The 57,671-nt window shown below is 56.7% G+C and carries 51 protein-coding genes and 1 other RNA gene (2 of these 52 running past the window's edge); 12 read left to right on the top strand and 40 right to left on the bottom strand.

The features are described 5' to 3' along the window. From ACN0XM_RS09835 to ACN0XM_RS09865, 7 genes are all read right to left on the bottom strand, one after another. Positions 1-82: the start of a patatin-like phospholipase family protein gene (locus ACN0XM_RS09835; RefSeq protein ID WP_417566760.1), read on the bottom strand. Its footprint begins 1,133 nt before the window's first position; 82 of the gene's 1,215 nt are visible here — the first part of the coding sequence; it begins with the start codon at positions 80-82; its stop codon lies beyond the left edge, outside the window. Positions 83-87: 5 nt separating this feature from the next. Further along, a complete protein-coding gene (locus ACN0XM_RS09840; protein WP_417566761.1) occupies positions 88-990 on the bottom strand; it encodes a DUF4892 domain-containing protein in 903 nt (300 codons plus the stop codon). Between the two features lie 4 nt (positions 991-994). Continuing rightward, positions 995-1,966: an alpha/beta fold hydrolase gene (locus ACN0XM_RS09845; RefSeq protein ID WP_417566762.1), complete on the bottom strand. Its 972-nt coding sequence runs from the start codon at positions 1,964-1,966 to the stop codon at positions 995-997. A gap of 13 nt (positions 1,967-1,979) precedes the next feature. Beyond that, on the bottom strand, positions 1,980-2,330 hold the full coding sequence (locus tag ACN0XM_RS09850; protein ID WP_008171779.1) for a PilZ domain-containing protein: 351 nt from the start codon (positions 2,328-2,330) through the stop codon (positions 1,980-1,982). 100 nt (positions 2,331-2,430) lie between these two features. Next, positions 2,431-3,480 carry a DNA polymerase III subunit delta' gene (gene holB / locus ACN0XM_RS09855; RefSeq protein ID WP_417566763.1) on the bottom strand — a complete coding sequence of 350 codons (1,050 nt, stop codon included), beginning with the start codon at positions 3,478-3,480 and terminating at the stop codon, positions 2,431-2,433. Next, the gene (locus ACN0XM_RS09860; RefSeq protein WP_417567081.1) at positions 3,473-5,539 is read right to left on the bottom strand and encodes a transglutaminase TgpA family protein; all 2,067 of its coding nucleotides are present in this window, start codon (positions 5,537-5,539) and stop codon (positions 3,473-3,475) included. Before ACN0XM_RS09860 ends, holB begins: the two co-directional genes overlap by 8 nt. A 5-nt stretch (positions 5,540-5,544) precedes the next feature. Continuing rightward, positions 5,545-6,579: a DUF58 domain-containing protein gene (locus ACN0XM_RS09865; protein ID WP_417566764.1), complete on the bottom strand. Its 1,035-nt coding sequence runs from the start codon at positions 6,577-6,579 to the stop codon at positions 5,545-5,547. Between the two features lie 189 nt (positions 6,580-6,768). Between ACN0XM_RS09865 and ACN0XM_RS09870 the strand changes: the two genes are divergently transcribed. Further along, positions 6,769-7,386 carry a hypothetical protein gene (locus ACN0XM_RS09870; RefSeq protein ID WP_417566765.1) on the top strand — a complete coding sequence of 206 codons (618 nt, stop codon included), beginning with the start codon at positions 6,769-6,771 and terminating at the stop codon, positions 7,384-7,386. 135 nt (positions 7,387-7,521) lie between these two features. Here ACN0XM_RS09870 and ACN0XM_RS09875 read toward each other — a convergent pair whose 3' ends face one another. Both ACN0XM_RS09875 and ACN0XM_RS09880 read right to left on the bottom strand, forming a co-directional pair. Continuing rightward, positions 7,522-8,484 carry a DUF6160 family protein gene (locus ACN0XM_RS09875; RefSeq protein ID WP_417566766.1) on the bottom strand — a complete coding sequence of 321 codons (963 nt, stop codon included), beginning with the start codon at positions 8,482-8,484 and terminating at the stop codon, positions 7,522-7,524. A gap of 166 nt (positions 8,485-8,650) precedes the next feature. Continuing rightward, a complete protein-coding gene (locus ACN0XM_RS09880; RefSeq protein WP_417566767.1) occupies positions 8,651-9,262 on the bottom strand; it encodes a hypothetical protein in 612 nt (203 codons plus the stop codon). A 469-nt stretch (positions 9,263-9,731) separates the two neighbouring features. On the opposite strand from ACN0XM_RS09880, the gene pabB reads away from it, so the two are divergent. Next, entirely contained in the window at positions 9,732-10,802 is a 1,071-nt protein-coding gene (gene pabB, locus ACN0XM_RS09885) for an aminodeoxychorismate synthase component I (RefSeq protein WP_417566769.1), read from the top strand. Between the two features lie 67 nt (positions 10,803-10,869). Here the strand turns inward: pabB and thrH are convergent, their stop codons facing one another. Then, positions 10,870-11,484, bottom strand: a complete 615-nt coding sequence (gene thrH / locus ACN0XM_RS09890; RefSeq protein WP_417566770.1) for a bifunctional phosphoserine phosphatase/homoserine phosphotransferase ThrH — start codon at positions 11,482-11,484, stop codon at positions 10,870-10,872. 212 nt (positions 11,485-11,696) lie between these two features. Here thrH and ACN0XM_RS09895 point away from each other — a divergent pair, with 212 nt between their 5' ends. Then, a complete protein-coding gene (locus ACN0XM_RS09895) occupies positions 11,697-12,419 on the top strand; it encodes a phosphoadenylyl-sulfate reductase (RefSeq protein WP_417566771.1) in 723 nt (240 codons plus the stop codon). A 29-nt stretch (positions 12,420-12,448) separates the two neighbouring features. On the opposite strand, the gene cysB is transcribed toward ACN0XM_RS09895, so the two are convergent. Next, on the bottom strand, positions 12,449-13,426 hold the full coding sequence (gene cysB / locus ACN0XM_RS09900; RefSeq protein WP_417566772.1) for an HTH-type transcriptional regulator CysB: 978 nt from the start codon (positions 13,424-13,426) through the stop codon (positions 12,449-12,451). Between the two features lie 242 nt (positions 13,427-13,668). Between cysB and ACN0XM_RS09905 the strand changes: the two genes are divergently transcribed. Further along, positions 13,669-16,377, top strand: a complete 2,709-nt coding sequence (locus ACN0XM_RS09905) for a LuxR C-terminal-related transcriptional regulator (RefSeq protein WP_417566773.1) — start codon at positions 13,669-13,671, stop codon at positions 16,375-16,377. A 282-nt stretch (positions 16,378-16,659) separates the two neighbouring features. Here ACN0XM_RS09905 and dinG read toward each other — a convergent pair whose 3' ends face one another. Genes dinG through ACN0XM_RS09930 form a run of 5 tightly spaced genes read right to left on the bottom strand, consistent with a single transcriptional unit; the run spans position 16,660 to position 23,455 of the window. Continuing rightward, positions 16,660-18,789 carry an ATP-dependent DNA helicase DinG gene (gene dinG, locus ACN0XM_RS09910; RefSeq protein WP_417566774.1) on the bottom strand — a complete coding sequence of 710 codons (2,130 nt, stop codon included), beginning with the start codon at positions 18,787-18,789 and terminating at the stop codon, positions 16,660-16,662. Then, positions 18,789-19,472, bottom strand: a complete 684-nt coding sequence (locus ACN0XM_RS09915; protein WP_417566775.1) for a general secretion pathway protein GspB — start codon at positions 19,470-19,472, stop codon at positions 18,789-18,791. Before ACN0XM_RS09915 ends, dinG begins: the two co-directional genes overlap by 1 nt. 2 nt (positions 19,473-19,474) lie before the next feature. Further along, a complete protein-coding gene (locus ACN0XM_RS09920) occupies positions 19,475-21,148 on the bottom strand; it encodes an ExeA family protein (RefSeq protein ID WP_417566776.1) in 1,674 nt (557 codons plus the stop codon). A gap of 1 nt (position 21,149) precedes the next feature. Further along, a complete protein-coding gene (locus ACN0XM_RS09925) occupies positions 21,150-22,637 on the bottom strand; it encodes a DUF3336 domain-containing protein (protein WP_417566777.1) in 1,488 nt (495 codons plus the stop codon). Positions 22,638-22,666: 29 nt separating this feature from the next. Beyond that, on the bottom strand, positions 22,667-23,455 hold the full coding sequence (locus ACN0XM_RS09930; protein WP_417566778.1) for a VacJ family lipoprotein: 789 nt from the start codon (positions 23,453-23,455) through the stop codon (positions 22,667-22,669). Between the two features lie 92 nt (positions 23,456-23,547). On the opposite strand from ACN0XM_RS09930, the gene ACN0XM_RS09935 reads away from it, so the two are divergent. Continuing rightward, on the top strand, positions 23,548-23,955 hold the full coding sequence (locus ACN0XM_RS09935) for an acyl-CoA thioesterase (protein ID WP_417566779.1): 408 nt from the start codon (positions 23,548-23,550) through the stop codon (positions 23,953-23,955). A gap of 11 nt (positions 23,956-23,966) precedes the next feature. Here the strand turns inward: ACN0XM_RS09935 and ACN0XM_RS09940 are convergent, their stop codons facing one another. The 3 genes from ACN0XM_RS09940 to ACN0XM_RS09950 form a co-directional block, all read right to left on the bottom strand. Next, positions 23,967-25,088: a beta-ketoacyl-ACP synthase III gene (locus ACN0XM_RS09940; protein ID WP_417566780.1), complete on the bottom strand. Its 1,122-nt coding sequence runs from the start codon at positions 25,086-25,088 to the stop codon at positions 23,967-23,969. A 132-nt stretch (positions 25,089-25,220) separates the two neighbouring features. Beyond that, positions 25,221-29,156 carry an ATP-dependent RNA helicase HrpA gene (gene hrpA, locus ACN0XM_RS09945; protein WP_417566781.1) on the bottom strand — a complete coding sequence of 1,312 codons (3,936 nt, stop codon included), beginning with the start codon at positions 29,154-29,156 and terminating at the stop codon, positions 25,221-25,223. 122 nt (positions 29,157-29,278) lie between these two features. Beyond that, positions 29,279-30,955: a long-chain fatty acid--CoA ligase gene (locus ACN0XM_RS09950; protein ID WP_417566782.1), complete on the bottom strand. Its 1,677-nt coding sequence runs from the start codon at positions 30,953-30,955 to the stop codon at positions 29,279-29,281. A gap of 188 nt (positions 30,956-31,143) precedes the next feature. On the opposite strand from ACN0XM_RS09950, the gene ACN0XM_RS09955 reads away from it, so the two are divergent. Continuing rightward, a complete protein-coding gene (locus ACN0XM_RS09955) occupies positions 31,144-31,629 on the top strand; it encodes a MaoC/PaaZ C-terminal domain-containing protein (RefSeq protein ID WP_417566783.1) in 486 nt (161 codons plus the stop codon). A gap of 49 nt (positions 31,630-31,678) precedes the next feature. On the opposite strand, the gene ACN0XM_RS09960 is transcribed toward ACN0XM_RS09955, so the two are convergent. The 21 genes from ACN0XM_RS09960 to ACN0XM_RS10060 all read right to left on the bottom strand — a co-directional run bounded on the left by ACN0XM_RS09960 (position 31,679) and on the right by ACN0XM_RS10060 (position 50,808). Beyond that, complete coding sequence (locus ACN0XM_RS09960; RefSeq protein ID WP_417566784.1) at positions 31,679-32,671, bottom strand: AgmX/PglI C-terminal domain-containing protein; 993 nt, start codon at positions 32,669-32,671, stop codon at positions 31,679-31,681. Continuing rightward, positions 32,664-33,152 (bottom strand): ExbD/TolR family protein, encoded by a 489-nt coding sequence (locus tag ACN0XM_RS09965; protein WP_417566785.1) that lies wholly within the window; start codon positions 33,150-33,152, stop codon positions 32,664-32,666. The genes ACN0XM_RS09960 and ACN0XM_RS09965 overlap by 8 nt, the downstream gene beginning before the upstream one ends. After that, a complete protein-coding gene (locus tag ACN0XM_RS09970) occupies positions 33,149-33,679 on the bottom strand; it encodes an ExbD/TolR family protein (RefSeq protein ID WP_417566786.1) in 531 nt (176 codons plus the stop codon). The genes ACN0XM_RS09965 and ACN0XM_RS09970 overlap by 4 nt, the downstream gene beginning before the upstream one ends. 9 nt (positions 33,680-33,688) lie before the next feature. Next, positions 33,689-34,360 carry a MotA/TolQ/ExbB proton channel family protein gene (locus ACN0XM_RS09975; RefSeq protein ID WP_417566787.1) on the bottom strand — a complete coding sequence of 224 codons (672 nt, stop codon included), beginning with the start codon at positions 34,358-34,360 and terminating at the stop codon, positions 33,689-33,691. 27 nt (positions 34,361-34,387) lie between these two features. Then, positions 34,388-34,738 (bottom strand): hypothetical protein, encoded by a 351-nt coding sequence (locus ACN0XM_RS09980; protein WP_417566788.1) that lies wholly within the window; start codon positions 34,736-34,738, stop codon positions 34,388-34,390. Next, positions 34,739-35,119, bottom strand: coding sequence for a tetratricopeptide repeat protein (locus ACN0XM_RS09985; protein ID WP_417566789.1), 381 nt, complete (start codon positions 35,117-35,119; stop codon positions 34,739-34,741). A gap of 88 nt (positions 35,120-35,207) precedes the next feature. Beyond that, a complete protein-coding gene (locus ACN0XM_RS09990) occupies positions 35,208-38,030 on the bottom strand; it encodes a tetratricopeptide repeat protein (protein WP_417566790.1) in 2,823 nt (940 codons plus the stop codon). Beyond that, the gene (locus ACN0XM_RS09995) at positions 38,027-39,469 is read right to left on the bottom strand and encodes a hypothetical protein (RefSeq protein ID WP_417566791.1); all 1,443 of its coding nucleotides are present in this window, start codon (positions 39,467-39,469) and stop codon (positions 38,027-38,029) included. Before ACN0XM_RS09995 ends, ACN0XM_RS09990 begins: the two co-directional genes overlap by 4 nt. Before the next feature lie 6 nt (positions 39,470-39,475). Further along, positions 39,476-40,024 (bottom strand): AraC family transcriptional regulator, encoded by a 549-nt coding sequence (locus tag ACN0XM_RS10000; RefSeq protein WP_417566792.1) that lies wholly within the window; start codon positions 40,022-40,024, stop codon positions 39,476-39,478. A 357-nt stretch (positions 40,025-40,381) separates the two neighbouring features. Beyond that, positions 40,382-41,560, bottom strand: a complete 1,179-nt coding sequence (locus ACN0XM_RS10005; protein ID WP_417566793.1) for a vWA domain-containing protein — start codon at positions 41,558-41,560, stop codon at positions 40,382-40,384. A 34-nt stretch (positions 41,561-41,594) separates the two neighbouring features. Beyond that, positions 41,595-42,437: an AAA family ATPase gene (locus ACN0XM_RS10010; RefSeq protein ID WP_417566794.1), complete on the bottom strand. Its 843-nt coding sequence runs from the start codon at positions 42,435-42,437 to the stop codon at positions 41,595-41,597. An 18-nt stretch (positions 42,438-42,455) separates the two neighbouring features. After that, positions 42,456-44,522: a VWA domain-containing protein gene (locus ACN0XM_RS10015; protein WP_417566795.1), complete on the bottom strand. Its 2,067-nt coding sequence runs from the start codon at positions 44,520-44,522 to the stop codon at positions 42,456-42,458. A gap of 22 nt (positions 44,523-44,544) precedes the next feature. After that, positions 44,545-44,889: a hypothetical protein gene (locus ACN0XM_RS10020; RefSeq protein ID WP_417566796.1), complete on the bottom strand. Its 345-nt coding sequence runs from the start codon at positions 44,887-44,889 to the stop codon at positions 44,545-44,547. Continuing rightward, the gene (locus ACN0XM_RS10025; protein WP_417566797.1) at positions 44,889-45,335 is read right to left on the bottom strand and encodes a YcgN family cysteine cluster protein; all 447 of its coding nucleotides are present in this window, start codon (positions 45,333-45,335) and stop codon (positions 44,889-44,891) included. The genes ACN0XM_RS10020 and ACN0XM_RS10025 overlap by 1 nt, the downstream gene beginning before the upstream one ends. After that, positions 45,332-45,625: a YcgL domain-containing protein gene (locus ACN0XM_RS10030; RefSeq protein ID WP_417566798.1), complete on the bottom strand. Its 294-nt coding sequence runs from the start codon at positions 45,623-45,625 to the stop codon at positions 45,332-45,334. The genes ACN0XM_RS10025 and ACN0XM_RS10030 overlap by 4 nt, the downstream gene beginning before the upstream one ends. Beyond that, on the bottom strand, positions 45,622-46,779 hold the full coding sequence (locus ACN0XM_RS10035; RefSeq protein ID WP_417566799.1) for a ribonuclease D: 1,158 nt from the start codon (positions 46,777-46,779) through the stop codon (positions 45,622-45,624). Before ACN0XM_RS10035 ends, ACN0XM_RS10030 begins: the two co-directional genes overlap by 4 nt. An 18-nt stretch (positions 46,780-46,797) precedes the next feature. Continuing rightward, entirely contained in the window at positions 46,798-47,400 is a 603-nt protein-coding gene (gene recR / locus ACN0XM_RS10040) for a recombination mediator RecR (protein ID WP_417566800.1), read from the bottom strand. A 31-nt stretch (positions 47,401-47,431) separates the two neighbouring features. Then, positions 47,432-47,755, bottom strand: a complete 324-nt coding sequence (locus ACN0XM_RS10045) for a YbaB/EbfC family nucleoid-associated protein (protein WP_417566801.1) — start codon at positions 47,753-47,755, stop codon at positions 47,432-47,434. Positions 47,756-47,758: 3 nt separating this feature from the next. Then, a complete protein-coding gene (gene dnaX / locus ACN0XM_RS10050) occupies positions 47,759-49,660 on the bottom strand; it encodes a DNA polymerase III subunit gamma/tau (protein ID WP_417566802.1) in 1,902 nt (633 codons plus the stop codon). A gap of 177 nt (positions 49,661-49,837) precedes the next feature. Continuing rightward, positions 49,838-49,934: signal recognition particle sRNA small type (gene ffs / locus ACN0XM_RS10055), an RNA gene on the bottom strand. Between the two features lie 124 nt (positions 49,935-50,058). Next, complete coding sequence (locus ACN0XM_RS10060; RefSeq protein WP_417566803.1) at positions 50,059-50,808, bottom strand: 2OG-Fe(II) oxygenase; 750 nt, start codon at positions 50,806-50,808, stop codon at positions 50,059-50,061. A gap of 118 nt (positions 50,809-50,926) precedes the next feature. Here ACN0XM_RS10060 and ACN0XM_RS10065 point away from each other — a divergent pair, with 118 nt between their 5' ends. The 6 genes from ACN0XM_RS10065 to ACN0XM_RS10090 all read left to right on the top strand — a co-directional run. Beyond that, entirely contained in the window at positions 50,927-51,850 is a 924-nt protein-coding gene (locus tag ACN0XM_RS10065) for a D-hexose-6-phosphate mutarotase (protein WP_417566804.1), read from the top strand. Then, a complete protein-coding gene (locus ACN0XM_RS10070) occupies positions 51,847-52,662 on the top strand; it encodes a lysophospholipid acyltransferase family protein (protein WP_417566805.1) in 816 nt (271 codons plus the stop codon). Before ACN0XM_RS10065 ends, ACN0XM_RS10070 begins: the two co-directional genes overlap by 4 nt. Then, the gene (locus tag ACN0XM_RS10075; RefSeq protein ID WP_417566806.1) at positions 52,662-53,609 is read left to right on the top strand and encodes an SDR family oxidoreductase; all 948 of its coding nucleotides are present in this window, start codon (positions 52,662-52,664) and stop codon (positions 53,607-53,609) included. The genes ACN0XM_RS10070 and ACN0XM_RS10075 overlap by 1 nt, the downstream gene beginning before the upstream one ends. A gap of 83 nt (positions 53,610-53,692) precedes the next feature. Next, positions 53,693-55,828, top strand: a complete 2,136-nt coding sequence (gene prsK, locus ACN0XM_RS10080; protein WP_417566807.1) for an XrtA/PEP-CTERM system histidine kinase PrsK — start codon at positions 53,693-53,695, stop codon at positions 55,826-55,828. Between the two features lie 102 nt (positions 55,829-55,930). Then, a complete protein-coding gene (gene prsR, locus ACN0XM_RS10085; protein WP_417566808.1) occupies positions 55,931-57,304 on the top strand; it encodes a PEP-CTERM-box response regulator transcription factor in 1,374 nt (457 codons plus the stop codon). Positions 57,305-57,356: 52 nt separating this feature from the next. Next, on the top strand, positions 57,357-57,671 hold the start of the coding sequence (locus tag ACN0XM_RS10090; RefSeq protein ID WP_417566809.1) for a tetratricopeptide repeat protein. The gene runs 2,385 nt beyond the window's last position; only the first 315 of its 2,700 coding nucleotides appear in the window; it begins with the start codon at positions 57,357-57,359; the stop codon falls past the right edge of the window.

Here is a 57,671-nt window from a genome sequence, read left to right on the forward strand (position 1 = left end):
AAACTTTGGAGACACTATCCCGGGGTTGGTCCTCCGAGGGCGCGGCGTTCTCGCCCTGTGAGGCATCCTTTGATTTGCCCATAGTGATTACCTCGCGACCGTTACCAGTTCTACCCGGTTACCCTGCCGATCCGGTTCGCTGAATACCACGGCAGGGCCTACCACAATGATTTCCTGCTGGTCACGGGAGACACCCGTCTTTGAGAGCACCTCCGACAGCGACTCGGTCGCCCGGCGTGCCCGCCCCATGGCATCGCTGAATGATTCGTTGGCTTCCAATGCAGAATAGCCCACCAGAACAACGAGCGCGCCCTCTTCTCGTGCACGATCGGTTATCCGCCGCCGATCGGCTGCCTGCCAGTCGAAACTGTAGGTTACCCCGCCCCGCCATGGGACGATAACCGGACCTTGAACCCGTCTGGCCAGGTTCCCGAACCCGGGAATGGAAGCGCCGGGCGCCACGCGCAAGTGCTCAACCCAGACATACTCCCGTAGATTACCCCGCGTGACGGTGTAAACCAGTGTCAGCCATCGGGTGCCGTCGTCAGAAACAGTGCCGGCAACCAGATAGTCCTGGGTCGAGTCCGCGCCATAAAGAACCGCCTGATTGAAGATCTGGTTCGCCCAGACATTACTCCTGCCACAACGAACCCCGGAGCAGTCAAACAGAATCTGTGCGTTCCTCTGGCCCAGCAGCCGCAGATAATGGTCCCGCGCCTGTTCCCGGCTGGAATCACGGGCGATCTGGTAAAGACGTCCTTCCCCGCTAACGGGGAGCCTTGCCAGACTGTCGGACCGGATTTCATTATTGACTTCCCGTACCGCACTGAAAAGAACCAGGTGGCCTGAGGATTCGATTTTAACCGTGGTTTCCAGATTTGACTGCGGAAAGGGGGCGGGAATGTCCCCGGGCGCAGCTATTACCAGACATGGTAGGGCCAGCGCACAAAATGTGGCTGCAAGAAAACGGGTGAACAGTAGTTTCAGCAAGCGATTACTCATTTCCCAGAAATTGTCTGACCGCATCTACAACGTAACCGGTTTCCCCATCCAGGTGACAGTGGTGTCCACCCGGCACGTTCGATACCTGAAGATTCGGAATCGCGCTGGCGCGTTCATCCAGATCCTTTCTGTACGACAGTAGCCCTTGATCGGCTCTGATAAAGAGCACCCGGCTTTCCAGGGCACCGAGGGACGCCATCACCTGCTCTTCCGTCATCATGAGCGGCGACGGATGCCGAAGACGCGGGTCGGTCCGCCACACGAAGCCATTTTCCACCCCCTTCATGTTCCTCGGTACGAGTGCCAATGCAGCTTCCGGACTCAGCGGGCTCAATCCGCCCTCCCTCGCTTTCGCCGCAGTTTCGATGTCCGGGTACACCACGTGCCGGCCGGATCCCGCAATACGCTTCTTGATGGCCTTTCTCAGCTGGGGAATAGTATCGCTGACCGGTCGACTGATCGCCCCGAGGCTGTCAATCATCACAAGGTTGCGTACCCGCTCGGGAAAGGCGGCGGCATAGAGCGCACCGACAATCCCACCCAGGGAATGGCCGACCAGATTGATTCGCCCGTCAGAGGTTTCCTGAAAGTAGCGCTCCACCAGTTCAGCGAAGTCTGCCACGTAATCCATCAGAAGGTAGCTCTGGCCTTCAGGTCGGTGGCCGGAATGGCCATGGCCGGCCAGATCCAGCGCATAAACAGGACCAAGGCCTGATAATTCGGGAGCCAACTTTAGAAAGGTAAGACTGTTGTCGAGCCAACCGTGCAGCATCAGTACCGGGGTGTTGTCGTGGGCCCCCTCATCCGCCTGCCAGCTCAGCCCGGCAAGCGTTAGATGCCTGAGCTTCCACTCGGATTCACGGAAACCCCGGGCGCCCTTTTTGGACCGCTTTTCCAGATTCCCATCCACGTCGTCTTCCGACAGCGTGTCAACGGCACCAGAAGGTATAGCAATATCGTTCATGCAAGCGCCACCTTCACATGGTGTGTGTTGGCCGATCGGAACTCAGTGAGCCTGCCAGGTAGGATTCGATTTTGGTGCGTGCGGTTTCGTCATCACCGTTAAACTGAACTCCGATTCCCGCAGCACGGTTGCCCTGGGCACCCTTCGGCGTAATCCAGATCACCTTGCCGGCAACGGGGATTTTCTCAGGCTCATCCATCAGGTTCAGAAGCAGGAACACTTCATCTCCCAACTGATACTGTTTCTGGGTAGGGATAAATAGACCGCCCTGGCGAATGTATGGCATATAGGCCGCATACAAAACGGCCTTATCCTTTATCGTCAGGGTAAGAATGCCACTGCGCGCACCAAATCCGGGCCCCATAACTGACACCTTTCTGTAAGATCGTTTTTAACGTTTTGCGGGATACAAAAATCCCTTTCATTCCGGAATCATAGCAGCTGTTGTACCCTAAGGGGCAATCCTAGCGGGCGACTGCTGCCTGTGCTCCCGGGCGTTTGACTGGCATCAGTTTCTGCCAGGCGATAAGCAGACGACTGGCCTCCAGTTCGGGGCTGGCGTTGTATACCCCAGCGGCTCTCGATTCTTTTACCATATCCAGCAATTCGTGAGCTCGCCAGGGTGGATTCGTTTTTGCCAGAAACCCAAGCATATCGGCCGCATCCGTGTCCTGTGGCGTGCCACCGGCAATAAGTCGGGCCAGATCGGCGGCCCAGGTTTCGAGCAACCACAATGTGTCCTCCAACCCCAAGGCCTTGAACGCCTTGGCTGCCTCGCCCACGGGAATCCGTGACTTCATGAAGTCCTTGAAACGCTCCAGAGCAGCATCCCGGAGACCGATGAAGTCCCCGGTTGCATAGTCAAATGCCAATCTGGGGGCGTTACCGGACAGCATCAGGGCCTTGGCCAGCACGTCGGCGGATGGCCTCGCGTCTTCGGCCAGTTCCTGAACACGATTGGCCAGCCAGTGGTTCGCGTCTTCATTGCCCGGCACCGGAATGGTCAGTGTCTGGCAGCGGGAGCGAACCGTGGGAAGGAGCGGCCGGCCGCTTTCCTGCAGGAGAATCAGCGTAACGTCGGGTAACGGCTCTTCAAGCGTCTTAAGTAACGCATTCGACGCGTTAATGTTCAGCTGGTCCGCGCGATCAATGATGGCCACCTTATGATGCGATACCTGGGGGGACGCAACCGCAAAGGACGAGAGCGCCCTGATCTGATCCACCTTGATGATGCGGGATTTCTCCGGCGCATACACCCGGACATCCGGGTGACTGGAAGCGGCGAAAAGTTCGCACTGCTTACAGTGACCGCAGGCAACCGGCTGGCCTGAGTCACGGTTCCGAGTTTGTTCACACAACAGCAGCTCGGCGACAGCGTTGGCCCAGGTGCGCTTTCCGACACCACGTTCCCCGGCGAGAATCAAAGCGTGGGGGAGCCTGTCCTCAGCAACCCGGCTCTGTACCGTTTGCCAGGCACGCTTGAGCCAGGGCATGTCTTGGGCAATATCAGTCACGTCGTTTTCCTGTCCGGGGAGTTGACCTGCGTAATTGTCGCTTCATGGTGGCGAGTAGACGGCGCATTCGTTTCAGCTGATAACCACCTTCATCCTCTTTGCCTGCGCTATAGTAATGGCTGTTGACCATCCGGGCAAAGAGCCTGGCGGAGTCTGCTGCTGCAGGCTCTGCTTTGGCAAGCCTTGAGGCCAACACCAACGGCGTCTCGCCATGACGAACCGGCACGCCGGCGGTGGCGCACAGCCGGTGCCAGATAGCCACCACCCGTCGGAAGGCGTCCCGCCGCTCCCCATGGCGCATCTGCAACGCGGATATCAGCCCCGCAATCAGTAATCCGACCCCGACAATGCCTGCCGTCAGATACCCCAGCTCCCGCATACCAAAGCCGCCCGGCAGCCGGGACATAAGATCCATCTGACTCTGGCCCTGATAACCGACCACCCACCGTTGCCACTGGTAATTGATGCGGTCCAGTTGAAGACTCGCCCACTGAACCAGGGCAAGGTCCGCGTATCGCTGGGGCGAGGCCCAGTCGTTTTCGAGGAACGACCCTTCGTCGGCAACCGCGTCTCGCAGCCCGGATTCGATCCGCTCCGGTGCAATTGCCGCAGTGGGATCGACCCTGACCCAGCCCCGGCCATCCAGATAAGCCTCAACCCAGGCGTGGGCATCGTACTGGCGTACGATCAGGTAATCCCCACCGGCACCGGGCTCACCGCCCTGATAACCAACCACAACGCGGGCCGGAATACCGGCTGCCCGCAAGACAAAAGTGGTTGCCCCGGCATAATGAGCGCAGAAGCCCCGCTTTTCGTCGAACAGCAGGGTATCAATGCCATTGTCCGGCATGGCGGGCGGTCTCAAAGTGTAGTAGTAAGCCTGGTCCCGGAACCGCGCCATCAGTGAACGGACGATCTGCTCATCGCTCATGTTTCGACGGAGTTCTTCGGCCAGCTCACGGGCTCTCGGGTTGCCCTCCCTGGGCAGCTGGAGATACCGGCGACGATCCGTGCCTCGCGCCTCCTCGGCTGAGTCGGCTTCCTCCTCCAGGCCCAATCGGTAACGAACAGGGCTGTCAGCGGGCCGACGGAACCGGAACAGGTCCGCCGACTCCTCAGCAACGTTGTCGGACACGGCCCGGGAATTCTCCAGGGCGAACGCCCAGCGCTGGTCGGTTGGCTCCAGCAACACGTCGTATTCGTCCGGCTTGAGAGCGCCAACGCCGCCATCGACGGCTACCCGGCCAAGGGGACGAAACCCGTCCGCCTGACCCTGTCTCCAGGTTTCCTCGTCCAGATAGTCCAGGATAAGTCCCCGCCAGTAACGATCACGATACGGCGGAATCTCGCCACCAAAAGTCACTCGGAATGCCCGCTCACTGCTCTGCGCCAGGCTGGAAATATCCCCGGGTCGCATGGTGTCGCTGATGCCGGCCCGAGCCTCACCCGAGACCAGCGGAACACTCCATAGCGGTGACATACGAGGAAAGAACACAAACAGCAGGACCACAACGGGCAGAGTTTTCAGAAACAAGCCGCCCAGCCTCCGCCAGCCGGACTTCATCCCTGCGGGCAGTTCCGGTGCGTTCAGAACCTGCAACCCCACGAGGAGCATCGCAATTCCTGCAAAGGTCACAAGGGCCCACAGAATCTCCTGGTGGAACAGAAAGTTGACCGTGGCAAGGTAAACGAGGATAAAAAACAGCACGTAGAAATCCCGGGCCGTCCGGGTTTCCAGCCATTTCAGGCCCACTGCAAGTACAAAGAAGGATGCAGCGGTATCAACCGTAAAGCGCCCCTGAACTGTCGCGACATACACGCTGATCAGTATCAGCATGATCCCGGTTTTCAGCCAACGCCCGGGTAATCTCACCCGGCCATACTGGGCCAGCCATCGCCAGCTGGCGAGAACAGCGCAGGCCGCAATGAGCCACAGGGGAAGCCGATCCCACTGGGGCGTTAACAGCAGTGCAAAGCTGCCAACCAGCCACAACAGGGCTTTTGATGGCAGATTGGTTGCCGGGGCACTGTCCGCGTCGCCACTCCTCAAACGATTCAGAAAACTCAAACCTGGCCCTCCGCGATAACCTGCGATGACCTACCTGGCTGGCGTTTCCGGGTGCCATGGGTTTCGGCTGTTGCATCTCTGGGGCGTTCTTCACCCCAGGTTGCGAGTACCCTGAGGCACCGGGCCACATGCGCAGGCCCGGAATCGGGTTCAATAATCTGCCCTGGAAGATTCAGACCAAACCGGGCACCGTTCTTGCCACTCTCTTTGACCAGAAAAGCCAGATAACTCAGCCGCAATTCATGGTCTGCCCCAGGGTAGGCGTTGAAATCCAGCCAGTGCGGACTGCCCTGCTCACCCTCCCAGTCTGCAACCACCATTTGCCCGGTTCGTGCAAACCGCTTCCACAGAACGCGCTGGCTCAGATCCCCCTCCCGCCAGGGCCGGATATCGGCGTGGTCGTTACCATCAACAGATCGCGCCTCCGCCGATTCCTCACCATCCTCAACCCTACTGAATGCTTCTGGCGCAGGAACCGGTCTCGGGAATACAACACCTGCTGACACCGGCCGGATCCAGGACCATGCCTTCAGCAAACCAAAGGGAAACCGGGTCTCTATTCGAATCCTGTCCGGGCGCAGGTATCCCCGATAAGCAGAATGAACCTGCAGGCTGACAATCTGCGTTTGCCCTGAGTGGACATGCACAGGGGCATGCCCCGATTCCTCGCTGGACAGCAGAATGGCAATGGCATCATCCCGGCCGGCCTTTAGCCGGAAGCGGAAGGAAATGTCATCCCCCGCGAAACCTTCTCCTGGCTGCACCAACGTCAGTTCCAAGCCTGAGAGGTTTCGATGGGTCTGGTGCATGGCCCCGACAAAAACAGCACCCATAAGGAAAGTAGTCAGGTAGATCAGGCTATTCTGATAATTGATGCCGGTTAACAGCATGATGAAGAGCAACAAGCCAAAAACCACGCCGGCTCCGGTTGGCAGAATGAAGATATTTTTCTGGCTGAAGAACTGTAGATCGGATCGGGGAATCCTTCGGTTGATCCAGCGGTGCCAGCGGTTTCGGAACAGGTTTTTCATAAAGTCAGTGAGGCCACTTATTGCCGAAAAAGTTCAGGGTATCTGACCATGATTTTACTGTTATTGATAACAGTACCGAAAAATCACCGATTCTGATCACAATCACGCGGTTTGCAGCTTGAATTCCTGTCCGACAAACCGAATACTCGACTAGAGAAGCGTGCTTTTGACATCGCAAGAGGCAACATTATGAAACGCCGACACCTGCTCGCCACCGCCATAAGCGGGCTGGTCATGTCTTCACCCTCCTTTGGAGGCGTTCAGGCCATGACATCCGATGAGATGGTGGAAACCTATGTCAAGGATTCTGCGGTTATTGTTGTGCCGAAAGCGCGACAAAAAACCGAAGCAGACCGCCAGCGGATCATCCGCTCCCTCACGATCTCTCCCGGCGAGCCGGTTCTGACCGAATCCGAAGAAGAAGCCTACCGTGAAGCCCTTCAGCGCTACATGGATGAAGGCAAAACCGATGCTCTGGAAAGCGCCGAAGAGGAATTCCTGCGGCGCGCCCTGCTTCTTCCCCAGGAAGAACTGGCACGAGCACAGCCACCGGCCGAGTTTACCCCAACCATCCCGCCACTGATTTTCGGGCAGCAGGCCCAGATTCCGGAAGAGCCCTTCACCCAGACGTTTCTTAATGACCAGTTGGGGATTGGCTTTGATGGACAGAACCTGAATTTCAGTATCGGCAATCCGCCGGGTATTGATCAAATCAAGATCCCTCAGGCGATCAACGAAGGGCCGATCACTTTGACACCAAGACCAGGCGGCGGGTTTGATCTTTCGATTGCGGTGCCGGATCAGTAACGGCGTGTTCAGTTGATACTAAAACAAAACGGCGGCCATTGATTGGTCGCCGTTTTTTGTTGTCGGGAATTTTGTTTTTCCTACGAAAAACGCCCCGCAATGCGGGGCGTTCCACCAACTTCGTGTCAGGTCAGATTAGTGACCGTAGACAGCCAAGCGGGTATTCTGAACGTGCAGGTTGTCCAGTGCAACAGAACCGATGCTGGTTCCACCGATAAGAACACCAGCGACGTTCACATCCATCACGACGTCATTGACATCAACTCGCAGCACGTCGGTTGCAGTCGATGCACCGAAGCCGTTTCCTTTGTAAACATCCAAGTTGACCTTTGCGAAGCCCATGTTGACTCTCTCCGCGGTGGTGTCTCCTGCAGTACCACTACCATCGAGATCCGTATCTGCGAGATCAACGACACCGTCACCATTGTAATCGAAGTTTGCGCCAGCGCCGGTAACGGACATACCACGCACACCTACCGCCAAGAATGGAACGTCAAATTCCATGTTGTTCACGGTGAAGGCGGTGTCAATGTTCAAAGAACCATCACCGGTACCGCCAAGATTAGTGGCAGCATCTTCAGTGTCGACCCGGATATCGAGCTTAGCCAACATACCCCAGGCGCTCAGGCCCGAAATCAGAGTAGTGCTGTCTGTGCCTTCCAGGTTCATTGAAGAAGCGGTGAAGCCCCAGTCAATCGGCAGCCCACTAATAGTGTGAACGGAAATTACTGCATCGCCGTCAGCGGCCAGGTCGATGTCGATAGACAGATCGTCCAGAAGCTGGGATGCAGCGAGGTCAGGAGTCCCGTCGCTATTGGTATCAAAGATAGGGTTCGCACCGGTGATAAGACCAGCACCGCCGAGCTCGATATCGTTGACAGTGAAGGAACCACCACCGATCTCAGTAGCACCACCACCGTCAGTGTCGGTGTACTTGAACTGACCGATACTTACCTGGGTTTCGAGTTCGATGGTCACACCGGCCTGGCCGGTGACGTTACCCATCGCTGAGTCATTCATTGCCGTCAGTTCTGCCTGGGCGGCGAACGGAGCAGCGGCTACGGCTGTTGCAAGTGCAATTTTCTTCAGGCCTTTCATTCTTATCTCCTTATAAACTCATCTTTGTTCTTATGTGAGTCTGTATTTTTTGAAGCAGGATCTTCGATCCCACAAATCCATTTAAGATTGTTTTACACTCCGAATCCGTGATTGCACTCACAATTCTTACCCACATAGAAACAAACCGTTACAAAACGGATTTGTGTCACGTTTTTCCTTCCACCTGATCTTCACTCTCCGCGCCCCGGCCATCATAGAAAAGCTCGTATGGCTTTTTCTGGGTGTCGGGCTCACCGAAACTCAGATCGCCCTGATCAAAACGATAGGGCACGACCTGTAAGCCCGAGAGTCCCAGACGATGCTCATGTTCGATAGCGAGGACACGGGTATCCGTGTCCCCTTCAACTGTGCCCGCATAGACTATTGCGGTTGCAAGAATCTTTCCGTGTCGGGCCAGAGATTTTAACGCTGCCCTGAACATCAGCACCTTCATGGTTGCCGCAGCTTTTTCCCCACTCTCCCCCAACCGAACCCGCTTGATCTCTCCGTCATTCATCATCATCCATGCGGCAGGAATGACCACACCACTTTCTTTAAGCTCACTCCCAACTTCTTCCCGGGCCGCGGCGGTTAATTCCTGGATATGCTTTGCAGCGAGCCCCGCATACCTTTTGATTTCATCCGGGCTTAGTTTACCGTCAGCAAGAGCGTTACGATCTGGTATGTCTTCCGTAACCGCATCTTGCGCCACTACCGCGGGTGAGACCGCAGCCAGAATTAGCAGGGTGGATAGAAAAAGCGCTTTCAAGTGCCTCATGATCGTCGTTGTCCTTATATTCCGTTGTTTTCTGAGGAAGAGCCGGCTTTAGTGCGGTAAAATACCGAAAAGTCAGCCACTACCCTCCTATTCCGTTTTCATTAGATCAGTGGCCCGACAATTCCGACAATGCCTGTTTTGTGCCCTGCTTATCATTCTTTCAAAATTATTCGGAGGTACTTTGAGTCTGGCTACGACCCGCCTACTTTCTCGGGATGAATTCACGCGCCTGCTTCAACAGGCTTCTAGGAAGAGTGATTTTGTCCATTTGGGTACCGTTGGTAATGGCCCGGGTCGAGGTACCTGGAGTGGGTTCTCGTGCGGGGCTGCCCAAAGCCGAGTTCTGCATCCGGGTGAAATTGATAGTCGTGGGATCGCACAGTTAGCCGAAGAAATGGAAATCGAAGCGGGTAAGTATGCGGATTACCAGGTTGACCGCACCTGTCTCCTGGGAGGGTGGATTGGCTTTGTGAGTTACGAATTGGGTTATGTCCGGGAGCCACGACTCGCTCCCATCTGTCCCACGCTGCCCGTACCCTTGTTCGCCGCAGGGCTTTATCTTTGGCTGGCCAGCCATAACCGGCATACCGGTGACTTCTTCCTCTGGATACATCCGGAGTGCCCCGATAGCCTGGTCACCCAGATCAATGAATGGCTTTCGTTTTCGTCGCCTACCAAAATCGAACCTCGCCCCTGGAAGGTAGTGGAGCCTTTCAAGTCCAGACAAACGCCCGATACTTTCCGGACAAGCGTCCAGTCCATTCGCGATTACATCCATGCCGGTGACTGCTATCAGGCCAATCTGTCGCAGGAGTTTGTCGGAAAGTTCACGGGTGACCCTTGGAGCGCTTTTCAGGCACTGGCAGAAGCTAACCCTACGCCCTATAGCGCTTTCGTCCGTTGCGGAGAGTACTCCGTGCTTTCGATCTCACCAGAGCGATTCCTTGAGATTAAGGACGGTGCAGTCAAGACAAGCCCCATCAAAGGCACCCGCGCCCGGGGGAAGACTCCAGAAGAGGACTCCTCTCTCGCCACCGAACTTGAGGCCTCCGAAAAAGACATCGCCGAAAACCTGATGATCGTAGACCTGCTCCGCAACGATCTCAGCCTGAACGCCAAAACCGGCAGTGTGAAAGTCGACAAACTGTTTGCGCTTGAGTCCTACCGGAATGTCCACCACCTGGTCAGTCACATCCGGGCGGAACTGGCTGACGGCGTAAGCCCCATGAAAGCCCTTTTTGATGCTTTTCCGGGGGGCTCCATTACCGGCGCGCCGAAAATACGGGCCATGGAAATCATCCGGGAGCTGGAGCCCCACTGGCGTGGACCCTACTGCGGTTCAGTGTTTTACCGGGGACTGGATGGCACCCTGGACAGCAATATCGCGATACGCACCATGCTGTGCGACGGCAAGGGCACCATTCGTTGCTGGGGTGGTGGTGGTATTGTGGCGGATTCAGATCCTGAGGCTGAGTATCAGGAGACTCTGGCGAAGGTTGGGCCTTTGATGCGGTTTCTGGAAGAGCTGGTGATTGAATGAACTTGGTGAACTTAGGGTCAGATGAAAATGGGGTCAGATGAAATTTTCATCTGACCCAGAGGTCGAATCAGGCGTTGTGAATAGCGCTGGCCTTGAGGAACTCCTGCCTCAGATCGTCAAAGTTATGCACCGCCGGGAACTCCGGAAACTCATCAATCACGTTCTGGGGCGCATGAAACAGAATGCCCTGCTCTGCCTGGCCCAGCATGGTCGTGTCGTTGTAGGAATCCCCCGCAGCAATCACGCGGTAGTTCAGCAGCTGGAAGGCCCGCACTGACTGGCGCTTCGGGTCCCGCTGGCGCAGCAGGTAATTGGTGATCTGGCCATTGTCGGCTACTTCAAGCTTGTGGCACAGCAAGGCTGGATAGCCCAGCTTTTTCATAAGCGGCATGGCAAATTCGTAGAAGGTGTCCGACAGAATCACCACCTGAAAACGCTCACGCAGCCAGTCGAGGAATTCCCGGGCCCCGGGCAGCGGGTCCAGCTCGCCGATCACGTCCTGGATCTGGGGCAGTCCGTAGCCGTGCTGGTCCAGCAGTTTGAGGCGCTGCTTCATCAGGACATCGTAATCCGGAATGTCGCGGGTGGTGGCCTTGAGCTCATCAATGCCGGTTTTTTCGGCGAACGCGATCCAGATTTCCGGGATCAATACTCCTTCAAGGTCAAGGCATGCGAGTTCCACAACGATCTCCTGATTGATTAGTAGGGGCTGCAGCGGGAAATCCACCGGCCGGGATACGGAGCGTATGATAAGAAAAACCGGGCAGGAATGCATCGTACAAGTTCATGGCCGCCCTGTGAACGGCGGAATAACCATATAGATTGTCATTCCTTCAGGGTATGAGGCATTTGATGGTAGCCTTTTCACACATTTAGATTAGGTAACTCCGGCACATGACCGATATTCAAACCTTGCGGGACGAGCTCGAAGGCCAGAGCCCCCGTTCGATTCTCAAGGCCGCGCTGAAACAGTACGACAACATTGCGATTTCCTTCAGCGGTGCGGAAGACGTCGTATTGATTGAGATGGCGCACAAGCTGACCGACAATCTGCGGGTATTCACCCTGGACACCGGGCGTCTGCATCCAGAAACCTACGAGTTCGTGGAACGCGTTCGCAAGCACTATGGCATCGAGATTGAGGTTCTGTTTCCGGACGCGGGAGAAGTTCAGGATCTGGTCAACAAGAAAGGCCTGTTCAGCTTTTTCGAGGATGGCCACGGGGAATGCTGTGGTATCCGCAAGGTCAATCCGCTGCGCCGCAAGCTGGCAACGGTTGATGCCTGGATAACCGGCCAGCGCAAGGATCAGAGCCCGGGCACCCGTAATGACGTACCAGTGGTTCAGGAAGATACGGCCTTCTCCACCGATGAGAAAACCCTGGTGAAGTTCAACCCGTTGGCGAACTGGACCTCGAAAGAAGTCTGGGATTACATCCGAATGACTGAAGCGCCATACAACGAACTGCACGAAAAAGGGTTTGTAAGCATCGGCTGCCAACCCTGCACCCGACCTGTCCTACCCGGACAGCATGAGCGGCAAGGTCGCTGGTGGTGGGAAGAAGCCACCCAGAAAGAGTGCGGCCTCCATGCCGGCAACCTCATCGCCCGGGACTGACCGGGCAGCGAGCTACCCGGGATCACCAGTCAATAGGTTGGTAGCTCGATATCCCTGAACAACTCTTCGATTTCTGACCGACTGCCCTGGTGAGCAACCGCTTCGTCGACCTTTGCCTTGGTGAGATGCGGCGCAAAGCGTTGGATGAAGTCGTACATATAACCCCGAAGGAAGGTGCCCTTGCGGAACCCGATTCGCGTCACGCTGGGCCGGAACAGTTTGCGGGCATCCAGGGCGACCAGATCGGTATCGGTTTTCGGATCGAATGCCATGCTGGCGATGATCCCGACACCAAGGCCGAGCCGCACGTACGTCTTGATAACGTCCGCATCTGCTGCAGTGAACACCACTTTGGGCGTCAAACCCTGGGTCTGGAAGGCCTCATCAAGCTTGGACCGGCCGGTAAAACCGAAAACGTATGTGACCAGCGGGTATTCCGCCAACTCAGGCAATGTCAGTTCCGGCAGCTTGGCCAATGGGTGATCCCTGGGCACGATCACACTGCGGTTCCACCGATAACAGGGCATCATGATCAGGTCGTTGAACAGCTCCATAGCCTCGGTGGCAATGGCGAAATCCACGGCGCCGTTGGCGGCCATCTCGGAGATCTGCATGGGAGTTCCCTGATGCATGTGCAAGGAAACGTCCGGGTATGCCTCAATGAAACCGCTGATTACCGGCGGCAGGGCATAACGGGCCTGGGTGTGGGTGGTGGCTATGCTGAGGTCACCCTTGCGCTGGTTGCTGAATTCCTGCGCAATTTTCTTGATGCCCTCCACCCGCCGCAGAATCTCTCCCGCTTCCTGGATTATGATCTCCCCGCCCGGGGTAATACGGGTCAGGTGTTTACCGCTGCGGGCGAACACTTCCAGGCCCAACTCGTCCTCCAGCAGACGGATCTGCTTGGAGATACCGGGTTGTGAAGTAAAAAGGCTTTGAGCGGTTGCGGACACATTCAGGTCGTGATGCGCAACTTCCCAGATATAGCGCAACTGTTGTAGTTTCATTGATTCTGTTGCTCCCTGGCGATCGGAGAATCCTGAATAGGAATACGCATAAAAATACAGCTTTTCATTCTTTTTTAATATAGGCAATTCCTTCCAAACAGTTTAGACCAAAATTGCATTTCCGCAGCCTCTGTAAAACCCTGTAGTGATGAGGAGGTCATTAAAGTGGCAGCACGGCCCTTGACTTGGTCGTGACAAAGGACACAATCCCTAATCGAAACGCTCCACCATCCAGGGAAATCATGCAGCTGACCACCAAATTTCTCAGGCCCACCTCGGACCCCCGCGCGGTAAAACGTGAACGGTTGAGTGCGCTCCTTGAGCCCGATAGCCCGAGACGTCTGAATCTGGTGATTGCACCGGCAGGATTCGGAAAAACAACCCTGGTCGCTCAGTGGTGCTCGCGATCTTCCTCGCCGACCGCCTGGCTTTCGCTGGACGAGCACGACGATGAGCCCAGACGCTTCTGGCAGTATGTTACCGGCGCCTTCGAACATGCCGGCTTGACAGGTGCCGGGGATCTGCGCAAAAAACTGGCCCACAGCACCAATGAGGCCTTCACCGAAGCCATTACCGGGCTGATCAACACCCTCGCCGGGGATGGCAGCCCCTGGGCACTGGTACTGGACGACTTCCATTTCATTCGCGACCCCGCCATACATCGGCAATTTGCTTATTTTGTCGATTACCTGCCTCCCGGCGTAGTCGTCACCCTCGCTTCCCGAACCGAACCGCCACTACCTCTGGCACGGTGGCGGGTACGCCGCTGGATTCAGGATATACATCCCGGCCTACTGGCATTTTCAGAAGAGGAATGTCGGCAGTTTTTCCAGGGCACTATGGGCCTGGAAATTTCCGAGGAAGACGTTCGGGCAATTTGCCGAAAGACAGAAGGCTGGGTTGCCGCCATGCAGCTTTCGGCGCTGTCTGGTAAAGGAAGCTCAGGAGGAACAACGCAGATTGATCTCGACGAGCGCCATATCAGCGATTATGTGTTGAGCGAGGTGCTGGACCAGCAGCCGGTGGAACTCGCGGATTTTCTGTTGGAAACCGCCTGCTGTCCCCGCCTGTGTGCCTCATTATGCGATGCGATCCGCAGCTCAGACGACAGCCAGGAAATTCTGGAGAAGCTACTCAGCCAGAACCTGTTCCTGATTCCCCTCGACACCCGAAACGAGTGGTTTCGTTATCACGATCTTTTCCGGGATGCACTGCTTCTTCGTATTCGTCATAGCCAACCCGAGAAGGCCGAACAATTGTGGCAAAGAACCGTGAACTGGCTGATGGGCCATGGCCATGTGCAGGAAGGCATTGCCCAGATCGTCCGCCACGAAGACTGGCACTGGCTCGCCCGGGTATTGGCCGAGCATGGCAATAACCTGATCCACAGTGGCTATCATTTACCGGTTCTGAACTGGCTCGACGCCCTTCCCCAGGATCTAGTCACCGACAACCCACAACTCCAGATGTTGCGGATCTGGGGTTTGTTCTTTGCTAACCGCGTCGACACCCTGGCACCTTTACTGACTTCTCTGGAAGATCTTCTCGACCGGCATGTGGCGGACTCCCACCCAGACGCCGAGGGTGCGCTTGGGCTCCAGAGCGAAATCTCACTGATGCGCTCATACCTGGCCCGGACCCGTAGCGATGACAAAAGCGCCACCGATCTGACACGGCAGGTTCTAAAAGAAATCGACCATACCCGCATTCCCCTGAAATCGGTGACCTATTACGGTCTAGGGCTGGACTACTACGGCAAGGGAGAGCTTGCTGAAGCTGAAGACGCCCTGCAATCCGCCGTCCGTTATGGTCAGGTGGAACAAAAGCCAAGCACCGTTCTCTCCAGCGGCGGGTTGCTGGCATGGATCCAGTACAACCGGGGCGATATTGACATGGCCCTGGATACCTGCACCGATGTCCGTCAATGGGTGGATCGGCACTATGCCGACCCCAGCCAGCCCAGGCTGATTTCCTGCTGGCAGAACAGCACCTTGTGTGAAATTCACCGGGAGCGGGACCATCCCCAGCTTTCAGCTACCCACCTTCAACCTTTGCTTGAACATGTGGATCGGGGCACTGAAGCCGGACAGCACGTGGTCATCCAATATGTCCGCGGCCACCTTGCCTTCAGCGAGGGCAAACTGCAGGAGGCGATCGAAGCGCTGGAGGACGCGGCCCAGACAGCCAGGAAGCGCCGGGAACAGATTCTTTTCGAGCCTCCGGCCAGTTCCGCCTTACTGGCCCGGTGCTACCTGGCCAGCGGTTACCCGGACAAAGCCCGGGCCTGTCTGGACTCAAGAGCAGATGCCGAGTTCACCAACCCCCTGAACCTGGAACAGAACAGGATCAGTGAGGCCCGGGTAATGGTGGCTCTGGATCAACCTGAACGGGCCCAGGAAATCCTCAGTTCTCTCCTGCAGCCGGCCGAGCGTAATGCTCACAACCGTCATCTGGTCGAGATCCTGCTGGTTTATGGCGAGGCCCTGGCACTTCAGGAACGCAAAGTAGAGTCCCGGCAGATGCTCACCCGGGCAATCAGCCGAGCCGCCGAAGCCGGATTTATGCGGTTGCTGGCAGAAGAAAGCCCGTACCTTCGTTCACTCCTTCTGTCGTTACCCGCGCTGAACGCGCCAGGTAGCTGGAATAGCCGCGTGCGGGCAATGCTTCTCAAACAGGAAGATATGGCGGGAACAATAGCTGGAGCGACTGAAGCTGAGCCTGAACGCTCACGGAAAACACCGGAAACCCTTCCGGAGCCTCTCAGCCAAAGGGAGCTGGAAGTGCTTGCACTGATTCACCAGGGTCATGCCAACAAGGAGATTGCCTCCCGGATGAGTGTAGCTCCGGCCACCGTCAAGGCTCACATCCGCAACCTTTATGGCAAGCTGGGTGTAGCCCGAAGAACCGAAGCACTGGCCCGGGCGCGGGAATTCGGGCTCCTCGATAACTGACAGTAGCACCCAGGAACTGTGACTGCGATCACACTTTCTGGCAACTTTCTAAGCCTACTACGCCCTTTGGACGATCCGTTTACGCCCCCAACTCCTCTATCATCTGTTCAACGGTGAGGGAAACCTCGCCAGGAATTCTGAAACTTCAGGCCTTCAGATTTCTTGTTCCGCGTTGTTTCGACGCCCGGGTTCGGAAGGACCCCTTCGATAAGAGCCACCCCATCTGGGCTGGCTCTTTTTTTATGGGCGGGGTATGTGCCGGGAGGATTCTGCGGGAGAGAATCAGCGTTCGATGATCCGCCGGAACGGTGGCAAGGCATCCAGCAGCAGCTGTCCGTAACGTCTGGCAATGATCCGGCGATCCAGAATGGTCACCCTGCCGGTATCCTGCTCAGTTCTGAGCAAGCGCCCAACCGCCTGAACCAGCTTGATCGAGGCATCGGGCACCGTAATTTCCATAAACGGATTGCCACCGCGCTGGCTCACCCATTCCGCCAGACTTGCCTCTATCGGGTCATCCGGCACCGAGAACGGAAGTCTCGTAATAACTACGTGATGCAGGTATTTGCCCGGTAGGTCGATACCCTCGGCAAAACTGGCAACCCCGAAGAGCACGCTCGGACGCCCGTCGTCTACGCGACTGCAATGCTGCCGAAGCACTTCACCCTTGGCCATGTCGTCCTGTGTAATGATCAGGTTCGGATATTCCGGAGCCAGTGCATCCCGAACCTGGATCATCTGTCGTCGGGACGTGAAAAGCACCAACGTTGCCTTTTCGCCTGCCCAAAGATCCGGCAACCGTTTGACCAGCTCATCGGTAAACCCGTCATCCGTGGGCATGGTAGACATGGCAGGCACTTCCACCGTGGCCATTTCGGCATAGCGGAAGGAACTGGGCACCACCAGAAACCGGCTTCCCTGAGGCAATCCGGCCCGCGAATTGAGCCGATCAAACCGCCCAAGGGCGGTTAGCGTTGCGCTTGTCAGCACGGTCCCATAAGCCCTTGACCAGAGCCGGGAATACAGCAGATTGTCCGCCAGTACCGGCGAACTGTAGAGCGTAATGTCTTCGGCATGATCCCAACGCTGCCGGACTGCCCAGCGCGCCGGTGGCGGGCTACCCCCTCCCTCGCACCACGCTGTCCAGAGTCTCAGCTGGTCTTCAGCGCGACTGTGAAAAGAGCCGATCACCGGGTACCAGGCTTCGGCGGTTTCCCGGTCAATCTCGTGTTCCTTGCGCTCATCAAACGCGCCCTGCAGCTCATCCGCCAGGGCCCCGAGCTGGCGTACCAGATTGGCGGTGGCTATCCGGCTCTCGGCCGACAGATCAGCCATGGCTTCAGGTAACTCACCCTCCGGATAACGCCACTGGGCCGTTCTGCGCTCCTCGTTGAATTCCCAGCCGGTGTTCTGTTCTGCTTCCTCATAGACCCTTGCCAGAACAAGATCGACATCCCGGGATGCCGAGCCAATGCGGTCCAGACTCTTGGCAGCCTGGCTACCTCCAGGCAGGTAAGGCTGCATTTTGACCAGCGCCTGGGAGAGCTGCTTTAACCACTGGCGTGTGGAGTTCAGAGGAACCGAGGCAGCAAAGTGATTCAGAGCCTTGTCCGGAAGGTGATGGGCTTCATCAAAAATGTACAACGCATTTTCAGGCTCTGGCAAAATGGCACCACCACCCAGTGCCAGATCCGCCAGCACCAGATCATGGTTCGCCACCACGATGTCGGCATCATCCAGATCTTTTCTGGCATCAAAGAAGGCGCAGCTGTCGAAGTAACTGCAGTGGCGGTTGGTACACTGACGGTGGTCCGTTGTTACCTGTCGCCAGACATCGTCCGGAATCTGTTCAGGCCAGTGATCCCGGTCACCATCCCAGTTTCTTGAACCATAGCTGGCGAGCATCTCCTCAAAGAAAGCCCGTGTGCCCGGCTCTTCGGATTTGGGGCCATCCAGCAGGAACAGTGGCATGGTATCACTGTCGCCATTGCCCTCGTCGTGAAGGCGCGCCTCCAGTCTGGACATGCACAGATACCGGCCCCGCCCCTTGGCGAGGGTCCAGTTGAAACCCATCTTGCTGTGCTTTTTGAGATCCGGGAGGTCCTTCAGAACTATCTGATCCTGCAAGGCAACGGTGGCCGTGGAGATAACCAGGGTTTTGCCCAGGGCTTTGGCCACAGGAATTGCCGCAATCAGATACGCAAGGGTCTTACCGGTACCGGTCCCCGCCTCGACAACACACGCTGACGCCGGAGAGGTTCTCTGGCCATCGTTCTCTGTGATCTCGCCCATGTACTTGGCAATTTCGGCGATCATCAACCGCTGCCCATAGCGGGCACGGATTTTCTTGCCTGCCAGCACATCCCGGTAGCCCTGCTGAATCTCTTGCTTCGTGTCGTCAGTCAGCGCCATTATCGGGGGCTCACCCAATCCCGGACCACACCTACCCTGAACCGTTGTCCGTTAAGGCTGAGCACAACTCCCTCCTCGGTGATGTCCTCCACCCGTAAACCCGCAAACGCATCACCGACCCGTAGGTAAACATTGTTAATCATGACACGGCGGGACGCCGGAGATGAGGAGTAAATATGGCTGTTAAAGGTCAAGTCCGGAACACTCTTCTGAAACGAAAGGGGCAACTCTACCAGATGAGGCACCCTGCCTGCCTGCTCAGTCGCCGGCAAGGGCGGAAACGTCTGCGATGCATCGGATGATGGAACAATAATGGTCGCGCGCTCCCGGAGCACGGGGGCTGTAACAACCTCGGCCTCGGACAGACTGACGGACGATTCAAGCAGGTTTTCGTTCTGTTGGATCGGCTCATCAGGTTCGGGTTGCTTCGCCACTGCTGCCGATTCGGGTACGGATGGTGCCTCAACCTCTTCGGCCGGCTGATCCGGTAACTGAAAGCCGGGCCAGAAAACAAAAGCCAACACGCCTGCGTTGAGTATCAGGGCCACCGCGACCCAGGCCACGGGCGATACCCGTTTCTTTTTTGGCCGGTGAATCAGCTGAACCTGTTGTCCAAGCTCAGGTATTTGGCCCTGGCGGCGCTCGGTTTCGGATTTTCTCAATGCGTCAAGAATATAAGACATAGCTACTCTCGATTACCCGACCGATTACCTGACTCTGAAGGCGCAAGCCGGGGAACCGGCGCCTCAAGATCATTATTCATCTGGATGATGGTCATGGCACCGGCGATCCCGTCAACGGTCAAACCGCGCAGGGCCTGGTACCAGCGGACCTGCTCCTCGGCACTCATCCGCTTGATCTGATCGCTTTCCGGGCGACTTGCACTGAGCGCCTCCGACAGCTCCATCATCCGGGCCCCAATCCATAATTGCTGGCCGTTGTCGGTACCGAAAAAGCTGTCGCCCGTGAGATATTCCGGAAGGCGCCACAATACCCGGTATTCGCCAAACCAGTGCGGTTCAATACTGGCGAACGATAACTCCACGTTACCTGTGGGCAAGGCAACTTCGGCAGTGTCGCCATCAAGATGGCGAATTACCACATAACCGCTACTGCCGGCCTGGTCCTGAAGCAGCAACATCGCCGGACGATCCAGAAACTCAAGGCTCCTGCGACTGCCCTGCCGCTCCAGACACGCCAAGCCGTTTTCTCTCGCAAAATCACAGGCCACGGGCGCATCCGCCGGTTGATAATCGCGCCCCCAGATTCTGAACAGCACTCGGAACGCATCAGCCGGACTCAGCATCTGACTGTGCAGGTCCAGTGCCGCAAGAGTCTGAGGTTCAGCCATTTCGGGCGGCTCATCCACAACCCGCTCAATAGCCCCTTGCAATGGCTCCGCCGACGGCTGCTCTGCCGGAACCGGCTCACCCGGAGCCCAACGGTCAAACAGCCAGGCGGTTCCGATAATGGCAACAAGCACCGATGCCGCAACGATCAGGTACTGGGACCGGTCTGGTGAGCCGCCTTGCCGCGACGACCTGGTGCTAACAGAATGGCCACGAACCTCTTTTGCGGCGTGCCGTATGTGGTCGGCGGTAATTTCATGCTCCCCTTCCGCATAGGCCCCGAGGAGTGCCCGGTCACTGATCAGGTTGATCAGCCGGGGAATACCCTGACTTTCCCGGTACAGTCGCTGAACAGCCCTAGGTGAAAAAATATCCCCCCGCATGCCGGCCACGCTCAGTCGGTAACGCAGGTAAGCAGGCAGTTCGTCCTTGCCGATGGCATCAAGGTGATAACGAGCGGTGACCCGCTGGTTCAGTTGCCGCAGTTCCGGAAGGGCAAGTATCTCCTGCAATTCCGGCTGGCCAAGTAAGATAATCTGCAGCAGTTTTTTCTCGGCAGTTTCCAGGTTGGTGAGCAGTCTCAGTTGCTCCAGCACCTCTGCGGACAGATTCTGGGCCTCATCAATCATCAACACCTTATGGCGGCCGGCCGCATGGGCCTTCAGCAGATCCTGGTTGATCAGATCAACCAGCTCCTTGATGGTGGCGCCGAGGTCATGGGGGATCTCCAGCTCATCGCAGATTGATGACAGCAATTCCCGGGCAGAGAGGCGGGGGTTCAGAATCAGCGCAATGTCGACGTTATCCGGTGCATTTTCAATAAAGCAGCGGGAAATTGTGGTTTTTCCTGTTCCCACTTCGCCGGTAATGACAATGAAACCGCCCTGGCCCTGAACCCCATACATCAGGTGCGCCAGCGCCTCCTTGTGGCGGTCACTGAGATAGAGATAACGGGGGTCCGGGGCGATGGAAAATGGCGGTTCGCGAAAGCCGAAAAAGTCGTAATACATATCAGGACACACCGGAATCCGACTTATTGATCAGTCTGAGTTCGCCCGCGCGCCGATTCTGCTGCTTCAGCCGTCGCACGCAACGCTCCAGGGTCTTGGAGATCCGGGCATGGGAACGGATCATGGAGATCTTCGGCCAGGTGGCCCGTTCGCCGGCAAGAATCAGTTCCCGAACATAGGCGGGGTCGGGGTTCGACAGCATGCGTCGATAGTCCCTGAAGCCATAGGTGGGAGCGATGGTGACGTCTCCCGAATACCGCTGGGCCATCATCGTATACAACTGACCAGATATCTGTCGCAGGAGTTCCGGCCTTACCCGTTTCCGCAAGTAATCGAATACTCCCTGGCCATGAAACTGTATTTCAGATTTCAGCAAGTGCATGGGCAGGTTGCCCAGGGAGAGTTTTTCGTCTCTGCCCTGCTTGCTGAGAAAAGGCACCACATGGGGGTTGGTCTGGCTCGCAATAGTGAAGTTCACGTCGTACAAGTGCATCAGGCGCTCAATGGGCAGATCGCTTACAACCGAACCGTCTACGAATTTCAGGCGCGGCATATAAGGCAGGGTATTGCCATGGATATCCTTCTTCATCAGCGTGACCGGCGGGAATATACCCGGCACCGCCGCACTGGCCAGCACCGCGCTCCATACCATCAGGTAGGGAGAAGTATAGCCACAAAGCAGACGGGACTTCTGATGCGCCTGCACCGGCGAGACGCTGACGTTAATGGAGCGCCCGGTCCGCTGGTAGGCTTCTTCGAAGGTGTACTCGCCAATGTTGGCCCGCAGGCAAGATCGCAGCTGCGCCTGGTCCATAAGACCGTCGCCTCGAACAGCACTGAGCAGTCCTCGCCATTTCCAGGCCTTCAGATTGTGGTTCTCGGGCACCAGCATTTCAGGGACTTCCGCATCCGTATGTACACCGAGAATACCGGCAATAATGGCGCCGATACTGGAGCCGGCAATCACCTGGGGCAGCAGCCCTTTCTCCCAGAGCGCCTTGATGACCCCGAAATGGAACATGCCCAGTGTCGCGCCACCACTGAGCAGCAGAGCCGGCCGACCATAGCTGGTGAGCGTATCCCGGAAAAACTGAAGTTTGTCCACCACCGGAAAACCAGGTACCGGATGGTCGCACAGAAAGTCGAGGGCTTCACAGACCTGGGTAATATACTCCTCGATCAGATGTTTGGTACCGACCCGTGACCGGGTATAAAGCGCCGGATTCCCCATGTTCCCCAAATCATGGTGCAACCCCTCACGTAAGGCACGCTTGAGACGCTCGAAGTCATTCTGCTGTCGATACTGCTTGAGGTTGCTCAGCCGATCGTAAATGAGCTCGTAATGGTAATAGTCGGAGGCAAAGTCCTCCTTCCACTCCGCATTACCCTCGAGAAAATCCAGCTCCAGCGCGGCGGCCTTCCACACTTCGTAGTTAGGCGCTTCGGCCAGCATTTTCCGGAATTTCGCTATTCGTGGATCCTTGAGCACCGCTGATCTCCTTTCACCCGGGCTGAACCTCAAAAATCATCCAGCATCAGATTTTCATCGTCGCCACTGGCAAACGGATCATTGATTACCTTGCCGTCGTTAATCAGGAACTCGCGACGCTGCAAAAACGCGTTACGGACAAACGTATAGCTGTCACCTGAAATAAAGCTTTCCGCCGGAATCAAATCGGCCCGTTTATCGACAATCTGAACAGCCCGGGCAAAGTAAACCTCCGGGCTCTCCACGGCATTCCAGGCCGACGGCAAAGCAAACCCGTCAGTCACAAATCCGCCAAAATGCCGGGGCGTGGACGGGCCAAGAAAAGGTAACATCAGATAGGGACCGGACGCTGTCCCCCAATAACCAAGCGTCTGGCCAAAATCTTCCGGCCGCTCTGGCAGATCAAAGGCGGTGGCAACATCGATCAGGCCGCCGAGCCCGAAGACTGTGTTATAAGTGAAACGCCCTGCCGCGACCACCGCGGACTCCCCCTTCAACTGGAGCACGCTGTTCGTGAAGTTCCGGAGTTCGGTCAGGTTATTGAAGAAATTGGTGATACCCCGATCGATCAATTGAGGAGTGAAGGTACGGTAGGTTTGGGCCACAGGCTTCAGAACCCAGCGGTCAATGGTATCGTTAAAGGTATAGACCTTGCGATTCCAGCTTTCGTAAGGATCCTTGGGATCAACCGGAACGGAGCCTTCAGGCGCTGGTTCCTGCATGGTCTGGGCTACCGCCTGGCTGACAGGCAAAAACACCGCCAGGGCAAGAAGAATGACAATCGCTGTTGGCCGGCGCCGGGTAAAAAATGGTTTCATCGTTTGCTCTTGGGTTGTTTATCTCGTCTCGATTCGTCAAAAATACCGGCGCTTTTCTTATCATTATTGAACCGTTGTTCCGGAGGAACCCGATGTCAGTACCGGGAAATCTTGTAAATACCATTACCATGCCTCTCCGCTGGGGAGACATGGATGCTTACGGCCACGCCAACAATACAGTCTACTTCCGTTTTTTCGAGGAAGCCCGGATTGTGTGGCTGGCATTACTGGGACTCGGCGGGCCGGATGAACCCACCGGTCCGATTATTATAAAGACCAGCGCCACCTTTCTGAAGGAATTGAACCATCCGGCAACGGTCGAGGTGAAAACATACGCTGACAAGGCAGGCAACACCAGCCTCGATACCTATCATTTGCTGACAGATGCCGAAACCGGCGCCGTTTATGCAGAGGGCTATGCAAAAATTGTGTGGTTTGACCGGGCTACCCGTTCGTCCACGCCGCTGCCAGACACACTGAGAGCGCTGGCAGCCGGTTAACCACAACGAACCTATCGGCGGCGTACCACAACGCTGCCGATGGAATACCCGGCACCGAATGAACAGATAACGCCAAGATCGCCACTCACAAGATCGTCCTTGTGCTTGTGGAACGCAATGATCGAGCCTGCAGAACTGGTATTGGCGTACTCATCCAGAATAACCGGCGCCACATCTTCGTTGGCGTCACGACTCAGCACCTTGCGGGCAATCAACTGATTCATATTGAGATTGGCCTGGTGTAGCCACATGCGCCGGAGATCGTCCGGTGCAATTGAGAGACTCTGAAGCTGGTTCAGAATGGTTTCAGCCACCAGTGGTGAAACTTCCTTGAACACCTTGCGACCCTGCTGGACAAACAGCTTGTCGGGTTTGCCAATGCCAGATTCGTCCGCACGATTCAGGAAGCCGAAATTGTTCCGGATATTGTTGGAGAATTTCGTCTTCAGACTGGTGCCGAGTATCTCGAACCCCTGCCCTGCGCGAGTGTCCTCTTCGCGCTCCACAAGAATCGCGGTGCAGGCGTCACCGAAAATGAAATGGCTGTCGCGGTCCCGGAAATTCAGGTGACCGGAGCAGATCTCCGGGCTGACCACGAGTACCGAACGGGCACTGCCGTTTTCCACGGAATTCACGGCGGCTTGCAGGCCAAAGGTGGCCGAACTGCAGGCTACGTTCATATCATAGGCAAAACCGTCAATCCCCAATGCTTCCTGAACTTCGATAGAAACTGCCGGGTAGGCGCGCTGCATGTTCGAACAGGCGACAATCACGGCATCAACGTCCTGTACGGATTTACCGGCCTGTTCCAGGGCTTCGCGGCAAGCTGCCACGGCCATTTCGCACTGAACAGAGGGCTCTTCGTTACTGCGTTCGGGAATGTAAGGCGCCATCCGCTTCGGATCCAGGATGCCATCCTTGTCGATCACATGGCGGCGTTTGATGCCGGAGGCTTTTTCAATGAAGGCAGAAGAGGATGGTTGCAGTGGAGCAACCTCGCCCTGTGCAATAGCGTCTGCATTCTCTGCGTTAAACAGTTCGACGTACTGGTTAAAGGCTTCCACCAGTTCGTCATTATCAATGGTTGCTGGCGGTGTGTAGAGACCGGTCCCGCTAATAACGGCTTTAATCACGCTAACCCCACGTCATGATTGTGAAAACAGGATGTCAGGAAAATCCACTGTCAGAAATACTAACACAGTCTCCGGGTTTTGCCCGTCGGGAATCGGTCAGCGGCACCTGATTGGTGCAGGTCTGTCGAGGCCTTAACTGCGGGTTTTCTCCCACTGCCGGTCCATCCGTTTAACGGACACCGTCATGACCGTGCCCAGTTGCTGGGCAAAAAACGATACCCGGAACTCCTCAAGCATCCACCGGTAAAGCACCAGCTCCGGATCCCGGACACCCTGGCGCTGCTGTTCGTCCCGCTTTGCCGCATACCGGGACCAGAGTGGCTCAATGATATGCAGGAACTCGCGCTCGCGGCCCATCTCCCGCGGCATCTTTTCCAGCCGCACCAGCGCCGCCTCGAAATAACGCCCGAATTCCGCCAGCCACTCCGGTGGTGTCTCTACCAGGAACCCCGGATAAACCAGGTTCTGAAGCTGGAACTTGAGATCCGCCATACTGTTTGCCAGTGCCAGGTTGATCTTGCCCTTCAGCTGTTTGGCCACCTTCTGGTAGCCAGACATGGCCTGGAACAGCCGTTCGTCGGCCAGTTCGAGGGCTGGAATGAAATCACCCCGATGTCGGTCAAACGTTCTGTCAAAGGCATCGGCGCTTCTCGGAATACCTTCGGTGAGAAAATGCTGCATGGCGGTCGCCAGCAGCAGATCGTCCAGCAGTACCTTGGCCTTGCCCACCGGGGCAAACATCAGGGCAGCTTGGCGAAAACGCGGGAGTTTGCGCTCAAGATCATCCAGGGTCCTGCCAAACCGGTTGAGAATCAGACGGGCAACCGCTTTTCGGGTGGTATCCTCTGCCGTCAGCTTGTCCAGGCAACGTATCTGACGGACCTGTTTGCCGAGGTCTTCCAGTGCCGGATACACCGTAACCTGCATGCCGCCTTTTTCGGTCTGCACCTGGTCGGGCAACTGCCCGAACTGCCAGTCCGTGTACTCTCCCGCCGGTTCGTTTGACGGATTCTCACTGGTCGCCGAAGCCAGCGCTGCCTCTGCCCGGCCCTCAAGCTGACCCTGTAGCTCTGTGGTGTCCCGGCCTTCGGCAATCGCCTTGTCACCATCCCCCATAACCCGGAGGTTCATCCGCAAATGCCGGGGCAATTCCGTCTGGGACCAGGCCTCCGGGTCGATCCGCACTCCAGTCATCCGGCGCAGTTGTTCGCCCAATTGCAACGCCAGTGGCTCATTGGATGGCTGGAGATTGGCCAGTGCTGCATCGACAAAATCCGGAACCGGTACAAAATTCCGCCGCAATGCCTTGGGGAGCGACTTCACCAAAGCGATGCATTTCTCCCGCAACAGCCCCGGCACCAGCCATTCCAGACGACGGGACGGAATCTGTTTGAGCGCCATTAGCGGCACCTGAAGGGTAACGCCGTCCTGTTCACTGGTTGGCTCGAACTCGTAACTCAGCGGATAGCGCACGCCTTCCCACTCAAGGTAATCGGGATACAGGTCCGCCGCCTGGGCGTCGACCGGGCGCTGGAGAATGTCTTCTTCGGTCAGTTCCAGATCCTTCAACTGCTCCGCCGAAAGGCCCTTCCACCAAGTCTCGAAATGGCGCCCGCTGACGATATCCGCCGGCAAGCGTTCATCGTAGAATGCCGCCAGGACTTCATCGTCTACGAGAAGATCCCGCCGCCGGGTTTTCTTTTCGAGATTTTCAACCGTATCCAGCATTTCCCGGTTACGGGCAATGAATGGAGCCCTGGACCGGTAATCACCCTCGACCAGCGCCCTTCGAATGAACAGATTCCGGCATTCGGCCGGGTCGACTTTGGCGTAGGGAATCCGGCGCTTGGCCACAATATCCAGACCGTAAAGCGTCACCTTCTCGTAGCCCATCACCTGGGCCCTTTTCTGTTCCCAGTGCGGCTCAAAGTAATGATGTTTAACGATATGGCCAGCCAGAGGCTCAATCCATTCCGGCTGGATCGACGCTACGACCCGGGCAAACACCCGGCTGGTTTCGACAATCTCGGTGGCGACAATCCACTTGGGGCCGGTTTTGGACACTTTGGAGCCGGGGAAAATCATCACCTTCCGGTTGCGGGTGGCCAGGTATTCTTTTTTCTCGACCTTGACGGCCACCTGCCCCAGCAGGCCGGCCAGAATAGACTTGTGAAGTAATTCATAGCTCGCCGCATCCCTGTTAACCGAGAGCTTCTGTTCACGGCAGATCAGGGTTAGCTGACGGTGGATATCCCTCCATTCCCGCATTCGCATCCAGCTCAGGAAGCTCTTCTGGCAGACCTTCTTCATCTGGTTCTGGGACAACTCCTGCCGCTGCTCCTCATAGAAGTTCCAGACATTCAGCAGGGTCAAAAAATCCGATTCCTTGTCATTGAACGGAGCGTGGGCCTGATCGGCAGCCTGCTGTTTGTCCTGCGGACGCTCACGGGGATCCTGAACACTCAGCCCGGCAATAATCACCAGGGTCTCCGACAGACTGCCAAGGTCGGCGGCGGCCACGAGCATTCTGGCCAGGCGAGGGTCCAGTGGCAGGCGCGCCATGGTTCGCCCGAGTTTGGTAACACGGCGTTTGTCATCAACTGCGCCCAACTCTTCCAGCAGCTTGTAGCCATCGTTGACCTGCCGTTTGTCCGGCGATTCCAGAAACGGGAACTGTCGGATCTCGCCCAGCCCGGAAGTCGCCATCTGCAGGATAACGGAGGCCAGATTGGTACGCAGGATTTCCGGATCGGTGTATTCCGGTCGGTTAATAAAGTCAGTTTCGTCATACAGCCGGAAGCAGATGCCGGGCGCGACACGACCACATCGACCGGCTCTCTGGTTGGCACTGGCCTGGGAAACAGGCTCTACCGGCAGCCGCTGGATCTTGGAGCGAACGCTGTAGCGGCTTATCCGGGCGACGCCGGTATCAATGACATAGCGAATGCCCGGTACTGTCAGGGAGGTTTCCGCCACGTTGGTCGAAAGTACAAGACGCCGGCCTTTATGGGACTGAAATACCCGGTTCTGTTCGGCATTGCTCAAGCGCGAATACAAGGGCAGTACTTCGGTGTGTTTCAGATCAACATGGCGAAGAACCTTGCTCAAATTCCGGATTTCCCGCTCGCCGGGCAGAAACACCAGAACATCGCCGGGGGGCTGCTTTTCTCTACGCTCATGCTGCTCGATTTCATCCAGGGCACCCAGAACCCCGTCGGTCCAGCCCTGATCACGGTCATCTTCATCACCCGTCAGCGGCCGGTAACGAACATCCACCGGATAGGTCCGGCCGCTCACCTCGATCACAGGGGCCTTGTCGAAGAACTCGCTGAACCGGTCAACCTCGATGGTCGCAGACGTAATAATGACCTTCAGGTCTGGTCGCTTGGGCAAGAGCTGACGCAGGTAGCCGAGCAGAAAATCGATGTTAAGGCTACGTTCGTGGGCCTCGTCGATGATCAGGGTGTCATAGCGATCCAGAAACCGGTCGTGCTGAACTTCCGCCAGCAGGATACCGTCGGTCATCACTTTGACCCGGGATTGCTCCGAGGTGATATCGGTGAATCGAACCTGATAGCCGATCTGCTGGCCGACCTGCTCACCGATTTCTTCGGCAATCCTGGCCGCGACACTGCGGGCGGCAATACGGCGGGGCTGGGTGTGGCCAATCAGCCCCCGAATACCCCGGCCACTGTTCATGCAGATTTTCGGGATCTGGGTGGTTTTGCCGGAACCGGTCTCTCCGGCAATGATCACCACCTGGTGGTTTTCGATGGCCTCCCGGATATCGTCCACCCGCTCGGACACCGGCAACCCCTCCGGAAAGCTGGCCGGCTTGTGCAGAGCGTGGCGCTGTTGAACCTTCTCTATCCCGCGCTCCAGCCAATTGGCCATTTTTTCCAGGTCGTTCTGGCCAGGCTTGCCCTTGGTGCGGGCAATGGTTTTGACGATGCGGGCCGCTTCCTGCTGGTTACAGGCGTCCAGCTGCTCCATCATGGCCTTGACGGCGGCTTCGCCATCGGGCTTGAGAGTCGATGTTCTGGGCGTATCGGAAGTGGTGTCTGTCATTGAAGTGCCGGAATTGTGCTCGCTCGGATCGGGTTTGGCGACAGTCTATCGGGAAAGTCCGGTTCTTAAAAACGGAAAACCCCGCCTAAGCAGGGTTTTCCTCACACGAGACCGGGAGAGGCCTATTTGTTGTTGGCTTCGTCCCGAAGTTCGCGCCGCAAAATCTTGCCCACGTTGGTCTTGGGCAGTTCGTCGCGGAATTCATAGTGCTTGGGCACCTTGTATGCGGTCAGACGCTCACGACAGAACTCCTTGAGCTCGTTCTCAGTCACGCCCTCAGCAGTCGGCACCAGGTAAACCTTCACCGCTTCGCCACTCTTGGCATCGGAAATACCCACAGCGGCGCATTCAACCACCTTCGGATGGCTGCTGATCACATCTTCTATCTCATTCGGAAACACGTTGAAACCGGATACGATGATCATGTCCTTCTTGCGATCAACGATGCGAATATAACCGTCCTCCTGAATCAGGGCGATGTCACCGGTACGCAGAAAACCGTCCTCTGTGAAGGATTTCTGGGTGTCCTCCGGGCGCTGCCAGTATCCACGCATCACCTGAGGGCCTTTCACACACAGCTCGCCGGGCTCGCCCAGGGGCGTTTCATTGCCCTCTTCATCCAGGGTCCGAACGAGGGTTGACGGAATGGGCAGGCCGATGGTGCCAATCTGGATGGCACTGGGAGGATTAAAAGTCACCACGGGCGACGTTTCCGTCATGCCGAAGCCTTCGCAGATCTCGCAGCCAGTTACCCGCTGCCACATTTTTGCAGTGTCGCTGGTCAGTGCCATGCCTCCGGAGGAGGTAAGCTTCAGGCTGCTGAAGTCCAGGTCCTGGAATTCCTCGTTGTTGCACAATGCGACGAACAACGTGTTCAGGCCCAGGAATGCCGTGAACTTGTGATTTTTCAGCTCCTTCACAAAACCCGGGATGTCTCTCGGGTTTGGAATCAGAACGTTGTGGGCGCCGGCCTCAAGCATGATGCCGCAGTTCAGTGTGAAGGAATAAATGTGGTACAGCGGCAGAGGCGCAATCACAACTTCCTGCCCCTCAACCACCATGCCTTCCATCATCGGGCGGGTCTGCAGCAGGTTTGCAACCAGATTGCCGTGGGTCAGCATGGCACCTTTGGCCACGCCGGTAGTACCGCCGGTGTACTGAAGAACAGCGATATCGTCCTGCTTGCAGTCAACTGGTGAAAACTTTTCCCGAGCGCCGGCACTGAGTACTGCCGGCAGTTTATGAGCCTGGGGAATGTTGAACGGCGGCACCATCTTTTTGAGATGCTTGACAGCAGCATTCATCAGGGTGCGTTTGATCGGCGAATGCATGTCGGCGACTTCCGTTACGATGACATGCTCAATGCCGGTGTGGGGCAACACTTTTTCAGCGTTCTCGGCCATGTTGGCCAGTACCACCAATGCCTTGGCACCTGAATCGTTGAACTGGTGCTCCATTTCCCGAGTGGTGTACAGGGGGTTGGTGTTCACCACAATCAGGCCAGCACGCATGGCGCCAAACACCACCACCGGATACTGACCGACGTTGGGCATCTGTACTGCAATACGGTCGCCGGGTTTCAGGTCTGTCTTGTTTTGTATCCAGGCTGCAAAGTTGCGGCTCTGGGTGTCGAGGTCACGATAGGAGAGCGTTGCGCCAACAGCGGAGAATGCAGGACGGTCAGCATACTTTTTAACAGCCTGCTCAAACACATCCACCATGCTTTTGTACTTGCTCAGGTCAACCTCGCGAGGTACGCCGGCGGGGTACTTATCCTGATAGAACTGCTCAAAATCCATCACCATCTCCTGTTTGGCGCTTTTGATTGTATTGATTCACCAATGTCAGGATGATCAAAAAATCAACCCTACAAAAGTATCAGCCTCAAAAAAGTTGGGAGAGAATAGCAGTTTTGTAACCGATGAGGTAGTTTTCGAGATTCTTACCCTAACACCTGTACTCAAATCCCAACAGCGCGGAGCGCACCATGAGCGATACCCTTGATACTCTTGAAAATATTACCTATGACGAGCTGAACGAAGGCGATACCGCCATCTTCACGCGGACCCTTTCGGAAGACGAACTGGTATTGTTTGCGGCAGTATCCGGCGATGTGAACCCGGTACACCTGGACTCCGATTTCGCCGCTACCTCAATGTTCAAGGAACGCATTGCTCATGGTATGTGGAGCGGCTCCCTTATCTCGGCAGCGCTGGCAACGGTCATGCCGGGCCCTGGCACCATTTACCTGGAACAGTGCCTATCATTCAAACGCCCGGTTAGGCTGGACGACACCCTGACGGTTAACCTGAAAGTGCTGCGAAAGGAGCCGAAAAACCGCGTCGTTGTCGCGTGTGATGTTCGCAACCAGAATGGCCAGCGAGTGGTCTTCGGCGAAGCCAAGGTTATCGCACCGACGGAAAAAGTTTCCCTGCACAAACCCCAACTGCCTAAAATCACTATCGAAAGCTGACTCACCCGGTGATAGCGTACGGCTGTACCCTCTTGCCCCTTCCTTCCGGCTAGCCGGGCAGGAAATCAATCGGGAAACGCACCTTACGGGTCTCGACCTTGCCGGCACCAAAGTTGAACAGCCGTACCCGCATGGCGATTCGCTGCTCCAGGGAGGGATGCCCCAGTTCAGAACTGACAACCTCACAGGCCGATACCGAACCGTCTGGTTCGATAACCAGCTCCAGCAATACCTTGCCCTCAAGTGTTGGGTCCTGCCGCAACTCCCGCCGGTACAGTGAATAAAGCGCGGTTTTCTGGGCGTCAAATACCTTGCGAATATTGCTCATTGCCCGTTCCCCCAGAGACGGCCTGGGGTCAGCAGGCTTGGCAACTACCCCACGAGTGTCTTCAACGGGCGCTTCGACTTCCCTGACCTCATGCCCGGCCACATCCACCAAGGTTTCCGGGACCACGGCGTCTGTAACCCCGCCGCTGCCACGGAGCACCTTTTCCGAATCCCCAGGGGCAAGGTCGCTAGCCACGCTATCGGAATCTGTATTCACCACAAATTGCCTGGTTGGCGCCGGCTCTGGCTCCCTGAGCGAGGCAAGCCGGTCCTTCATCGCCAACAGCCCCGACCGGGACGCCTTCTCCCTCGCCTGCTCGGCGGTTTGCTGTGGGCTGGCAGGCTGAGCAATGATGGGCTCCGGCCGGGGTTCGGGTTTCGGCTCAGCCTTGACGGGTTCGGGGGCCGGCTTTTCCGGTTTATCTTTCTGAACGTCGGGCTCGGGCTCCGGCTCTGGTTTAACAGGCTCTGGCTTGACAGGCTCAGGGGTCGCAACCGGCTTTGGCCTCTCAACAAGGCGCGCAAGCCTTGGTGGGATTTGTTCGGCTTCACTGCGTTCAATGTCCGGCAGGTCCAGGGTCGGAATCAAAAGTGCCGGAGGCAGTAATAGCGCCAGCATCACCGCGACAATGGCACCAAACCGGAGAGTCTCACCGGCATCCCGGCTCCATGGCAGCCCGGCGGATTGCGCCCCAGAAGAAAAGGTATCAGCCATTGCGAGCTTCCCCTTCCACCGCAAGCCGAACCTGTCGATATTGCTCGTAAACACAGGTCTGCATCACTTTCCGGAGCAGTCGGTAATCGGTATCACGGCCAGCCATGATAGTCACCTGCAGCCCCTCCTCGGGGATCTCGGACCAGCGGTTACGCCGCCAGGCCAGTTCCTTCGATAAACCGGAAATATGGGTATCTCCCGTTTCGATGCCGTCCAAGCGGGCCACTTCATTGCCCTGAACAAGAATCGAGTTGGCGGTTACCTGCACCGTCAGATTCTCTTCGGCTTCCTGCTGTGCCGTCGATTTGGGCAGAGGCACATCGGTGGTGTTCTGCATGACTTTCACATCGGAGGAATTCACCATCAGGAAGAAAACCAGAATGGTAAAGATGTCCATGAGCGAAACCAGATTCAGGCCACCCGGCTTGTGCATGCGGCCACGGTGTCGCTGGATCCTGCGGGCCTTTCGCGAAGTCTTCACACGCCCTCCCCGGATACTTCCCTGTTAGCGGCGGCAAGCTGGCGGTTCTCCGGTGCATCCATCAGGGAAACGTCCGGAAAAAGCTCGCCCTCGACCACACTGGCCGCGACTACGGCCGGGTATGAGCGAACCGTATCCATGGCGGTGACCAGCGTCTGGTAATCGATATCGGGCCCGACTTCCAGCACCACATCGGTTTTCTCCGGCACCCGGGTTTTGACCTGACGAAGGACGTTACGAAGCGCTTCAAAATCCTGTGTACCCTGTGTTTTCGGAAGCACACGAATCAGCCCCCGGTCGCTGTCAGCAATTTCGATACCCTCCGGAATCAGTGTAACCACCAGGCGAAACTCATCCGCCTCCGGAGCCTGACCGGCCTCCATTCCCGGAAAGTTCAGTTCGATCATGCGAACCTGGCTGAACACCATGCCCAGCAACAGAACTGGCACCAGAACGATCATGAGGTTCAGAAAGGCAGTTATGTCCAGATCCGGCGATGTACTCAGCCTGCGGTGTCGGCGTCTCATAGCATAAACTCAGGCTGCGGATGGCCGGGCATTGGGGTTCGAACCGGGTTGGGAAGAAGGATCAGAAACTATGTTCAACAGTTTCACACCCGCCATTTCAAAACTGTCCACGATTTCGTTGGTGCGGGTTTGCAGCACGGCATGGAACATCAGCAACGGTATCGCCGACATCAGCCCGAAGGCTGTGGTGTTCATGGCAACCGAAATACTGCTTGATAGCAGGCTAGCCTTCTGAGAAGGATCTGCGGCCGCCACTGCGGTGAAAGCGGCTATCAACCCGATGATCGTCCCCAAAAGCCCCAAAAGAGTGGCGATATTGGCCAGAGTTGCCAGGTATTGCGTTCGCTTTTCCAAACGTGGAAGGACTTCCATCAGACCTTCCTCCATGGCGTATTCAATATCTTCCCGCCGGCTGTTACTCAACAACCGGCCGATGCCTGCACCCATGATGGAAGCAATGGCACTGTCGGAGTTGCTAGCGGCTTTCATGGCCCGTTGGTAGTCACGCTTCTGCAGCAGGGGCAGGATGCCCCGCTCAAAGGCCGCCCGGTTGCGACTCCTGACTCCGGAGAGGTAGAAAAACCGTTCCAGGGTAATGGCCAGGCCCAGCGCCAGCACAACGGCGATGGGGTACATGAAGGGGCCGCCTTCCTGGAAAAAACGTACGATGGTGTCCAGCATGATTATTCTCCCGTTATTACTGCACAGTCATGGCTGAGTCCCCGAGGGGCTGAAAATCAGGGGACTCAGGATCAGGGGGTTCAGGTTTTCACGAAACAGGCGATGCCGTTCCAGCGCTACCGGGTCTGCCGGTCGCATCAGTTCCGGCGCCGTATCATCCAGTTTTGCCCGGGGGCGTTTTGGCAGACTCGGCGCCTGCCAGGGCAATATGTAAAGTACCCGTGGCTCATCCTCGCCAAGACTGGCCGATATGCCTTCAACGCTCAGACGAACGGTGTCATCCCCGCTTGCCTCTGCACTAACCGAAGCCAGCACTATCAGCCAGGCAAAAACGACTGACAACACACCTGTTGTGGTTATCTGCAGGTAGTTGCGCATCTATTGCAGCCTCCGTTCCAGATCGGCAATCCATCCGGTGACCAGTTTGTTGTCTTCTTCCGTCAGTGCCCGGTAACGGTTGTAGTGAGTCAGCGCCTTATCGAGTTCCAACAGATACAGTTCAGCAATCACCGCCAGGTTGTAATGCAGCTCTGCGACGTCCGGCGAGCCCGAAATACCGGCCTCCAGAAGCTTTGCCGCTTCGGCAAAGCGGTGTTGATCTTTCATTACCAGGGCCAGGTTATTAACGACGACCGCATTACCCGGGTCGAGCTCAACCGCCTTCTGCCACGCTTCGACGGCGGCATTCTTGCGGCCCTGCTCCAAAGCCAGCTGCCCTTCTCTTGCGAAGCTTTTTGCCAACTCCGGGTTCGTCTGCACGGATTCGGGCTCTTGAACCGTCTGCCCGGCACAGCCTCCCAGCAGAACAAGCAGAAGAGTCCATGCCAACACGCTCGTCAACCAGCCATTACGCACCATCACCAGCCTCCATGTTCCAGCTCAACCATTTCACCTTGCGCTGGTAGCGCCCCGGATGCAGATCGGCGAGAACATCCAGGCTTCGCCCAATCCATGCGTCGTATCCCCGGGAAGTGATCTGCCGATGGTTCTCGGTGTGCAGCCGAATTGCCTTCTCTTCAAACGGGTAGGCTTCCTCTTCGAGCAGCATCTGGTATTGCATGGTCTCCAGCTCGTTCAGATCAGCCGGCACTGATGACGCCATAAGGTCCCGGGCCAACCCCCGATACAGCTCCGCACGGCGGTAAAGAGACTCAGACCGCACCGCCTCGCCGCCAAGTGCCTCGGCATCCAGGAATCGTTGACGCGCGGTTTCCAGCGCATTTCGCTTGAGTGCCAGCGAGTCTTCAAGGGGATGGACCAGCTCAATGCTGGTGAACGCGGCAGCAGCACGGGCACCGAGAACCAGCGAAGCACGGGAAGACCACTTGAGGGTCTCCGGACTGTGCCACGCGCTGTACAACTCTGCCCTGACAAGGGCTTCTCGCCAGTGATCCCCTTCAGCACCGGATTCCGTCAAACGATGGCGCATGGTCTGAAGTTGCAGGTGACCCGAACCATCTTCAGCCGCCGGGTCAGTGGCCAGATAGTCACGATAAAGCCCATTACGTTCCACGACATTGCCAGCCTCGTGGAACAATGCCGCGGCTCTGAGCCGAAATTGCCAGGGAGCAAGTCGGTCTTCGGCCACCAGGAGGAGTTCTGATGCAGCGAGCGCCGGCTGGCCGGAGGAAATCCAGGCGTGCACCAACTTTTCACTGATGCCCGATGTCAGTTCATGCCCGGGGAAGTCTGAACGGAAACTCTTTAAATCTTCAATCGCCCGGGGCCAGTCCAACGCTTTCAGAAGGGTGTTGGCGGCGTCGTAGCGGCCCTTGATGGCCAGGTCTGACCCGGGCAGCACAGAGCCGACGCGACGGAAGTGTCGGACCGCCTCTTCGATCTTGCCATTGGCCGCGGCCCGCTCGCCTTGACGGTACACCACCGTGGCGAGCTGTTTGCGGATGCTTGCTGTCTCATCAGCCCCTACCGGGTTGTTGGGGAGATTCCCGATGTCGCTGCTTTCCGCCAGATCCAGAGCCTTCGTCCAGGCCCTCTCTGCAAGACCGTATTCATTCTGTTGCTGTCGGACTTTTGCGGTTACCTGCCACGCCGCATAATGTTCCCGGGGTGAAGCTTCGTCATTGGCAATGACCCTAGCGCTGTAATCCAGCGCGCGCCGGTGTTCGCCGGCGGCGAGCCAGCGGGCAGACAAATCCGCCATCAGTCCGGCACTTCTGGCATCGCCGGAAAAACGTTCGGCAAACCGATCAGCTTCGGCAGAAACTTTCTCAAGCCCCTGGGCGAATCCCTGGCTGGTTTGTCCGCCCTCAAGGCCTTCCCGTAGCAACGAAACGGCCGCCCATCCGGCATCAGCAGCCTCGCTGTAATTCGCCACCTCATAAGCGGCCCGCCTGAAGTTGGCCAGTGCCTCTGGAAACTGTCCTGCCTGGAGACGCGCGTCACCCGCCAGCCGAAGTAATTCACCAGCCCGGACTGACCGCCGGGCAAGCCCCTCGTAATAGCCCGCCGCCAAAGAAAAAGCCGCTTCTGCTGTCGTCACATCGCCCGTGGTTGCCGAATTTGTTCCCCGGTTGTACTGAAAGTCCGCCAGCATACGACTGAAGCTTTGCCATTTTTCCTGCTCGCTCACGTCGAGGCGATCGTAGCCCGGGTCTGACCCGAAACGCGCAACGAACTCTGCCCTCGCGCCACGAACCCGTTCGGGCTGGCCTGCCCGCTGCCGGACGTCGACTACCTGCAACATGAATGCGGCAACCCCCGGGTGATCCGGCGCGTAGCGAATAAATGCCTCATTAACGGCAACACTGGCCTCGGTCTGCCCCTGCACTGCGTAATAATCCGCAAGTCGGTCAAACAGAAGGTGCGTCCAGGGACGTACCCGGGTCTCGTCCAGCCAGGAAATCAGTGTATCGGGGCCACGCTGTCTCGCTGCCATCAAGGCCAGCACACGGAAGGTGTCATCGATAGTATCGACACTGGATTCGGTGACATTCTCCACGCCTTCGGCGTCCGGCAGAAAGTTGTCCAGTGCCGTGACGAAGGTAGTGGCTGCCCGGTCCCAGGCCCCGGCACCCTGCTTGAACTGACTCCAGCCCAGCATATATCTGGCCTTGGCGCTGAGTTCGTCGTTTTCGCCGGATTCAACCAGAAGCTGATAGCCAGTTTCTGCCTCGGCGTAGCGACCGGACGCAAAGGCCGATTCGGCGATCCGAAATCTGGCCTCGGAGACCAGCGCTGAATCAGGATATAGCCCTACCAGCTGTTTCAGGCGCTGGATCGATTCGTCGTGATGACCTGTCAAGGCATGGGCTTTGGCCATCTGGTACAGCAGCTCGTCGAGCCGTCCGCCAAAGGAGCCCCGTTCCAGAATCGATTCGTAGCTGCTGATGGCCTCGCGGTAGACCTTCCGTTCCTCGGACGGAGAGAAGCCGATGTCCACACCGGATTCGTCACGAATGTTGCTCAAACGGTTGAGGGCATCGATCCGTACCTCAGGCTCATCGGAGCTCAGAAACAGCCGATGATAGCGGCGTGCGACTTCCGATGGCGAAATAGCCGGCAAGGGGCGGGTTTCGAATTTCAGAAAAACGGGGCGCATGTCACCGATGGTTTCGCCATCGCGTCCGAGTTCGACACGGAAGGATTCCTGGGCCATCGCCGGTGAGGCGAGACAAAGGGCAGTGAAAAGCGCTGAAATCAATCGGGTCACGGATGCCCCTCCCCGGCTTTGTCAACGGACAAATCCACGTCGGCAAGGTTCTGTAGGGCAAGGTATTCGTACAGGTGAGCGATCTGTTGCTCGGTTTTATCCAGGGCGAACGCCATCTGGCGATCACGGCTGGCAACGTAATCCAGAGCCAGTTTGTTCAGGGCCTCCTCGGCTCTCTGTCTCAGGCGATTCACCGCCGAGACCAGGTCGTCATTTCTGCTCTTCAGGGAGAGAGACTGATCATGCAGTTGCCGAAGCACCTCCGGTCGCCCGGATGTCCGGTGATCGAGATCGACCAGCCGGTCCTGAGTATCCGCCAGGGTTTGCGCCAGACTGGAGAGCCGTTTTTTGTTTGTGGAATCCGCCACTTCAGCTGACAAACCCTCGATCCGGCCCCTGAGATCAGCCGCCTGACTGGCGAGGGCTTCGGTATGTTCGTAAGCAGTTTGCCGTTCAACGCTGGCTATCTGCTCGGCTAGCGCGCTGTCGAAGACGTCCAGATCCCTCTGGTAACCAGCAAGCCTCGCGGCCATCGCGGCCAGAGCAGCGACCCGCCCCACGGCATGCTGGGCGACTGGCTGCTCGATAAAGCCCAGCAGATAGGCCATGCGCGGCTGGGTCAGTGTCCGGCTGTCTGCCAGGAACCAGTCAACTCCGGTTTCCCTCGCATCTTCTACCAGTGTCTTGTATGCCCCCTGGTTCCGAATTTTTTCAGCCAGCTTGCGCAGGGTCACCCGTTCACTTTCAAAGGCTGCGTTGGCCGCCAGGTAAGCCTCTCCAGCCTGTCCAAGGTAACCGGAAAGATCGTATCCCCGGCCCACCCCAATCCAGGCATCCGCAACACCTGGGTAAGCCAAGGGATATTTCTTGGCACGATGCCAACTCTGCATGGCGGCACGGTGGTTGCTCCGCTGCGAGAGTGCAAGCCCATGTAGGTAAAGCGCCCTCGGTGTATTGAAACTGTCCAGTGATACCTTTTCCAGAAAACCGATCGCTTTCTCGTACTCCCCGTGCTGGTACGCAAGGTGGCCGGCCCGAACAAGCAGGCGATTCCGAAGCTGTTCACGGCGGGCGGAGTCCGCGTCGCCTTCCAGCATGGCCAGGGCGACCCTCAGAGCGACCAGCGCACGAGCGGGGTTTAGATCTTCCTTGGCATAATCGGTAGACAGATTGAGGTAACCCACAGCCGCCCAGTAGCCTTCTTTCATTCCAGCGAGGACACGCCCGGCATCGTCCGCTTGGCCGCTCAAGCGAGCCTCTTCTGCATCCTGATAGAGCACTTGCTGGTGTTTTTCGCCCAGATTCAAGCCCACCCCACTGGCCTGCCTGAATTCTTCCAGACCCTCCCGGATATCGGCGGGTAACACAGGAGCGGCAGAAATCATCAGCGGGCTAATGATCAGAAGCGATAAAAAAATGAGCCGTAGTCGAAGGGTCATGGCAACCTACTTCCACTCAACAAACGAAACCCGGGGTTCGTAGTCTGGTGCACGTGCCTCCAGACTCATCTGTAACCGAAGCGCACCAGGGCGTTTCCGGAAGTGATGTACCGATTCGCGGCGAACGAAATCATCATTGGCGGCACGGGCAGTTATAACCGTTTTGAGCTCGTGTTCCCCGTTCTGGAGATTGCCCGTGAAAAGTTGCTGGACCCCGCCCCGTTCGAGGGAGGAACGTTCTCTCTCGGTATAAAGATGTGAAGCAACTGGCTGGCCGTTTAAGAACAACTCCACCGAATCAAGATCAAGCGCCTCCCGGCTCTGGAGCGTCAGAAAAACTGCCAGTCGGGTATTGGCGGGATGCAGTAGCTTCTGTTCAAGAGCAAAGACTCTGGCAGAGTGCCCGGCAACCTCGGCGCTCAGCTCCTCTATCTGCTCATCCAGCTCCGTCGCTGCCATTGTCGGAGCATGCAGCAGCAAGAACAGAATTAACCAGCCGGTGAACGCTCTGTGTTCGTTAATCCGGCACTTTTGTGCTTGTTGTATGCCGAACATAAGCCTCCTGCCTTAGTAACCCATGCAAACTTCTGTAACAGATCGGCAGAAATCGTAACACTTGGTAACCGCCAAGAACGGTATACAGATCACCAAATGGAAAACAGGGAGTGAAGAGAAATAAGGAGGACTGTTGAACTGAAAGTTCGGAGAGTGTCGAGTTATTTAACAGAGGCAGAAATGGTCAGGGCAGCCGGGCCACTGAAACAGAATCCGGATACCGCCAACTATCTGATTTTATTACGTCTATTTTAACTGGCCCTGTAATTGCTCAATGGAAGGCGACGGGAAAGCCTAGCAGGCAACCCCCGTTTGATATGCCGAGCTTTGCCGATGCCCTCAACCGCATCGGCTTTTTTATTTGCTGAGTTGCTTCATGGCCGATTCAAGGCCCTCAACGGTGAGCGGATACATGTGATCGTTAACCAACTGCCGGGTCATGGCCAGCGAGCCGCCACTGCCCCAGTAACTTTCGGGTAGCGGGTTAAGCCAGACCACCTTGCGGAAGTGATCGGAAATGCGCTGGAACCAGGTCGCACCGGCTTCCTCATTCCAATGCTCGATTGAGCCACCCGGGTGGGAAATCTCATAGGGCGCCATGGTGGCATCGCCCACAAAGATGACTTTGTAGTCCGGCGTGTATTTGTGAAGAATATCCCAAGTGCTCATGGTCTCGTTCGTCCGGCGGATATTCTTCTTCCAGACGCTCTCGTAAATGAAGTTGTGGAAGTAAAAATATTCCATATGCTTGAATTCGAGACGCGCCGCCGAGAACAGCTCCTCACAAACACGAATGTGTGGATCCATGGAGCCGCCTACGTCGAAGAAGATCAGAACTTTCACCGCATTGTGACGCTCCGGCACCATTTTCAAGTCCAGGTAACCTGCATTTCGCGCGGTAGAGCGGATGGTGTCGTCCATATCCAGCTGGTCAGCCGCTCCCTGGCGGGCAAACTTTCTCAAACGCCGGAGGGCCACCTTGATATTGCGGATGCCCAGGGTAACGCTGTCGTCGAGGTCTTTGTACTCGCGCTTCTCCCAGACCTTTACGGCTCTGCCATGGCGGCCGCTTTTCTGACCAATCCGAAAGCCTTCGGGATTGTAGCCATCAGCGCCGAAGGGCGAGGTACCGCCGGTGCCGATCCACTTGTTACCCCCGGCATGGCGCTCCTTTTGCTCTTCCATGCGTTTCTTGAACGTATCAATCAGCTCCTCAAGTCCACCGAGAGAGTCGATCTGGGCCTTCTCCTCCTCGGACAGATGCTTTTCGAACTCGGCCCTCAGCCATTCGTCCGGAATCAGCGCTTCCAGCAGGTCGTCCAGGTTCTGGATACCCTCGAAATACGCCTGGAAGGCCCGGTCAAACTTGTCGAAGTGGCGCTCATCTTTTACCAGACAGAGACGGGCCAGGTAATAGAACTCTTCCATATCGGCAAAGGCGAGCCGGTGCTGCAGCGCTTCCAACAAGTCCAGAAACTCCCGCAGGCTGGCAGGTACCTTTGCGCGCCGGACTTCGAGAAAAAAATCAATCAACATAAAACGTGACTCTTGCCAATGTTCTTGCTGAGAATCAGCTGCGGCGACGCGCCATGAATGCAAGCTTCTGCAACAGGTGCACATCCTGCTCGTTCTTCACCAGGGCACCGTACAGCGGCGGTAACGCCGAGCTGGTATCTTTCTCCTGCAACATCTTTGCCGAGAGCTCATCAGCCATCAACAGTTTTAGCCAGTCAATCAGCTCAGAGGTGGAAGGCTTTTTCTTGAGCCCCGGCACCTTGCGCACATCGAAGAACACTTCCAGCGCATCCCGAACGATTTCCTGCTGCAAGCCCGGGTAATGCACATCCACGATATTCTGCATGGTGTCATGATCCGGGAAGCTGATGTAGTGGAAGAAGCAGCGGCGCAGAAATGCGTCAGGCAGTTCCTTCTCGTTGTTACTGGTGATGACTATGATCGGCCGCTGCTTTGCCTTAACCAGTTGCTGTGTCTCGTAGACAAAGAACTCCATGCGATCGAGCTCAAGCAGGAGGTCATTGGGGAATTCAATGTCAGCCTTGTCGATTTCGTCGATCAACAAAACTACCTGCTGGTCGGCTTCAAACGCCTCCCACAGCTTACCCTTGACGATGTAATTGCCGATGTCCTTGACCTTCTCATCGCCGAGCTGGGAGTCCCGCAGGCGTGATACCGCATCGTATTCATAAAGCCCTTGCTGGGCCTTGGTGGTGGACTTGATGTGCCACGAAATCAGCTTCATTCCAAGGCCTTCGGCCATTTCTTCGGCCAACAGTGTTTTCCCGGTGCCTGGCTCACCCTTGATCAGCAGCGGGCGCTGAAGTGTGATAGCGGCATTGACGGCCATTTGCAGGTCATCGGTGGCTACGTATTTCTCGGTACCGGTAAACTTCATGGGTCTGGTTCCTGTTGGTTACTTTTTCTGATCTTTGTCGTCGGATTTCTTTTTCGGATCGTTATCCGGCAATTCGGATTCGTCCTGGTCGAAATCGGGTAAATCGTCGAACTCGGACAGGTCAAAATCCTCAAGCCCGAATTCTTCATCCTCGTCGTCTTCCAGGTCGTCGGCATCAGACGGGTCGGCGACGTCTTCAAGTTCCGGAATATCCTCGTCCGAATCAGCCGGCGCTTCCTCCGCCAGCGTATCAGCCACCGGAATATCCTCTTCCATTTCTACTTCCGATTCATCTTCAGCCTTCAGTGTCGCTTCGTGCTCGTCAACCACGGCTTCCTGTTCTGACATGTCATCGTAGGCTGCTTCCTCTGTGACCTCCGGAATGTCCTCTGGTTCTGGCTCAGGCTCAGGCTCAGGCTCCGGTTCCGGCTCGGGCTTATCCTCCAAATCCTCCAGAGTCTCCCGCTCAGCAGCGGCCTCCGCCTGGGCCGCCTGCCGCTTCTTGCGCAGACGGAGGGCGACCCATACTGCGCCGGCAAGCAGTGCAAGCCCACCCCCGGCCGCAGCTAACACCCACATGGATACCGAAAAGCTTCCCGCTCTCTCTTCGGGCTCCGTTGGCTGTGGTGCCGGTTGCTGAGGCTCAGGCTGGACTGCCATCGGCGCAGGAGGCTCCTCTACCTGGCTTACATCTATGGGCAGGGCAATCTCCGGCTCAGGCTGTTCAGCAACCGGTTTTGACACTTCAGCCTCGGGCTGCGGCGTTACCAGTGGCTCGGCTACCGGCTCGGCGCCTTCCGGCACCGTATACCCGACAGTTGCACTGAACTTTCGGCTGAAGGTCTGGCCATCAGCAACCACATCAATCCGATACAGGCCGGTAGCCGGCAGTCTGATGATTGAATCCCGGTAGATACCATCTTCCGGTGGCTGCTCGGCTGACAAGACCTTCGTTCCACTTCGATCGTCCTCGGAGGTGATGGTCAGCTCGACGTCCAGAACTCCCAGAAAGTCGGGATTGGTGATTTTTTCCTGTTCTTCAAAAAAGGCGATCCGGAGATCGACCGGCCGTTCCGCAGAGAAGGTGGCTGGCAACGGATTGACCACCATTTGCAGATTGCTGACAACCGTTACCCGGCTGCCCTCACCCAGCTCTCCATTGAGTTGCCACTGGCCTGCCAAAGGCTCATCCACGGTAATCAGGTCATACCCGGCCTCCCGCGCCCACCGAATGTTACCCGGTAGATCCGCCAGACTGACCGCCTCGCCGTCGGGACGGACCAGTTCAAGCACCCGCGTGGCCGAGGTTTCTGCTTCACCCCAGAAGATCAGCGCGGTAAATTCGCGAACACCCTCATCAACAGTAAAACCGTTGCCCTCAATCGGAATCTGTTCCTGGGGAATTGCTGTGTTCAGGGCCTCCATAAAGGCAAGGTTCAGGGCATCCGCAGTTTCGGCGATCTGATAGCGGCCACCGGATTTTGCAGCCAGCGCCCTCAGAAAGTCCGTATCCGCGGCTTCAGAAAGCGCTACCGGGTGGAAAGTCGCGCCCCTGGCAACCAAATCAGGAACCATCTTTTCCAGGATCCGCTGCTCCTCGGCAGAATTTGCATCGGAGTCAGCGGAAATATCCACCTTGCCATCGGTCAGCAGAATGAAGTGCGTTCTGCTCAGATCACCATCGGTAAAGTAACTATCACTGGCGACTTCAATGGCCTTACCCAGATTGGTTCTCAGGGCCACGGAATTAATCTGCTTCGAGCGCTCAATGGCCGCTTCCCGCCACTGATCGGTCACCTCACGATGTGGAACCAGCATGTTTACATACTGGCCGAAGGTCCAGACACCAGCCGTCGCACCTTCCGGCAGGAGGCGTGCAAGCAGTCGTACCGCGGGCTGACGCACGTTTTGCGGATCGGTGTCCTTCATGGAACCGGAGATATCAACGATAATCCGCACATCCGACTGCCGGGGCAGCTGAACGCCGTCAGCCTCCTGCGCAGTTACCGGTTGGGGCAGGTTGAACACAAGGACCAGTGCAAACAGGCTGAGTAATGTCGGTTTAAGGGCTCTCAAGGCTTCCATCCGTTCTTATTATTGATTGGCGTTACCGACGAACCAGGCGATAACGAACCAGATCCAGCACCCAGACCAACAGCATTACCAGGCTCGCAAGGCCAAGGTTGAACAGCGCCCGGCCAGCGGCATCCGCCTCCCCAAGAATTATTTCATAGCCCCCATACAACCAGGCCGGAATCCACCAGTCAGCAACCTCCGGGGACTCCACCGGGGTCAGCAGCAGCGCTACCAGCGCGGCAAGTATAAGAGTTCTGAGCCCATACAAGGGCAGAAAACGAATCAGGCTCTTCATCATGCAAAAGAACACAACAAAGGCAATAGCGTAGGCGGCCCAGAAAATCCCGTAGGCCATTTGTGCATCAGTATCAATCATTACAGAATCCAGTAAATGATGTGTTCTTCCCAGTCCTCTTCCGGCACCCGGGCCTCTGAAACAACCCGATGGCGGATGGAAACGCCCGCCTCATGCACCGAATCGGGATCTCCGCTTCGTAGCGGGTGCCAATCCGCCAGTGGCCGGCTTTCGGCCAGGGTTCGGTAGGCACAGGTATAAGGTAACCAATGGTAGTCCGTGATGGTGCCTGGTGTCAGCACTGTACAGCCCGGGACCTTTTCCAGCCGCTCATCATAAACTGAACAGCGGCAGGTCTCTTCATCCATGTAACGGCACACCAGGTCGGTGTGATAAACACCACCGGTATCTTCATCTTCAAGTTTGTTCAGACAGCATTTTCCGCAGCCGTCACACAGGGATTCCCATTCCTCAGGTGTCATTTCGTCCAGGCGCTTGCGCTGCCAGAACGGCACCTGGGCACTCATGGGTTGCGTTGCTCCGGCTTACGCTTGAAGTCCACCACATAGCCGTCCTGCTCTTCAGGCATCTGGAGAAAAAAGTCTTTCTCGCCAATGGCCTCAAGCACCTGCTTGCCGGTGGTTCTTGCCAGCTTGCGGCCTGGCGTCATGATCAGATCCATGGAATGAATCGGCTGACCGAAAATGCCACGCAGACTTTCCGGCAACTCCTCCCATTCCTGGCCACGGCGGACAAAAATGTAGGTGTCGCTCTTTTTGCTACTACGAAATACAGAGACAAATTCCCGCTCTTTCATGACTTCAGTAATTCCTCGATATCAGGACGAACCGGTGCCAGAATCTGCGCCCGCCAGCCCTGAAAAAATTCATGTTGCGCCAAGTCACGATGCTGCACCACTTTCTCAAGCCGCTTTCTTGGCGCAAGCAATTCCATTGGAATATCAGCATCTTCTGCCGCTTTCCTGAATAGACGCTTTAACTGCTTATAGAACCCCTGCTGATCCCTCGACAACGGCGGTGCGATGCGTTCCAGACCGGAATTATCCGCTGTTGCCCCTTTGCCAACAAGCTCAATAAGGATCTCGCCATAGCGCCGAACTGCGCCAGAAGGCACCCCTTGAATGTTTGAAAGCTCTCTCTGGGTACCCGGCAGGCTCTCGGCGATGGCGATCAAAAGAGCGTCCGAGAGAACCCGGTTGCGCGGCCGGTCCTGTTTCTGGCATTCAAGCTCCCGCCAGCGAACCAGTTCCCGGAGCACGCCCTGTTGCTGGGGAGTGAGTGTCCAGCCTCCCCGGAGCTTCAGGTAATGGTTGGCCGGATCTTCCTGCCCTGCCAGCTCGTTGGCGAACCGCGTGGATTCCTCTGTCAGCGCGGCCTCGAGGCCGCGCTCCCGCAGCAAGCCTGTTACCCACTCGTACATAGGCTCTAGAAAGCGGATATCCTCAATGGCATAGCGCTGCTGCGCCTCACTTAGTGGCCGGGTGAGCCAATCGGATCGGGTCACAGATTTGTCGAGGGTTTCGCCAAAGAGAGTTTCCACCAGCCTGGCATAGCCCAGGGAGAACCCGGCGCCGGCCATGGCCGCACCAATTTGCAGGTCAATTACACCGGTGGGTTCAAGGTTCAGCCACTGGCGGAACAGCTCCAGATCTTCACTCATGGCATACAGAAGCTTGGGTGTTGCCGGATCGGCCAACACCTCACGGAAACGGCGGGACTGCTCGGCAACGACCGGATCCACCAGGCAGAATTCGCCATCCAGCCCCAGCTGAACCAGGCCCGGAATCGGATAAAAGGTGTTTACCCGCTCAAATTCGGTATCCATTGCCAAGGGCTTGCCGGGCGCGCGATCGAGCCACTGATCCAGTGCCTCCGGCTCCCGGATCCAGTGAATGCTGGCAGGTGCCGGAGGAACGTCAACAGCCGCAGAGGCCTGGGCAGAAATATCCATAGAAATGCCTGGTCAGATTTATTCGGAGAGAGGTTTGCGGCCTCGAAAAGCGTGGGTCAGGGTAAAGCCGTCGACATAGCCAAGCTCGCCACCCACCGGAATACCGTGGGCCAGCCGGGTAATCAGAATCCCGCGGCCATCGAGTCGGTCCGCAATATAATGGGCGGTAGCTTCGCCTTCCACTGTTGGATTAGTTGCCAGAATCAGCTCGGTAACGCTTTCGTCCCCAACCCGCTTAAGCAACCTCTCAATGCCAATTTCTTCGGGGCCAACGCCGTCAATGGGCGACAGATGCCCCATCAGCACGAAATAGCCCCCCCGGTAATCGCCAGCCTGCTCGATAGCCAGAAGATCCGACGGGCTCTCCACTACACACAATGTGCCGGTGCGTCGCTGTGGATTGTCGCAGATGCCGCAGATCTCGGTATCGGCAAAGTTCTGGCAACTTTCACACCGCCGCACACCATTCATGGCCTTGTTCAGCGCCTCCGAAAGACGGGCACCACCGGAACGACCCCGCTCCAGCAGATGAAAAGCCATACGCTGGGCGGTCTTTTGCCCGACGCCGGGCAGGCAACGAAGGGATTCGACGAGTTCGTCAACCAGGGGGCTGAACGCCATGAAATGTCCTCAGACTGCGGCAGGATGAAATTCAGAACGGCATCTTGAAGCCGGGGGGCAGGCCCATACCCGACATCATCCCGGACATCTTGTCCTTCTGGTTGGCCTCAACCCGGCGTACGGCATCATTCACCGCAGCCGCCAGAAGATCCTCCAGGATCTCTTTTTCTTCAGACATCAGCGAGGGGTCAATATCCACTTTGCGAACATCGTGGCGACCGTTCATGGTGACCTTTACAAGCCCGGCGCCCGCTTCTCCGGTCACTTCCGCTTTCGCAATTTCTTCCTGGGCTTTTTGCATCTCTTCCTGCATTTTCTGGGCTTTTTTCATCATGTCGCCCATATTGTTCATCATGCCTTATCTCCTGCTTGTCTCAATCGGCCGGATACTCTCTTCGACTACCCGCGCCTCAAATCGTTCAACGATAGACTGTACGACCGGATCCTTCCGAATGGATGTTTCCGCCGCTTTCTGCCGGGCCTTCCGCTCACGCTCTTCGTAAGCGGCAGGTGTGTTCGGTCCCGGGTCGCCCTGTTCTATACGTAATTGGATGGAGTCACCGAACCGGTTTCTCAAGCCCGCGACAATTCTTTCCTCATGACGGCTGTTCAGCAACCGGGCGTGGCCCTCGTCAATCGTCAGAGTAATCGTTTTACCCTCCTGGCTCATCGCGCCATGGCTGGCAAGGTTGCCCGGCATGCCAACAATGCCGAGGTCCCGGAAATCGCGATGCCACAGGAACTCACCGTCCAATTTAACGGGAAGTTCCGGTTCTGGCTGATGCTCTGGTTCGGGTTCTGGCTGTGAGACCGGCGCCGCTTCTGCGGCGTGGTCTTCCACGATGGCAGGCTCCGGACCGGATGGATAGGAATCGTCAAACTCCTCATCAGCCTGGGCCTGTGCATCAAGACTCGCCAGCCACGAAGAGTCGTCCTCCGGTAATGGAGTGGATTCTTGCGGTACAGGGTCTGGAACTGGCTCTGGCTGGGCAGGCTGATCCATCGCCGCACGCGATACGGAGGTATCCATTTCCGGTGCCGGCTCAGGTTTTGGAGGTACCGGTTCTGGCTGCTCGGCTTTCGCCTTGCGAGCGGGCGCCGGGTCGGGCTCATCCCGTGGCTCGGACGCGGCACCTTGGCCGCCGGAGCTGATGGCAGGAGGCTCCCGGCAATCAGCACCCGGCCGGAACGCCAGCATCCTGAGCAGGGTCATTTCGAACCCCATCCGGGCATCCGGCGTAATAGCCAGATCCTTGCGGCCAATCAGAGCAGACTGGTAGAACAGCTGAGCGTCTTCGGCACTGAGTTTGCGGGCCAGGGCCTGCACCTGTTCGGCATCACCAAGGGAGTTATCGGCGCTTCCGGGTACCACCTGTTCCATGGTAACCCGGTGAAACAGGGAAAGAAGATCCGCCAGAATCACACCGTAATCCGGAGCAAAATCCGAAATCCGACCGATTTCCGCCAGTAAAGATGGGCCATCCCCTTCAACCAGCGCATTCACGATACGTTCAATATCACGCTGATCAATGGTGCCCAGCATATTGCTGACATCACTGGCCGCCAGTTTCTGGTTACCAAAAGCAATGGCCTGGTCGGTCAGGCTCAGGGCATCCCGCATACTGCCGTCTGCTGCCCGGGCCAGGAGCCAGAGAGCCGGCTCCTCGAACGGAATCTCCTCCGCGCCCAGCACGTGCCTCAGGTGGCCGGCAATGTGTTCCGGCGTCATCCGCTTGAGGTTGAACTGCAGACACCGGGATAGCACCGTCACCGGCAGTTTCTGGGGATCAGTCGTGGCCAGCAGGAATTTGACGTGCTCCGGCGGCTCCTCAAGGGTTTTCAGGAAGGCGTTGAACGACTGATTGGTCAGCATGTGCACCTCGTCAATGAGGTACACCTTATAGCGGCCGCGGCTTGGCGAATACTGGACGTTATCGGTCAGTTCCCGCATATCGTCGACGCCGGTGCGGGAAGCGGCATCAATTTCGATCAGGTCGACAAACCGGCCTTCCTGAATTTCCTTGCAACTGGAACATTCGCCACAGGGATTGGGGGTAACACCGGTTTCACAGTTGAGACAGCGGGCCAAGAGGCGGCCAATGGTTGTTTTGCCTACTCCCCGGGTACCGGTGAACAGGTAAGCGTGGTGCAAACGCTGACTTTCCAGGGCGTGAATCAACGCCTGGAGCACGTGTTCCTGGCCCACCATGTCTTTAAAGGTGCGTGGGCGCCATTTACGGGCAAGTACCTGGTAGCTCATGTTCCGCCAACTGCAGTTAAAAACGGCTTTAACCTTAGCATGGACATAGGTCTATAAGAAGCAAAGTTAGTCTCGGAAGGAGACCTGAAAAGTGACCGGTATCAGATAGAAATCATGGAAATAGAACGCATGACGACAATACAGGGAGTGAATCGGGGAGAGAAAAACTGGGGGTGACTCCATCAGCGACACCCCGGCACACAATTCCACCGCTTCGGCTGCTCCCTTCCGGGCCTGACCGGGTTCACGGTTTCATGTTGCGGAGGCACCAATGGAGCCACCATAACGGCGTTTCAGGACAATTCCCTGAAAGCGGCGCGCATATTAGCAAAAGGGTTTGCGGACTACAATGAGAAATCCCCGCCCAACCAAGATACCCGTTTTTGCAGGGGTAAAGGCTACAGCGGCAATGGCACCTCATCCTGCCGGAACCAGCAGGCCAGACTATAACGGGTACGATTCGCCGGAAGCACCTCGTGAGGGACCTCCTCACTCATGAACAATGCCATGCGTCCGGCCTCGGGCAACACAGTGCCGCATGCCTCGCGCTCAATATCCCGGTTAAATATCTGAAGGGCGCCGCCGTCGGACGCCTGCCAGTGTTCATTGAGATAAAGCACCAGGCTGACCACACGGGACGCACGGCCGTGAAAACTGTCCAGGTGCTTCTTATAGAAATCACCGGGATGATACGTGGCGTAATGCGCTTCAAACCGTTTCAGGCCGAGGAACAGGCGCTGATTCAGCCCTTGACGGATAGCATCAAAAAATTCAAACAGGGCGACCTGGGGCGCGGTGACCCCCTGCAACCAGGCAATCTTGTCACGGCGAACCGACCGGTCACGCATTAGATCATTGCCCCGGCCGATACCGGCCTTTTTCATGGCATCTGTTCGGTCCAGAATTTCAACTTCCTTCTGCAAAGCCGCCAAGAGGTCGTGGCCTAACCGAGCCCTCACATCCAGTGTCATCCAGCCCTGCTCACTCAACCCCAGGGCCAGCTCATCCAGCCAGGACTCAGAAACCGGATCCAACCGATCGTGCACCGGGGCTGTTTGCCGAATATCACTGCCAGCAACAGCACCTTGCACAGCACTGACGGGCGTGATCAACGGATCATGAATTGGGATGACTACCGGCGTTTCCATCTGCGGGCCTCGGGCAGAATTTGAACGTATTTTAGGCTCAATTCTCGCCGGGGCGGCAGTTTTAATTTACTCTCTGGGTAGGCAAATACACTTAACCGGGTTTGATCAGTAACTCACCATGTCAGAAAGCAGTAACAGGCCACCGATATCACTTTCTCCGGGCCAATGGTCCTTCACGCGCTGGAAAACCATCGGGCAGCTCGAAGCCCTTGCGGTACATCACCCCCTGTTTCAGGCCACCATTGTCCTGCAAGGCGCCCACCTGGCTCGTTTTGCACCCCAGGACGAAGCGGACTGGCTGTGGATGAGCCCCACCGCCCGATATGAGCCGGGCCGTGCCATCCGGGGCGGCGTTCCGGTGTGCTGGCCGTGGTTTGGCGATCCTGGCAAAAACGCGCCAGAGGTCCGGAAACGAATTCATACCGAAAGCGCCCACGGATTTGCCCGCACAGCCCTATGGAAGCTTGAGGATGTCCGCGAGAGTGCCCATGAGGTAGAGATCAGCCTGTCCCTGGACGCCAATGAAGATTTCAGCGATGTCTGGACCGGTCACGCCCTGGCGCTGCTCACCTTCAGCTTCTCAATCCGGGGTTGCCAACTGGCACTGACCACCACGAACCTCAGTAACGATCCCCTCGCCTTCAGCCAGGCCTTGCACACCTACTTTCCCACCACCGATCTCAGTCGCACGCGGGTTCTGGGGCTTGGTGGCAGCCAATACCTCGATACCCTCAGTAACTGGGAATATCGAAACCAGGAGGGCCCGGTCTATTTCGAAGGCGAGACCGACCGTATTTATGAGAGTGGTGAACCGATGACCATCGTGACCCCCAGAACCACTCGCAAGCTCTCGGCGGTTGGCAGTGATTCCACCGTGGTCTGGAATCCCGGCCCGGAAAAAGCAGCGCGACTGTCGGATTTCCCGGACACGGCCTGGCAGTCGATGCTCTGTGTCGAAACCGCCAATGCCGCCGGCGATTATCGGGTGCTTAATAAAGGACAGAGTCACACTTTGGGCGTTTCAATCGGAAGAAAAGCATGAGCCTGGCATCATTTCTGAAATCCAGACTGGTTCCGGCGGAACTGGACGAACATATCAACCGGATCCGAAAACCCATCGGAACCCTTGGCTATGACCCCTGGGGGTATAATAACGAGGCCATGAAGTACGGCCTCTCGATTACCAAACAGATCTATGAGAAGTACTTCCGGGTAGAGGCTCACGGAGTCGAGAACATTCCCGCCGAGGGCCCGGTGCTCATCATTGCCAATCACAGCGGCCAGTTGCCCATTGACGGATTACTGGTCGGCTACGCGCTGGCTTCCCGAAAGGAAAATGCCCGTATTCCCCGGGCCATGATCGAACGCTTCTTCCCCACCGTCCCCTGGCTCGGCAATCTGCTGAATGAAGTGGGGGCGGTGCTGGGTGACCCGGTCAACTGCGCCAAGATGCTGGCCAACGATGAAGCCGTGATTGTTTTCCCCGAGGGCGTGCGGGGTTCCGGCAAGCTCTACCGGGACCGCTACCAGCTCAAACGATTTGGCAACGGCTTCATGCATCTGGCTATGAAATACAAAGCCCCGATTGTGCCGGTGGGCGTGGTGGGCTGCGAAGAAACTATCCCGGCCATCGCCAATATCAAACCCCTGGCCAAAGCGCTTGGCATTCCCTATGCGCCCATAGCCCTGCCCGTGGTGCTTCCGGCCAAGGTGCACCTGAATTTCGGTACCCCGATGTACTTCGACAACCTGGAAATCCCTGAAGAACAGGTCACCGAACGGGTGGAAACAGTGAAAGCGGAGATCAGCCGACTGATCGACAAAGGACTGAGCGAGAGGAAAAGGCTTTTCTGATGACCGAGCAACACAGACCCCACATCCTCGTCACCGGTGCCGCCGGCGCACTGGCCCAGAAAGTGATCAACCAGCTCCGGGACACCTGCGACCTGGTCGCCGTAGACTTCCGGGAACAGGTTTACCTGGGTGACGATATCCCAAGCTACCGCATAGATTTCAATAAACGCGTTTTTGAAGACCTGTTCCGGCGCTACCAGTTTGATGGCGTGATCCACATGGGCCGTGTCATGTCCAGCCAGCTCACCCGGATGCGACGTTACAACGCCAACGTGCTGGGCACCCAGAAACTGCTGGACCTGAGCCACAAGTACGGCATCAGACGCGTGGTGGTACTCTCCACCTTTCACGTATACGGTGCCGTGGCCTACAACCCCGCGCTCATCGACGAGTCCGCCCCTCTGAAAAGCGCCGGTCTGAGTGCCGATCTGGTGGATTCCGTGGAACTGGAAAACCTGGCCAACATTTACCTCTGGCGTTACCCGGAACTCAACATCACCATTCTGCGCCCCTGCAACATCGTTGGCCCCGGTGTACGCAACACCATCAGCACTCTGCTGGCGAGTGAGCGGGCACCGGTGCTGGCCGGCTTCTCCCCGATGATGCAGTTCATCCATATTGATGACATGGCAGATGCCATCGTCCTGGCGTATAAAAAGCCGACACGGGGTGTATACAACGTGGCGCCCCAGGATTGGGTGGCCTACCAGCATGCCCTCAAACTTTGCGGTTGTACGCGCATACCTGTGCCCTCAATTCCCCCTATTCTGCCGAAATTCATTCTGAGCACACTAAAGCTACGCAGCTTCCCGTCGTATTTGTTGGCTTTTTTCAAATACCCTGTGGTGATTGATGGCAGGGCGTTTGCCAATGAATTCGGATTCAAACCGAAACGGCCACTGAAGGAGATTTTCCGGTTTTACCGGGAGAACAAGCGGCCGGTTTAGGGTGTCAGCGGCTACATAAGTTACGTTAGAAGACAAACACGGCTATGCTTTGACAGGGATTTCTTTTTTCGGGGTGCTTCGGCATGTTCAGCAACATGGACGTACTCAGCTATTCGCTTGCGGCGATTACGTTCGGGCTACTTGGCATCCTGGTAGCCGCGCGCTACTTGCGCCGTGGCGTAGACCGGGCGCTAGCCCTCGCAGCATTCGTGTCAGCCTTTTGGGCGCTGACTATCGTCAGCCAGAGTCTCTGGGGTCACCCGGGATTTAACATCCGCTACCTGACGGAACTGGTCCGGGACGCCGCCTGGATTTACCTCCTGATAGTCCTGCTCAAAGACGGGTTGCGGGAAACCAAACTCACTGGCAAGGTCAAGAAAATTCTCGGTGCCAGCGCCATCATTTTGCTGGTCCTGTTAATCAGCAGCAGTGTGATTGAGCATTTCGGAAGCGTCGAATTGTCCACCGGCAAAGTCAAACTGCTTGGCCAGATCGGCCTTTCCCTGCTGGGCCTATCCCTGGTGGAGCAAATCTGGAGAAACTCCCCCAGCTTTGGCCGCTCCAGTATCAAATATATCTGCATCGGCGTTGCCTCCATCCTTGCCTTTGATTTCTTCATGTATGCCGATGCCCTGCTGTTCGGGCAGGTAGCGGATTCCTTCTGGAGCGCCCGCGGGTTCGTCAATGCCCTGCTTACCCCCCTGTTCGCGGTCAACGTCATCAACACACGCAAGCAACCGGTCGATTTCCAGCTGTCCCGTTCAGCGGTATTTCATGCAGGAACCCTGGTGTTCGCTGGCGGTTATCTGCTGTTCCTGGCGCTGGGGGGCTACTATGTTCAGGTGCTTGGCGGGGAATGGGGGGATGCACTCCAGGTCCTGTTTTTCACAATCTCACTGGTTTTCCTGACAACTCTGCTGCTGTCGCGGCGGATACGCGCCAAACTCATGGTGCGGATCAGCCAGAACTTTTTCGACTACAAATACGATTACCGGGAAGAATGGCTGAAAATGACCCGGGAACTGGCCGATCTCAGTGACGATCCGCCACTGCCTGAACGTGTCATCCGTATTCTGGCGGGCCTGGTCGAAAGCAATGGCGGTGCAATCTGGCTAAAAGGCGAGAGAGATGGCTACGTGCTTAAAGCGGCCGTCAATCTCTCTACCCCCAAACACACCATGATTGATAGCGATGCGGAACTGGTCCGTTTTTTCTCGGAGCGAGAATGGATTGTTGATTTGCATGAATACCAATCGGACCCTGTCGGCTACAACCTCCTGGAAATACCGGACGCCATCGCAAAAACTCCTGACGGATGGCTGATTATTCCGTTGTACCTGGGTAACGATCTCTACGGCATGGCACTGGTTGGCAACCCCTATTCACGTGTTGTTCTGAACTGGGAGAACTTCGACCTGATCAAAGTCGTTGCCCGCCAAACCTGTAACCTGCTTGCCCAGGCCGACGCACAAAACCGGCTCGCCAGAGCGATGCAGTTTGAGGCGGTGAGCAAGGCTTCGGCCTTCATGGTTCACGACCTCAAAACGGTGATAGCCCAGCTGTCGCTTCTGGTGAAGAATGCACCGAGGCACCGGAATAACCCCGCGTTCATTGACGACATGATCAACACTACCGACCATGCGGTGCGGAAAATGTCGAGCCTGGTAGACCACATTCGCAGACCTGCCACCGATGCCGAGGACCCGCTAAAGCCGGTAAATCTTACCAACCTGGTGACGGAGCTCATCGAACATCATCAACACCAGGCACCAGCCCCACACCTGGAAGGAGAAACTCCAGAAGCTCTCATCAAAGCTGATCCGGAGCAGCTCCGCAGCGTTCTCGGCCACCTGATTCAAAATGCCCAGGACGCCACTTCTCAGAATGGTGAAATTACGATTGCCCTGAAAATCGCAAAAGGCAATGCGGTCCTGTTCATTCAGGACTCCGGATCGGGCATGACCAGAGAGTTTGTCTCCACCCAATTATTCAAGCCGTTTGAGAGCACCAAGGGGCTTACCGGTATGGGCATCGGCGCGTATCAGGCCCGCGAATATATCCGGAAAATCGGCGGTAACATCGATGTCACCAGTGAACCGGGTATCGGATCCTGTTTTTCCATCCGGATACCACTCGCTGACGAAAAGCTCATGACACAGGGTATTAAGGCATCAAGATCAGCTTCCGACTCTCGAAACCCCATACAAAGCGCCAAATAATCGTCATTATTGATCAGGAACAAAAACCGGCGTTGCAAAGTGTCAATGTTCGGTTGAGAATCAGTAGTGTGGAATTATCTTTAAAAAGGACTTGTTGTAGTTGTGACCAGACGACTCTTGATTGTAGAAGATGATCCCGGCCTCCAGAGCCAGATGCGCTGGTGTTTCAGCGAAGATCTGGAAGTGTCCCTGGCATCCGACCGGGAATCAGCACTCACCTGCCTGAGGCGGGATGAGCCTGAGGTGGTAACCCTTGATCTCGGTCTTCCGCCGGACGCCGGTGGAGCCACAGAAGGGTTCAGACTGCTTGAGGACATTCTCCAACTGGCCCCGATGACCAAAGTGATCGTAGTCACCGGGCGGGAAGACAAAGAAAACGCCGTGAAAGCCATCGGCATGGGTGCGAGCGACTTCTATCAGAAACCGCTGGATGCCGACATCCTGACCTTTGTGGTGAACCGCGCGTTCAGGTTGGCGGAGCTGGAACGGAACAACCGAGAGCTCGCTCGGGAGTACAACGGCACCAGCATAAAGGGCATTGTTGCCGCCAGTCCCCAGATGCTCTCTGTTTGCCGTACCCTTGAGAAGGTCGCTCCCACCGATGTAACCACTCTGATCATCGGGGAAACCGGCACCGGCAAGGAACTGCTGGCACGAGCCCTTCACGATCGGAGCCATCGTGCAGACAAGCCCTTTGCGGCTATCAACTGTGCGGCCATCCCCGAAAACCTCCTTGAGAGTGAGCTGTTCGGGTTTGAGAAAGGCTCATTCACCGGCGCCACCCAAAGCAAAAAAGGCAAAATAGAAAGTGCCAACGGTGGCACCCTGTTCCTGGACGAGATCGGCGACATGCCCATGGCGCTGCAAGCCAAGCTACTGCGATTCCTGCAGGAACGGGTGATTGATCGCGTTGGCTCGGTAAAATCGATATCGGTGGACGTGCGGGTGGTCTGTGCCACCCACCGGGACGTTCAGGAGCTCATTAAAGAGGGCACCTTCCGCGAGGACCTTTACTACCGTGTCAGCGAAATCACCCTGGATGTGCCCGCCCTGAGGGACCGGGAGGGCGATGCCCTGGTGATCTCGCAATCGTTGTTGCAATCCCTCGGCAAACAAATGGACCGCCCCAACCTCGCTTTTACAGAAGATGCCATCAAAGCCATCAAGAACTACCCTTGGCCCGGTAACGTGCGGGAAATGATCAACAAGGTGAAGCGAGCCACCATCATGGCAGATGGTAAACGGGTGACCGCTGCCGACCTTCAGCTCAGCTGTGACGAGGGAGGCCACGACAGTCAGCTCAATCTGCGGCAAGTGCGTGAAAACGCCGAGCGAGCGGCAATTTTACAGGCACTTCAGTCCTGCGGTTTCAATATGGCGCAGGCCTCGCGTTTACTGGGCGTTACCCGGCCAACACTTTATAACCTGACTGACAAATACCGGATAAGAACGTCATCTGAATCACCAAGTGCCTAGGTTGCAGGCAGGGAATCCAAAACAAGACCCAAAAGGGAAAGGAACAGGCCCCATGAAACCAGTGTCAGTAGTGCGCGCTACCCTTCTTTCAGTTGCCATTTCACTCACCCTCGCCGGCTGCGGTGAGGGCAACACTGAAATGAGCCCGGAAGAAATCCAGTACATCAGCCACCTCGACCAGTCGCGCTTTTTCCAGCGCCAGGGTGAGCTCAAGGCCAGTACGCTGGAGGCACGCAGTGCGATTGAGTTGCAGCCGGAGAAAATTGACCCTTATTTTCTGATCATCGATAACCTTCTGAAGGCAGGCGATGCAATAAATGCTGCAAGGCAGCTCGACTGGGTCATGAAGCAAATCCCCGAGGAAGAA

The organism is Marinobacter sp. (genome assembly GCF_048269445.1).
Taxonomy (GTDB): domain Bacteria; phylum Pseudomonadota; class Gammaproteobacteria; order Pseudomonadales; family Oleiphilaceae; genus Marinobacter.

Bases quoted from the DNA above. Each gene is read 5' to 3' on its own strand.
- ACN0XM_RS10035 (WP_417566799.1), bottom strand. From the start codon at position 46,779: ATGGATATTTCTGCCCAGGCCTCTGCGGCTGTTGACGTTCCTCCGGCA.
- ACN0XM_RS09915 (WP_417566775.1), bottom strand. From the start codon at position 19,472: ATGTCTTATATTCTTGACGCATTGAGAAAATCCGAAACCGAGCGCCGC.
- ACN0XM_RS09960 (WP_417566784.1), bottom strand. From the start codon at position 32,671: ATGGCTGATACCTTTTCTTCTGGGGCGCAATCCGCCGGGCTGCCATGG.
- ACN0XM_RS09865 (WP_417566764.1), bottom strand. From the start codon at position 6,579: ATGAAAAACCTGTTCCGAAACCGCTGGCACCGCTGGATCAACCGAAGG.
- ACN0XM_RS09895 (WP_417566771.1), top strand. From the start codon at position 11,697: ATGACCGATATTCAAACCTTGCGGGACGAGCTCGAAGGCCAGAGCCCC.
- ACN0XM_RS09905 (WP_417566773.1), top strand. From the start codon at position 13,669: ATGCAGCTGACCACCAAATTTCTCAGGCCCACCTCGGACCCCCGCGCG.
- ACN0XM_RS09970 (WP_417566786.1), bottom strand. From the start codon at position 33,679: ATGAGACGCCGACACCGCAGGCTGAGTACATCGCCGGATCTGGACATA.
- ACN0XM_RS10075 (WP_417566806.1), top strand. From the start codon at position 52,662: ATGACCGAGCAACACAGACCCCACATCCTCGTCACCGGTGCCGCCGGC.
- ACN0XM_RS09980 (WP_417566788.1), bottom strand. From the start codon at position 34,738: ATGCGCAACTACCTGCAGATAACCACAACAGGTGTGTTGTCAGTCGTT.
- ACN0XM_RS10000 (WP_417566792.1), bottom strand. From the start codon at position 40,024: ATGTTCGGCATACAACAAGCACAAAAGTGCCGGATTAACGAACACAGA.
- ACN0XM_RS09870 (WP_417566765.1), top strand. From the start codon at position 6,769: ATGAAACGCCGACACCTGCTCGCCACCGCCATAAGCGGGCTGGTCATG.
- ACN0XM_RS10010 (WP_417566794.1), bottom strand. From the start codon at position 42,437: ATGAAGTTTACCGGTACCGAGAAATACGTAGCCACCGATGACCTGCAA.
- dinG (WP_417566774.1), bottom strand. From the start codon at position 18,789: ATGGCGCTGACTGACGACACGAAGCAAGAGATTCAGCAGGGCTACCGG.
- ACN0XM_RS09845 (WP_417566762.1), bottom strand. From the start codon at position 1,966: ATGAACGATATTGCTATACCTTCTGGTGCCGTTGACACGCTGTCGGAA.
- ACN0XM_RS09930 (WP_417566778.1), bottom strand. From the start codon at position 23,455: ATGAAACCATTTTTTACCCGGCGCCGGCCAACAGCGATTGTCATTCTT.
- ACN0XM_RS10020 (WP_417566796.1), bottom strand. From the start codon at position 44,889: ATGATTGATACTGATGCACAAATGGCCTACGGGATTTTCTGGGCCGCC.
- ACN0XM_RS10025 (WP_417566797.1), bottom strand. From the start codon at position 45,335: ATGAGTGCCCAGGTGCCGTTCTGGCAGCGCAAGCGCCTGGACGAAATG.
- ACN0XM_RS10065 (WP_417566804.1), top strand. From the start codon at position 50,927: ATGTCAGAAAGCAGTAACAGGCCACCGATATCACTTTCTCCGGGCCAA.
- recR (WP_417566800.1), bottom strand. From the start codon at position 47,400: ATGGCGTTCAGCCCCCTGGTTGACGAACTCGTCGAATCCCTTCGTTGC.
- ACN0XM_RS09920 (WP_417566776.1), bottom strand. From the start codon at position 21,148: ATGTATTACGACTTTTTCGGCTTTCGCGAACCGCCATTTTCCATCGCC.
- ACN0XM_RS09955 (WP_417566783.1), top strand. From the start codon at position 31,144: ATGAGCGATACCCTTGATACTCTTGAAAATATTACCTATGACGAGCTG.
- ACN0XM_RS10045 (WP_417566801.1), bottom strand. From the start codon at position 47,755: ATGATGAACAATATGGGCGACATGATGAAAAAAGCCCAGAAAATGCAG.
- dnaX (WP_417566802.1), bottom strand. From the start codon at position 49,660: ATGAGCTACCAGGTACTTGCCCGTAAATGGCGCCCACGCACCTTTAAA.
- ACN0XM_RS09975 (WP_417566787.1), bottom strand. From the start codon at position 34,360: ATGCTGGACACCATCGTACGTTTTTTCCAGGAAGGCGGCCCCTTCATG.
- ACN0XM_RS10005 (WP_417566793.1), bottom strand. From the start codon at position 41,560: ATGTTGATTGATTTTTTTCTCGAAGTCCGGCGCGCAAAGGTACCTGCC.
- ACN0XM_RS10060 (WP_417566803.1), bottom strand. From the start codon at position 50,808: ATGGAAACGCCGGTAGTCATCCCAATTCATGATCCGTTGATCACGCCC.
- prsK (WP_417566807.1), top strand. From the start codon at position 53,693: ATGTTCAGCAACATGGACGTACTCAGCTATTCGCTTGCGGCGATTACG.
- ACN0XM_RS09850 (WP_008171779.1), bottom strand. From the start codon at position 2,330: ATGGGGCCCGGATTTGGTGCGCGCAGTGGCATTCTTACCCTGACGATA.
- ACN0XM_RS09875 (WP_417566766.1), bottom strand. From the start codon at position 8,484: ATGAAAGGCCTGAAGAAAATTGCACTTGCAACAGCCGTAGCCGCTGCT.
- ACN0XM_RS09935 (WP_417566779.1), top strand. From the start codon at position 23,548: ATGTCAGTACCGGGAAATCTTGTAAATACCATTACCATGCCTCTCCGC.
- ACN0XM_RS10015 (WP_417566795.1), bottom strand. From the start codon at position 44,522: ATGGAAGCCTTGAGAGCCCTTAAACCGACATTACTCAGCCTGTTTGCA.
- ACN0XM_RS09950 (WP_417566782.1), bottom strand. From the start codon at position 30,955: ATGGATTTTGAGCAGTTCTATCAGGATAAGTACCCCGCCGGCGTACCT.
- ACN0XM_RS10070 (WP_417566805.1), top strand. From the start codon at position 51,847: ATGAGCCTGGCATCATTTCTGAAATCCAGACTGGTTCCGGCGGAACTG.
- cysB (WP_417566772.1), bottom strand. From the start codon at position 13,426: ATGAAACTACAACAGTTGCGCTATATCTGGGAAGTTGCGCATCACGAC.
- hrpA (WP_417566781.1), bottom strand. From the start codon at position 29,156: ATGACAGACACCACTTCCGATACGCCCAGAACATCGACTCTCAAGCCC.
- ACN0XM_RS09995 (WP_417566791.1), bottom strand. From the start codon at position 39,469: ATGACCCTTCGACTACGGCTCATTTTTTTATCGCTTCTGATCATTAGC.
- ACN0XM_RS09880 (WP_417566767.1), bottom strand. From the start codon at position 9,262: ATGAGGCACTTGAAAGCGCTTTTTCTATCCACCCTGCTAATTCTGGCT.
- ACN0XM_RS10030 (WP_417566798.1), bottom strand. From the start codon at position 45,625: ATGAAAGAGCGGGAATTTGTCTCTGTATTTCGTAGTAGCAAAAAGAGC.